This window comes from Cohnella ginsengisoli (assembly GCF_029525555.1).
GTDB lineage: Bacteria > Bacillota > Bacilli > Paenibacillales > Paenibacillaceae > Cohnella > Cohnella ginsengisoli.
Genome location: NZ_JAPDHZ010000004.1, coordinates 402,921 through 460,591, shown reverse-complemented (window position 1 = coordinate 460,591; position 57,671 = coordinate 402,921). Strand labels below are relative to the sequence as shown.

The window sequence follows — 57,671 nt, the reverse complement described above, 5'->3', positions numbered from 1 at the left end:
CGTCGGGCAAAGCGTGGAAATCATTTACGAGGATAGCAAGGGGCGCTTCACGCAGCGGGTCGTCGCCGTATTCTCGGTACGCGGGGGCAAGGTGCGCGTGCTCGATTGGGGGAAGCGCGCGTTCCGCACGCTGTCGGCGAGCCGCATCCTCGGCGCCAGGCCGGTGAAGCACCATGCCTCATGAGCGAACGATTTTCCTGATCGACGGCCAGTCCTTTTACGCCTCCATCGAAAAGGCGCGCCATCCCGGCCTGATGAACAAACCCGTCGCCGTCGGCGATCCCGCCCGGCGCTCCGGCATCATCCTCGCGGCTTGCCCGATCGCCAAGGCCAAGGGCGTCACGACGGCCGAACGGGTCGGCGAGGCGCTCGCCAAGTGTCCGGATCTCATCGTCATCCGCCCGCGGATGCAAACCTACATCGGCATCTCGCTGTTCATGACGCAGATCTACGAAGCGTTCACGGACCAGGTCGAGCCGTACAGCATCGACGAGCAGTTCCTCGACGTCACGGGCTCGATCCCCGCTTACGGGCCGCCGGAGCTGATCGCTAGGCTGATCCAGAATCACGTGAAGCTCTCCACCAATATCAATGTTCGCGTCGGCGTCGGACCGACGAAGATTCTGGCGAAGATGGCGCTGGACAATTATGCGAAAAAAACGCCCGAGGGCGTATCCACCCTGTCCTTCGACAGACTGGAGGACACCCTCTGGAAGCTCCCCGTCCACAACATGTTCATGGTCGGCTCCCGCATGACGCGTCACTTCACCCGCATGGGCCTCGCCCAGATCGGAGACATCGCGCGCCTCGAGCTGGGCGACTTCAAGCGGCGGATGCGGCGCGAGATGAAAAAGCAGAGCGACATCCAGGCCGAATATTATTGGCAGACCGCGCGGGGCATCGATCCGAGCCCGGTCGTAGCCGGCATCCGCCACAAGCTGAAGTCGATCAGCCACGGCAAGGCGCTGCGCAGCGGCCTGTACCGCAAGCTGGAGGATATCGAGGTCGTCCTGCTCGAGCTCGTCGTCGAGGTATGCCGCCGCACGCGCCGGCACAAGTGCAGAGGCAGCGTCGTCTCGGTCGGCGCCGCGGAGACGGACGGGACGCGTTCGTCGTGGTTCGGACGCCAGACGCAGCTCCGGCAGCCGACCGCGCTCACGCACGAGGTGGCGGCCGCGGCGCTGAAGCTGCTCCGCGAGCACTGGAGCGGCATGCCGGTCAGCCGTCTGACCATCTCGCTCGGCGGGCTGTCGGACGAAGGCGTCGACCAGCTCGACTTGTTCGAGGACCGGCAGGCCATTTTGCGGATGGAGCAGGCGACGGATTACATCAAGGACCGTTACGGGAGCGATGCCATCATGCGGGCCTCTTCGCTGCTTGAAGCGGGCGTGGCAAGAGAACGGGCCGAGCAGATCGGGGGACATTACAAATGAGCAAACTCGACGGCAACGACCGCTGGAACTCGAAGCTGTTGCTCACCGAACATCACGAGCAGTACGAAGAAGAGCATGCCGTCTCCCCCAAGACGACCGGCCATCCGACCGCCGACGAGCTGCGGATGATCCGCGACGTCATCGTGCTGCCGCATATGCTCACGATGGTGCAGCGGGCTATGGAGGAGGGCGAGCGCTCGGGCAATCTGCTAAGCCGGGTGACCCTGACTGGCGCTCAAGTGGTGCTCAACCTGATTACCCGAGACCTCCACGAGCTCCGCCGGGAACTCAGCAGCCGCCGCATCCGGCTGCTGAACAGCGACGAGCAGGTCGACCTCGTTATTTACCATCGCTACATATGCCGCGGCTACGAAGAGCGCTTCGGTATCGTCCGGGAGGTGCTCCGCTCGGAGATCAGCATGCAGCTCGCGCGATACATGGGCGAGATTACGCGGCACCTGCGGCAGCTCGACAGCAAGGAAGCCCGGGAGGCCCGCCGTTCCCCCCGCGGCCGCCAAAGGGACGACTTAATCGGACGCCGCACGCTTGGGACGATGCCGCTCCAATCTGCGCGGCGGCTCGTCCCGGATGAACCGCTTGCGCTTCGTATGCGCCACGGCGCTTGATCGAACCGCGCTTTGCCGCGTCCGTCGCTCCTTCTCTTCGCATTCGGCGGCCGTTGCGGTATACTACTTCCCGAAGAGGACCGCCTTGGCGCGAGAAGAAAGAAGGTTGCACGCGGATGTGCGGACGTTATACGATCACCATTTCGTTCGAGGAATTGCTCGCTTATTATGCGGCCGACGACTCGGCCGGTTCGCCTTACGGCCCCCGGTACAATATCGCACCCGGGCAGCTGGTGCCGGCGATCGTGAACGACGGCACCCGCAACCGTCTCGGGCTGCTTAAGTGGGGGCTCGTGCCGCCCTGGGCCGAGGACCCGAAGGTCGGCAGCAAGATGCTGAACGCCCGGGTCGAGACCGTCGCCGAGCGGCCCGCCTTCCGCGAGGCGCTGCGCCGCAAGCGGTGTCTTGTCCCGGCCGACGGCTACTACGAATGGCGGCAGACCGCGGACGGCAAGCGCCCGATGCGCATTCGCCGCCACGACGGAGCCCTGTTCAGCATGGCCGCCATTTACGAATCGTGGACCGCTCCGGACGGATCGCGGCTGAGCACCTGCGCTATCTTGACCGCGCCGGCACAGGGGCATCTCGCGGACATCCACGATCGCGTGCCCATCATCCTGAACCGGCGGGTCGAGGCCGCATGGCTCGACCGCAGCATCCAGCGTTCCGACGAGGTGCTGCAGCTGGCGATTCCGCTGGATCCGGCGGAGCTCGCCGTCGACCCGGCGAACCGTCGGGTCGGCAACGTCGCCAACGACGATCCCGGCTGTCTCGTGCCGGACGAGGAGCAAGGCGAGCTGTTCTAAGGGGCTCGCGCGAATGCCAAAAAGACCCTGACTCCCGAGTTCATGTCGGGAATCAGGGTCTTTTTGGGCTGAGGACGCGCATCGCTTGCCGTAGTGCAGGCGATCCCGCCGATCAAGCCTTCGCCGCCCGCTACCGGAACATCGCCCACAGCTTGATCAGATGGAGCGTGCTCTTCGGATCGATCTTCTGGGCGATGACGAAGTTTACCAGCTGTTCCTCCTGCAGATCGGTCAGCGGCTCGCCGAGCACTTTGGCGGACGACTTGACGAGACGCTTTACTTTGGTGCGGTCCTGCAGATCGAACTTTGTCACGCCGTCCAGCAGCGCCTTGACTCTATCCTTCGTGGCCGGATTTTTCATCTTCACCTTGACGCGCTCTACCAGATCCGGCCGGATGCCGAACTTTTGCCAACTCACGGCTGCCCACTTCCCTTCGCGAGGCTCCTATATTGTATGCGGCAGCCGAAGGGAAATGTCTGCGCAAAAAATCGCCTCGCGAAGGCGGGCCTAATCGAGCGGCTCGCTGTAATCCGGCGCCTCGCGCCGCAAGTATTCGCGCAGCCCCGCATAAGCCTGCGCCGTCCAGAACGACGGCTCGGCCGTAAGCGCGGCCGCATCGTCGCGCGCTTGCTCGAGCGTCTCGAAGTCGTTCATCAGGTTCGCGAGCCTGAACTCCGGCACCCCGCTCTGCTTCGTCCCGAAAAACTCGCCGGGCCCCCGCAGCTCCAAGTCCCGCCGCGCGATCTCGAAGCCGTCGTCCGTATCCGTCATCGCCTGCATCCGCTCGAGCCCGTTCTCGGACTTCGGATCTGCGATCAGGACGCAGTACGACTGATGGTCGCTTCGCCCGACCCGGCCCCGCAGCTGGTGCAGCTGCGAGAGCCCGAAGCGGTCCGCGTCCATGACGATCATGAGCGTGGCGTTCGGCACGTCGACGCCGACCTCGACGACCGTCGTCGAGACGAGCACCGTCGACTCGCCCGCCGCGAACCGTCCCATCGCCTCGTCCTTCTCTGCCGACGTCATCCGCCCGTGCAGCAGCCCGATCTCGAGCTCGGGCATCGCTTGCCGCAGCTGCATGTGCAGGTCGATCGCGTTTTGCACGTCCAGCTTTTCCGACTCTTCGATGAGCGGGCAGATGAAAAACGTCTGCCGTCCGAGCTCCGCCTCCCGGCGAATGAAGCCGAGCACGCGGTCCATCTTGTCGTGCTTGACCCAGTAAGTCAGGATCGGCTTGCGCCCTTTAGGCCGCTCTCCGATCGTCGACACGTCCATGTCGCCGAACACGGTGATGGCGAGCGTGCGCGGGATCGGGGTGGCCGTCATCATGAGCACGTCGGGATTCAGCCCCTTGCGCCGCAAAATGCTGCGCTGGTTGACGCCGAAGCGGTGCTGCTCGTCCGTCACCACGAGCCCGAGTCGCCGGAAAAAGACGTCCTCCTGGATGAGCGCATGCGTACCGATCACGATGTCGATGAGCCCCATCTGCAGCGAAGCCAAAAGGTCCCGCCGCTCCCGCGCCCCGCGGCTCCCGGTGAGCAGCGCGACTTGAATGCCGTAGGGCTCGAACAGCTTCCCCAATGACTTGGCATGCTGCTCCGCTAAAATCTCCGTCGGCACCATAAGCGCGCCCTGGCAGCCGTCCTTGACCGTCGCGTACAGCGCCATCGCGGCCACGACGGTCTTGCCGGAGCCGACGTCGCCCTGCAGCAGCCGGTTCATCGCGTACGGCCGCTTCATATCGCGCGTGATCTCGTTGACGACGGTCTTCTGCGCCTCGGTCAGTTCGAACGGGAGATTCGCCGCGAACGCGCGAATATCATCGCTGCTGATCTTGTGCGCGATGCCGTCGGGCGCCTTGCGGTTCATCGCGCGGTACGCCTGCAGCCGCAGCTCGAACAGAAACAGCTCCTCGTAAACCATGCGGCGCCGGGCCTCTTGGCCCTCGTGCGTGTTTTCGGGCCGGTGAATCCGGTGAATCGCCTCGCGCCTGGGCATGAGCCCGTGCCTATCCAGCAGCTCCGGCGGCAGCAGCTCCGGGATCATCGCCCCGTACTGCGCGAGCGCCAATTCGATGCGCTGCCTTATCCACACCTGCGTGAGACTGCCCCCGATCGAATACACGGGCTGCAGCGTTCCCGTGCGGCCGGCGCCTTTGTCCGGGAACTCCGACTCCGACACCGTGAGCTGGCGTCGCCGCTGATCCCATTTTCCCGTCAGGACGATATCCCGTCCGACCTCCATCTGATCCTTCAGGAACGCGCGGTTGAACCAGACGGCCGTCAGCAGCAATCCCTCCACCGTCACCCGGCAGAGCAGACGCGACTTGCCTCCGAACCGCTGCAGCGAAGGCGGCGTCTCGATCCGTCCTTGCACGGTGATCTTCTCCCCGTCCTTCACCTCGTGAAGCGGCCGCAGCCGATAATCCTCGTAGCGGAACGGATAATATTCGATCAGCTCGCCGACCGTAGAAACACCCAAGGCGTGAAGCTCCCCCCGCCTTGGGGGCGCTCACGCCTTTGATCTTCGTGACCGGTATGGCGAACAGATCCGTCTCTTCTGCCGATCGATCGGCCATCCTCCATCAACTCCGAATCGCGCCGCCGTCCGAGCGATCGTCCTTAGACGATATGGCCCGAGCCAGCGGGAAATACAAACAAGCCTGCCGTGCCGGGACCGGCATGCGTGCCGATCACCGATCCGATCTCCGAGCGGTGGAAGCCCGCGACGTTAAACCTGGTCCGAAGCACCGCGACGAGATCGTCCGCGGCCTCCACGTCGCCCGGCGTATCGACGACCGCGAGATCGATCGCCGCTCCCGGTCCGAAGTCGGACTCCAGCAGCTCGACGATCCGCGCGACGGCGCGCTTTTGTCCCCTGACCTTGTCGATCGGGAAAATAACGCCGTCGTCGCCTATGGTCAAGATCGGCTTAATGTTAAGCAGCGTGCCGAAAATCGCGGCCGCCTTGCCGATCCGGCCGCCCTTTTGCAAATACTCGAGCGTATTCACGAGGAAATACAGCTTCATCTGCTTGCGCAGCCGCAGCACCTCCGCGGCGACCTCCTCGCGGGACGCGCCCCGCGCGGCCAGCTCGGCGGCGGATACGACCAACGCGCCGTACCCGTAAGAGGCCGACCTCGAGTCGATGACGGTGACCTTGCTGTCGTCGTCCAACATCGACCTCGCGATCGTCGCCGACTGATAGGTGCCGCTCATCGCCGAGGAAAGGTGGACCGACACGACCGAGTTGCCCTCGGCGAGAAGCCGCTCGTACACCTCGAGAAACTGGGCCGGCGAGGGCTGCGAGGTCGAAGGCAGCGCGCTTGAACTTTTCAGCTTGTCGTAAAATTGGGCGGGCGAAAGCGTCACGTTGTCCAGGTAGCTCTCTTCGCCGAAGATGACGCGCAGCGGCACCATCTCGATGCCCAGCCGCTCTCGCGTTGCCAGCGGGATGTCCGACGTGCTGTCCGTTACCAAAACAACCTTGCTCATCGTAGCCACCTCCCGCGTCTAATCCGACTTTTCCACCATGATCAGGTACGGATACAAATTCTGTCCGCCCTCGTGGCGTTCTACTTCCGCATCGGGATAAGCTTCGCCGAGCCAGGCCACGAGTCCGGCGGTATCGCCTTCCTCCGCGCCTTCGCCGGACAGCAGCATCACCGTCTCGTCGCCGCTTGCGAGCATCCGCTCCAGCAGGCGTTGAGCAGCAGCCATGACCGTCGTCTCCGAAGAGACGATCTGTTTGTCCAAAATGCCGATATACTCGCCGCCGCGAATGTCGATGCCGTCCATGACGGTATCCCGAACGGCTCGGGTGATAGAGCCGGTCAGCACGCGGTCGATCGCCCGCAGCATCCGGTCCTCGTTGACGGACGCCGGCTGCTCCTCTTGGAACGCAAGCATCGCGGCCAGTCCCTGCGGAATGCTGCGCGTCGGCACGACCGTCACGGGCCGGTCCGTCAGCTCTTGCGCCTGCTTCGCGGCCATCAAAATGTTCGAATTGTTCGGCAGGACGAAAATATGGTCCGCCGCCAGCGAAGAGATCGCCTGCACGAGGTCCTCCGTGCTGGGGTTCATGCTTTGTCCGCCCGAGATGATCGCGTCCACGCCGAGACTGCGGAACAGCTCGTCGTTGCCTGCGCCCACGCTGACGGCGACGACGCCGTAGTCGGCCATCTCGAACGCGACCGGATGCGCCGGCTCGATCGCCTGCGAAGCCGCTTCCGCGGCTCTCAGCTCGGGCATATCCGGAATGCCGGAGGCCGCCTCGAGCCCCATCGGATCGGACGTTTCGCCCGCGGGCTCCGCGCCCGAAGCCGGATGCAGCAGCTCTCGGTGCTGATCGCGCATGTTCAGGATATGAAAGTTCGTCAGCTCGCCGTACGCGACCGCCGCGTTCAGCACATCGCCAGGGCGGCGGGAATGCACGTGAACCTTCACGATATCGCCGTCGGCGATCAAAATGATCGAATCTCCGTCCCGCTCGAGCGCCTTGCGGAAGGACGCTTCGGAAAACGCGGCGCGTCCTTGCAGACGAATGAAAAACTCCATGTCGTACGGAAACTGGATCGACTCGGTCGCGATCCTCGACTGGGCCGACGACGCATGCGCCGCGGCTGCTGCCGTCACCTGCGCGGACACGGGCGAGGGCGAGGCTGAAGCGACCGGCGCGTATGTCGTCCAGCCGCCCGCATACGGAGCCGAAGCGGCGCCTTGCCTCTCCGCGTTCCTTAAATAGTGCACGAAGCCTTCATAGATGCACACGAGCCCTTGTCCGCCCGAATCGACGACGCCCACCTGCTTGAGCACCGGCAGCATATCCGGCGTGCGGGCCAGCGTCTCCGCCGCTTTGTCGTGCACCTCGCCCATCCATTCGGAGATGTCCTCGGTACGCCGCGCGATCGACTCGCCGTGTTTGGCCGCTTCCCGGGCGACGGTCAGAATCGTGCCCTCGACGGGCTTGACCACCGCTTTGTAAGCGGTATCAACTCCTTGCCTTAAGGCGGCTGCGAACAACGGCACGGTGATCTCCCGCTGGCCGGCGACCGCGCGGGCGAACCCGCGGAACAGCTGCGACAAAATAACGCCCGAGTTGCCGCGCGCGCCCATCAGAAGCCCCTTCGACAGCACTTCCGCAGCGCGGCCGATGTCGGGCGAAGGTTTATTTTTCAATTCGGCCACGCCGGCCGTCATCGTTAAGTTCATGTTGGTCCCCGTATCGCCGTCCGGGACGGGAAATACGTTCAGCGCGTTGATCAGCTCCGCCTGCTGCGAGAGTCGCTCCGCGCCGGCCAGCACCATGGCCGTCCAGTCGCTTCCGTTTAAAAGCCTCGTAGTCAATGAAAATTCCCCTTTTCGAAGGCGCGACGCCGGCCTCTCCGGCTGGAGAGCCCGGCAAGCCAAGGTGAGATCGGATAATCGCGCAAGTGGTTACGATCCGGTCTTCGCCTAGCGAATGACGCGCACGCCCTGAACGAAAATGTTCAGACGGTCCACGGCAATCCCGACGACTTCCTCCAGCACGTACTTTACTTTGGATTGGATATTGTGGGCGACCTCCGAGATCTTCGTGCCGTAGCTCACGATCACGTACAGATCCAGATGGAGCTCTTCCCCTTCGCGGCGCACTTCGACGCCCCGCGCGAGATTCTCGCGTCCGAGCAGCTCGGCGATCCCGTCCTTCAATTGCTTTCTGGAGGCCATACCGACGAGGCCGTAGCAGTCGAGCGCCGCCGAACCCGCGATGACGGCGATGACCTGATCGGCCACGTCGATTTTGCCGTTTTCCGTCGATAGCTGCATAGGCATGGCCACACGCTCCTTTGGCGGTTCTCGAACGCCGTCCGCTACAGACGGCTTCATGGGTGAACCTTTTCCCATTGTACTATAAAAAAAGAATCGGTTTGAAGTCAGCCGATGACATTGCAAGCCGACTAGGCCTGTGTTATGATAGGAAAAGTGTGTGCAAGGTCTGGTCAGGGAGGTGGATTTACATGGCTCGCAAATGTTATATCACGGGGAAGAAGCCGGCTTCCGGCAACAACGTTTCCCACGCCAACAATCATAACAAACGCTCTTGGGGCGTCAACGTGCAGAAGGTTCGCATTTTGGTGAACGGCAAGCCGAAGCGCGTTTACGTCAGCACTCGCGCCCTGAAGTCCGGCAAAGTCGTTCGCGTATAATTAACTGCCCGTTCGCTCCGGCGGACGACAGCCCATGGCAAAAGCACCTGGACCTCCAGGTGCTTTTTGTTTTGCCTCGCCATATCCGCATGCGAGAAGACTCGCGTTAATCATCCATCATGAAGCGTCCCGCGGCGCGGCATTCGCCCGGGCCGTCCGGCCGCAGCCGGCGCTGGGCGCCGCGAGGCATCCCGGATCGCCCGCTCATGGCGGGGCTGCCCGTTCCGGGGACGGGTACACGAGCCTTGCAAGGCCGCGGGATCCATCACCCGGGAGGCATCAGCTTTTCTGAAACGTGTTCAGGATCGCTTTGACGAATCCGCCCAAGAACTTCGGCAGCTTGATGGTGTAAAACTTCATCGTTCCCACCCCTCCTCCGGTCCGATGCGTTGCCCGCGGCCCTACGGGCCTTGCATGGGGCGGCGCAGCGCCCGAAGGCGCGCGCTGATGATAAATGTGTATGCGCGCGCGAAGTTGTCCTATTCCTCGGGGGAAAACGAAAGGGACCGACCGAAGTCAGTCCCTAAGCGATGCGATGGCGGCTGCGCGATCCGCGCGGCCGAACACGTAGTTGCCGGCGACGAGCACGTCCGCGCCCGCTTCGCGCACAAGCTTCGAAGTCTCGGCGTTGATGCCCCCGTCCACTTGAATGTGGACGTCGCCCCGCCCGCGCGCGACGAGCGTCTGCCGAAGCTGCTTGATCTTGGACAGCATGCCGTGGATGAAGGACTGTCCGCCGAAGCCCGGGTTGACCGTCATGATGAGAACGAGGTCGACGTCGTCCAGGACGTAGTCGAGCACGGACAGCGGCGTATGCGGGTTGAGCGCGACGCCCGCGCCCTTCCCGAGCTCGCGAATCGCGTGCACGGTCCGGTGCAGATGCGTGCTGGCTTCGGCATGCACGGTGATCCGGTCCGCGCCGGCCGCCGCGACGTCCGCGAGCAGCCGGTCCGGCGTCTCGACCATGAGGTGCGCGTCGAAGGTCAATGCCGTATAGGAACGGATCGCCGCGACGACGGGCGGACCGAAGGTGAGATTCGGGACGTACTGCCCGTCCATAATATCGATGTGGATCCAGTCCGCGCCGGCGGCTTCCGCGACGCGAACCTCCTCGCCGAGCCGAGCGAAGTCGGCCGACAGGATCGATGGTGCGATGATCGCCATATGCTAGTACCTCCGCGCTTTTTCTTTCCATTCGTTCATGAATTCCTTGTAATGGCGGTATCGACTCTCCGCGATGCCTCCGCTCTCCAGCTCGGCCAGCACGGCGCAGCCCGGTTCGTGAACGTGCGTACAGCCCCTGAACTTGCAGCCTTGCGCCAGCTCCCGGAACTCCCTGAAGCACGAGCCGATCTCGTCGATCCCGAGCTCCTGAAAATCCAGCTGGCTGAATCCCGGCGTATCCGCCACGAATCCTCCGCCCGGCAGCTCGACGAGCTCCACGTGACGCGTGGTGTGCTTGCCGCGGCCGAGCTTTTCGCTGATCTCGTTCGTTTCCATCGTCAGCCCCGGCACGAGCGCGTTGAGCAGCGAAGACTTCCCGACGCCCGATTGGCCCGCGAATACGTTGACGTGGCCGGCCAGCAGGCCGCGCAGCTCCTCGAGACCGGTACCCTGGCGCGCGCTGACGGCGAGCACCCGGTATCCGATGCCTTCGTAGAGCGCCACCGCGTCGTCGATATCGCGCCCGATTCGTCCCGCGTCTTCGGACCGCTCGGCCGCGTCGAGCTTGGTCAGCACGATGAGCGCGTCCATCCCCGCATGCTCGATGTGCACGAGAAATTTGTCTAGCAGCTGTAAATTGAGCTCGGGCCGGATGACCGAAAACACGAGCACGGCCTGGTCCGCGTTGGCGACGGGCGGCCGGATCAGCGCCGAAGATCTGGGCAAAATGCCGTTGACCGCGCCTTCTCCGTTTTCCGTTTCCTCGTAAACGACCCTGTCCCCGACGAGCGGAGACTCTCCCCGCTTTTTGAAGATGCCGCGCGCCCTGCATTGAAGCGTCGCGTCGCGCTCGTCGTCCCGCACGTAATAATAACCGCTGAGCGCCTTGACGATGATGCCGTGACGCTCCGCCGCGCTCGTTCGCGCCGCGCCGTTGCCGCTGTTTTTCATCGGCTAGCCTCGCCCTTTTCCTTTTTCTTTTCCGGGTCCTTTGTCATTGCCTTTTCCCTTCCCTGGGCCTACGGCTGCGGTATCGTTGCTCGCAGCGCCGCCCTGGTCGTCCGTATTTTCATTCCCCGGGTCTATCCCGGTCGTCGCGTCTTCGGCAGGAGACTCGGTCGGCGGCGGCGTAATCTCCTCGGACGGCGTCGGCGTCGGCGTAGGATCCGGCGTCTGTTCAACGTCCGCGTACGGCACCCGGATTCGGTCCAGGAACTGATCGTCGCGGTACACCGTAATCTGGCCTTCCTTGTCCGGCGACACGACGAGGTTGATCGGGAACGTCTGCGTCGTCTTGATCTTCTTCGTCCCCCACTCGCTATCGCCTCGGGCGTCGGTCAGCAAAATCTTGATCGTGCTCGTCTGGCCTTCGACCGCGGGCGACACCGTTACGTTCCAAGTTTTCTCCTTGGCGTCCGCCGGATATCCGCTGCTGATCCAGATCGTGACTTCCGTTCCCGGCGTCACCAGCTCGTTCTGCTCCGCGGGGAACTGCTTGAACACCTTGCCTTTGGTCGTATAGCTCGGCTCCTGCAGCACCTTGTCGTTGGGCAGCGACAGACTGCTCTTGGTCAACTCCGCCCGCGCCTCGGACAGCGACATCCCGATCAGATTCGGCATCGCGAACGATTCGGGACCCTTGCTGACGTTCAGCGTGATCGTATCCTTCTCGGGATCGTAAGTGCCGCCCGGCGCAGGCGACTGGCTGAGCACCGTGCCCGCGGGCGCCTCGTTGTCGTATTCCTCATTCTTTTTTGATGTTCTGGTCTTGGACCCCTTGCGCCTTGAGCGCTTCGACAGCGTCGTCGTAAAGCTTGCCCGTATAATCGTCGAGGGTGGGCAATTCCTTGCCCAGACTCACCGTCAACGTGATGAGCGATCCGCTCTTGACCGGCATATCCTGCTTGCTCTGCCTGATGACGATATCTTTCTCCACCGTGTCGCTCGGCTCGTACAGGACCGGATCCGCGACCTTGAGGCCGGCCTTTTCGAGGTCAGCGGTTGCGGCTTCGAGTTTCTCGCCCACGACCGTCGGCACCTGCACGTCCGGCGACACCAGCTGTCCCTTCAAGGCGAAGATGGCCCAGATGAGGATCGCGATCAAAATGGCGGCGATCACGCCGAATACGGTAGGCAGCACCCACTTTTTGCGTTTGCGCTTTTCGCCGGCGTTTTCGATCGTCTGCCCTTCTTCAGGCGGCCCTTTTTTTCTGGAGCCTTTGCCGGCCAGCGTCTCATCCGCGGAAGAACGCATTTCCGGACGGATCGCCGGAATGACGCGCGTCTGCTCCTCTTCGTCCGCGTCGCTCGGGAAGCGCACCTTCGGCTCGTTCAGCCGCTGAGGCTGCAGGCAGGTCGCCAGGTCGTCGAGCATATCCTGCGCCGAGGCATACCGTTCGAGCGGGTTTTTGCGCATCGCGCGCAAAATGACGTTTTCCACGCTCTGCGGGATCGACGGATTCACGAGACGCGGATCTTCGAACGGCTCCTGCAGATGCTTGAGCGCGACGCTGATCGGACTCTCCCCCGAGAAAAGGAAGCCGGCCCGTCAGCATCTGGTACAACACGATGCCAAGCGAATAAATGTCCGATTTCTCGCCGGTAGCCACGCCTTTGGCATGCTCCGGGGAAAAATAATGAACCGAGCCGACGACCGAGCCGGTCTGCGTGATCGTCGACGACGTGGCGGCCCGCGCGATGCCGAAGTCCGTCACCTTCACCCGGCCGTTCGTGCCGATCAGGATGTTGTGCGGCTTGATGTCGCGATGAATGATCTGGCTGTGGTGCGCGTGGTCGAGCGCGTCGCAAATTTGCGACGCGATGCGAACGGACTCGTTTACCGCCAGCGGCGCCCGTTCGCGGATAATCTCGTTCAGGTTCGCGCCGTCGATATATTCCATGACGATATAATGCGTGTCTTCTTCCTGGCCCACGTCGTAGATGCTGACGATATTCGGGTGGGAAAGCGCGGCCGCCGACTGGGCTTCGCGCCGGAAGCGGCGCACGAACTCGTCGTCGTGCATGAACTGCTGCCGGAGCACCTTGACCGCGACGAAGCGGTTCAGCAATATGTCGCGGGCTTTGTATACGAGCGCCATGCCCCCGCCGCCTACTCGGCTGAGCAGCTCGTACCTGCCGCCCAGCAAATGTCCGATCGCAGTCATGACGTTCCTCCATCCCGCGTCCCGGTCCCCGCCTCGTATTCGATCAGGGCGACCGTCACGTTGTCGTCGCCGCCGGCGGTGAGCGCCAGCGCGATGAGACGGTCGGCGCGTTGATCCAGGGTGACGCCTTCGGTATTCATCGTATCGAGTATGAGTGCCTTGTCTACCAGGGCGCTTAAGCCGTCGCTGCAAATCAAAAGACGATCGCCCGGCAGCATGTCGATCCGCTGCAGGTCGACCGACACGTCCGCATCGGTGCCGAGCGCGCGCGTAAGTACGTTGCGCCGGGGGTGGTTCGCGGCCTCCTCCCGGCTGAGCTGCCCCGAACGGGCCAGCTCGTTGACGAGCGTATGGTCGTCCGTCAGCTGCTCGATGGCGCCGCCTCTGATCCGATAGGCGCGGCTGTCGCCGATATGGCCGATCAGCCCCTCCCGCTCGTCAAGAAGGGCAACGACGACCGTCGTGCCCATGTTATGATATTGGGGATGCGTCGAGGCGGCTTCGAACACGGCGGCGTTGGCCGCGAGCACGATCGCCTTGAGCTTTTCCTCCGCCTCGAATGCCGAGATGACGCCCTCCCATGCGGACAGCGACTTCGACAGGCTGTCGACCGCCAGCGTGCTGGCGACGTCGCCCGCGTTGTGTCCTCCCATGCCGTCGGCCACCGCGGCGGCCGTCAAGCCGCCCGGCGTCGTGCCGACCCAAGCCCTGTCTTCGTTCAGTTGCCTGACTCGTCCGATATGACTTCGCACAGCCGTCTTCAACCCCGTCACCTCGCCTGCTTCTCCATGTGCTTCGCCCGCAGCTGGCCGCATGCCGCCGCGATATCGTGCCCCTGCTCCCTGCGGATGGTCGCATTGATGTTCCTGCGCTCAAGGATGCGGTGAAATTCGAAAATATCGTCGCGAGGCGTACGGACGTAATCCCGCTCGGGCACGTAGTTGACGGGAATCAGGTTCACGTGGCACAGCATGCCTTGCAGCACCTCGGCCAACTGCTCCGCATGCTCGGGACGGTCGTTGACGCTGCCTATGAGCGCGTATTCGAACGTGATGCGGCGCCCCGTTTTCTCGATATAGTACTTGCAGGCGTTCATCACTTCCTCGAACGGATACCGCCTGTTGACCGGCATAAGCTTCGAGCGCAGCTCGTCGTTCGGCGCGTGGATCGAGATCGCAAGGTTGATCTGCGTATTTTCGTCCGCGAACTTCAAAATATTGGGGACGATGCCGCTCGTGGATACGGTGATGTGGCGCTGCCCGATGTTGAGCCCCTTGGGGTGGGTCATCGTCCGCAGGAACGTCATCGTCGGCTCGTAGTTCTCGAACGGCTCGCCCGAGCCCATGATGACGATGCTCGATACCCGCTCGCCTTCGGGATCCAGCAGCTGCTGCGCCTTGACGACCTGCGCGATGATCTCGCCGGCCGTCAGATTGCGCTTCAGGCCGCCCAGCGTCGAGGCGCAGAACGTGCAGCCGATGCGGCAGCCGACCTGCGTCGTCACGCAGACGCTGTTGCCGTAGTTGTGCCGCATGATGACCGTCTCGATCGCATGGTTGTCGGCCAGGCCGAACAGGAACTTGACCGTCCCGTCCTTCGATTGAAGCTTCGTAATCTCGGTCAGCGTGACGAAGTTGAAGGCGTCCGCGAGCTTCTCGCGGAGCGCCTTCGGCAGGTTCGTCATCTCCTCGAACGTGCTCACCCGCTTCACGTACAGCCAATCGTAGATCTGGCCGGCGCGGAAAGCGGGCTCTCCCGCGGACTTCACCCAGTCCTGGAGCTGATCCAGCGTATAGTCGTAAACGAAAGGCTTCCCGTCAGCGGGAACGTAATCTTTATTTTTTAATCCAATCAAGGATAGTCACCACCATTCGCTCTATTTTACCATAAACGCCGCCTTCGCAGTAGAAGGCGGCCGATCGTGCCTAAAGGGAGCCCTTGCCGGCGGCTCGGCGCATGCGCGATCGCGGGCCGATGCTCCGGGGACGCTCCCTTCCTGATTATAAAGGCGCCGACCCGTCAATCCGCCCGGACGAGCCGCGCGATGAAAAAGCCGTCGCTGCCGAAGTGCTGCGGCAGCAGCTGCGCCATGCCTGCGAAGCCGCCGTCTACGACGCCGGCGCTTCGAAGCGGCGCAAGCGTCTCTTCGGGCCAGGCCGGATCGAGCCTGAAGTCCGGATGGGCGCCCAGAAAATCGCGTACCGCCTCTTCATTTTCCTCCGGCGCGATCGTGCATGTGCTGTACACGAGCCGGCCGCCCGGCTTCACCATGCGCGAAGCCGATTCGAGCAGCCTTCGCTGCAGCGCCGCAAGGCTTGCGATATCGTCCGCCGACTTGTTCCACTTGATCTCCGGCTTGCGCCGAATGACGCCGAGTCCCGAGCACGGCGCGTCGAGGAGCACGACGTCCATCGAGCCCGGCGCGAGGCGCTCGGGCAGCGAGAGCGCGTCCGAGACGATCGTGACGACGTTCGACAGGCCGAGCCGGTCCGCCTGCTCCCGGATGAGCGCTTCCTTGTGCGGATGCACGTCGTTGGCGGTCACGCGGCCAACGCCTGCCATCCGCTCGGCCATGTGGGCGGCCTTGCCGCCGGGCGCGGCGCAGCAGTCCAGCACGTTCATGCCGGGCTGCGGATCGCAGACGGCCGCCACGAGCATCGAGCTCTCGTCCTGCACCGACAGGCGGCCGGACGCGTACCAGGGCGTCTGCGCCAGGCTGCCGGCGCGCGCCGCCACGATGCCGTCGGGCGACAGCTTCGACGGCTCAGCGTAGATGCCCGCGCCTGCGAGCTCCGCGAGCAGCGCGTCGCGCGTGCCGCGCAGCCGGTTCGCGCGCACGGACATGTGCGGCGGCTCGTTGCCCGCCGCCATGAGCGCCTCGGCGCCGGCTTCGCCGTAGGCGGCGACCCATCGCTCGGCCAGCCACAGCGGATAGCTGTGGGCGAGCGAGAGCCGCTCTGCTGGCGGCAGCTCCGCCGGCAGAGGCGGCGCCACGCCTTCGCGCAGCAGGGCGCGCAGCGTGCCGTTCACGAGGCCGGCGATGCCGCCGTGGCCGCGCTTCTTGGCGATGCGCACGGCTTCGTCGGTGACGGCGTGCGCCGGCACGCGGTCGAGCCAGCGCAGCTGGTAGTAGCTGAGGCGAAGCAGGCAGCGGACCCACGGCTCGACCTTGTTCGGCCAGCCCTTGACGCGGGCCGCCAGCACGTGATCGATGGTCAACCGGCGCTGAATCGTGCCGTAGACGAGCTCGGTCGCGAGCGCCGCGTCGGGGCGCGACAGGCCGGCATCCGTCAGCACGCGGTTCAGCTCCAGGCCGCTGAAGGCGCCCTGCTCTTCGACGCGCAGCAGCACGCGCAGCGCGACCTCGCGCGCCGTCTGGGGCTTGCGCGGCGAGGAAGGCTTCGAAGATGGCGCTGCCGAAGTCGGGCGCTGGCCCGGCCGTTGGCCGGACCGGTGACCGGGACGCTGCGCGTGCGCGGGACGTTGGGAAGGCGTTGGCCGTTGGGCGAATTTAGGTTGTTGGGCAGACGACCCTCGCGCAGGCTCGGACCTTTGCGCCGATACTGAACGTTGTGCCGATACTGGCTGTTGTGCCGCTCCTGGCACTGGCCGTTGCGCCGGTACCGGTGGTCGTTGAGCCGGCGGCTGCGCGGACGCTTGACCGGGCCCGGGTGCCGGTCGTTGGCCGCGATTGTGCGCGGATGCCTGGCCGGGACCGGGCGCTGATCGTTGAACGCGAATCTGATTCGAGGCAGCCCGCCCCGAGCTTTGGCCAGGTCGCCCCTGAGCCGCAGCTCCCTGCGAACGGGGTTTGCCGACGCGATCGGACGCTCCCGCTCTCTCTCCCCGCACGCCCGACGGCCTGTCCTCGGAACGTGTCGGTTTGCCGTTTGCTCGGCTTGGGGACGTCGTATTTTGGGATCGATCCGGATTTATAGGTTGATTCATTATAACACCTCTTTGATTTGCTCCCCAACGGAAGCTCAAACGAGCCGTCAACGCGCATTGCTGCCTATTTCTAGCATGCCCGCTCGCGCCGCTCTCATTTCATGCATTCAAATATAGCACAAAGTGCGCAAAGGTTCATATGAATAACCACATTTTTGCATTGAGGAGACGACTCGAGAAAACAGCGCCTCTCGGGAGCGGCCTAAAGTAGCGGGGGGGGGGGAGTTTGCTCAATAAGGGGGAGGCCGTTTGCTTCGTGAGGATCGTTTCAGCGAGACTGTTTTTTTCCAATCAAGCCCCTCCCGGCGAAAGGTCGCCGCGCTCAGACCGATTTGTTTCTAACTGAGACTTTTGCGGCAAGGCAGACATCCGTTGTGGCCAAGTTGTTTCTAATTGGGACTTTTGCAGCTAGAGCGGGCAGAACTCAGACCCATTTGTTTCTAATTGAGACCTTCGCGACAAGGCGGGCATCCGTTCTGGCCAAGTTGTTTCTAATCAGGACCTTTTCAGCTAGGGCGGGCAGCGCTCAGACCGATTTGTTTCTAACTGAGATCTTCGCGACAAGGCGGGCATCCGTTCAGGTCGATTTGTTTTCGATCAGGACTTTTGACTGGCGGAATTCAGCGATCTCCCCATGAAGAATTTTTTAACCGACCGCGCGACTGCCCTAACGATAAAAAAAAAGACGCCCGGTTAACCGAGCGTCGTTCCCGGAGCCAGCCTGGCCCCTCTTGCATATTCCGCGGCGGATAGCCGCTTCTTGCCCGCAGGCTGCACCTCCGTCAGCACGACGCTGCCGTCGCCGGAGCGGACGCGGATGCCGAAGGCGCCGCTGTCCAGCACCGTGCCGGGCGTGGCCGCCTGCCATTCCGCCTTAAGCTTAAAATCCGCCTCCGAAGGCACGGCGATGCCCCATACCTTGAACACCTCGCCGCCGAGCACCGTGAACGCGCCCGCCATCGGGGACAAGCCCCGCACGCGGTCGAACAGCTGCCGCGACGAGACGCCGAAGTCAAGCCGCTCGTCGTCTCGCGTCAGGTTCGGCGCGTAGGTCGACAGCGTGTCGTCCTGCGGCTCGCGCGGCGCGTCGCCCGCGATCAGCCGCGGCAGCCATTCGCCGAGCAGCTCCGCCCCCGCGACGCTCAGCTTGTCGAACATCGTGCCCGACGTATCGTCGTCGGTGATCGGCAGCTCGACGCGGGCGATCATATCGCCCGTGTCGAGGCCCTCAGCCATGAACATCAGCGTGACGCCGGTCGACTTTTCCCCGTCGATGACCGAACGCTGGATCGGCGCCCCGCCGCGGTAGCGCGGCAGCAGCGATCCGTGCACGTTCACGCAGCCGAGACGCGGGATGTCGAGCAGCGACTTGGGCAGAATCTGCCCGTACGCAGCCGTCACGACCAGATCGGGCGCCAGCTCGCGCACCGCCTCGACCGCCTCCGGTGCGCGCATGCGCTCCGGCTGCAGCACCGGCAGTCCGCGCTCGAGCGCGAATGCCTTCACCGGCGGCGGCGTCAACTCGCGCTTGCGCCCCTTAGGCCGGTCGGGCTGGGAGACGACCGCGACCACCTCGACGTCCTCGCGCTCGAGCAAGAGGCGCAGGGAAGGCACGGCGAAGTCCGGCGTTCCCATGAATACGATTCGGGTCATGCCTTACGCCTCGCCCTCTTCGGCCGGCTCAGGCGCGCGGCGCTCGTAGATCGATTCGGCGAGGTCGATGAACAGGACGCCGTTCAGATGGTCGATCTCGTGCAGAAACGCTCTGGCGAGCAGCTCCGTGCCCTCGAACTCCACCGGGTTGCCGTTGCGGTCCTGCCCTTTCACCTTTACCTTGAGCGGGCGGCGCACGTCGCCTTGAAGCCCCGGGATGCTGAGGCAGCCTTCCGGTCCGAACTGCTCGCCCTCGGAGGAGACGACCTCAGGGTTGACCAACTCGATCAGGCCGTGCTCCTCGTCCGCGTCGACCACGATCACGCGCTTGGAGACGCCGACCTGCGGCGCCGCCAAGCCGACCCCGTCGGCATCGTACATCGTGTCCGCCATATCGTCGAGCAGCTTGTGCAGATTGGCGTTGAACTTCGTCACTTCCTGCGCTCTCTCGCGCAGCACGTCATCAGGATGCTTCACGATCAATCGAATCGCCATGCCATCCCCACCTTCCAGTCTATATCTAATATAAAATGCCGATCAACATGCGCGCTTAAAGCATCATCTGCGGATCGACGTCCACGGCGAGCTGCACGCCATGGCGCTTCGCGCCTTCCTGCAGTTCCTTCATTACCTCGGCCGTCCAGCCGGGCACGTCGGGATTTCCTTGATATTTTATCATACATTGAAAACGGTAGCGATCCTTAAGCCGCGCGATCGGCGACGGCACGGGACCCAGCACCTCCACGGCGATGCCTCCCGGACCGATCCTGCCGTCCGCCTTCGCGCCTGCGGCAGCCGCCCGCTCCCGCATCCTGGCGGCGAACGTCTGTCCCATGGACAGCAGCAGCGGCACCTGTTCGTGCGTCAGCGTAAGCGTGAGCAGCCGCCCGTAGGGCGGATAGCCGAGCGCGCGGCGATGCCGGAGCTCCTGATGAGAGAACCCGCGGTAGTCATGCCGCTCGACGGACGCGATCGACGCATGCTCCGGCTCGTAGGTCTGAACGATGACCTCCCCGGGAAGCTCGTGCCTGCCGGCGCGGCCGGCCACCTGCGTGAGCAGCTGAAACGTCCGCTCCGCCGCTCGGAAGTCGGGCAGCCGGAGCGCGGCGTCCGCGGCGAGCACGCCGACCAGCGTCACGTACGGGAAGTCGAGCCCCTTCGCGACCATCTGCGTGCCGAGCAGCACGTCCGCCCGGCGCTCGCGGAATTCCGTCAGCCAGCGCTCGTGCGAACCCTTCTCCGTCGTCGTATCGACGTCCATGCGGATAACGCGGATGCCGGGAAACGTCGCGGCGAGCGCCTCCTCCACCTTCTGCGTGCCCGTGCCGAAAAAGCGGATGTGCGGACTCGCGCAAGAAGGACAAGCTTCCGGCTCCCGTTCGGAATAGCCGCAATAGTGGCAGCGCAAATTCCGGGAGCCCCGATGATAGGTCAGCGCGATGTCGCAATGCGGGCACGAAGCCGTATACCCGCAGGAGCGGCACATAACGAATGTCGCATAGCCGCGGCGGTTGAGCAGCAGCACCGTCTGTTCCCCGCGCGCGAGCCGCTCGCGCAGCGCGTCCGCGAGCGCGCGGCTGAACATCGCCCGGTTGCCTAGCCGCAGCTCCTCGCGCATGTCGATAATGCTGACGCGCGGCAGCGGACGGTCCGCGACCCGTTCGGGCAGCGGCACGTAGACGGGCACGACCTCCTCCCCGCGTCCGCCGATGCCCGGCGCGATCTCGATCGCCGCGCCGTACGTCTCGAGCGACGGCGTCGCCGAGCCGAGCACGACGGCGGCGCCGTGACGCTGCCCGCGCCGGACCGCGACGTCTCTGGCATGGTACTTCGGGCTCTCTTCCTGCTTGTAGGTCGTCTCGTGCTCCTCGTCGATGATGATGAGGCCGAGCCGGGAAAAGGGCGCGAAAATCGCGGAGCGCGCGCCAACCGCCACCGTGGCTCTTCCCTCGCGGATCTTGCGCCATTCGTCGTACCGTTCGCCGCTCGACAGCCGGCTGTGCAGCACGGCCACCCGCGCGCCGAACCGGCTCTTGAAACGCTCCACCATCTGCGGCGTGAGCGCGATCTCCGGCACGAGCACGATCGCTTCGCGACCTTGACGCAGCGCCTTCTCGATCGACTGCAGGTACAGCTCGGTCTTGCCGCTGCCGGTCACCCCGTGCAGCAGAAAGACCCGGTGCGCCTCGCGGTCGACGGCGTCGGCGATCGGCGCGAACGCCTTCTGCTGCGCAGGCGTCAACGCGAGCGGAGCAGAGGGCTCGAAGCTGCGGCCCGCGTACGGATCGCGCTGCACGGTCACCGACTCGAGACCGATCAGCCCTTTGTCCGCCAGGCTGCGGATGACAGCCGTCGTCGTGCCGGCCGCCTCGGCCAGCGCCTGCTGGGCGATCGGCTCGCGATTGGCGAGCAAATACGCGAGCACTTCGCGCTGCTTGGCGGCCCGGTTCGGCAGCGCTAGCAACGCGCTGCGCAGCTCGGCCTCGGACGGCGGGACGACCGTCAGCACCGTCTTGACCGACAGCCGGTCCTCGACCTGCTGACGCTCCTCCAGCTTGCCCTCCGCGAGCCAGCGCTTGACTGCCGCTCCGCGCTCCGGATGCTGTTGGAGCAGCTGCGACAGCTTCAGCGCGCCATGCCGCTCCAGCGCCTCGATCAGCTCAGGCTGCTCGAAACGGTCCAAGGGCGCCCACTCCGCGTTAGGCGCGGCCGAAATGTATTTCTCCGTCTTGCCCTTCAACGCGGCGGGCAGCATCGCCTGCAGCGCGACGGTGAGCGGACACAGCCAACGTTCGCTCATCCAGATCCCCAGCTCCACGAGCTCCGGCGACAAAGGCGGCACGGCGTCCAGCACGTCCGCGATCGGCTTCAGTCTCCGCCGATCGACCTCCGAATCCTCGGGCAGCGCAAGCACGATGCCTTGGAGCGTCCGTCCGCCGAAGGGTACCGCCACCCGGCTGCCGACCTCGACCCAACCTTCGAGATGGGCCGGCACCGCATAGTCGAACGGCCGATCCGCGTCGCGGGTCGGCACGTCCACGCTGATTCTGGCGACGCTCATGCCCCGGAGCCTCCGCCGTCGCCTACGCCTGTAAGCAATCCCGGCGCGCGCGCGAGCGCGATCCGCCAGATGCGGCCGGCCGCCTCGCGTTTGGACTGAAGCGGCAGCGATTCGACGAGGCCTTCGGCGCCGTACAGGCTCAGGATGTTCGTATCCGTCCCGAATCCCGCGCCCGGCTCGGAGACGTCGTTCGCGGCGATCAGGTCGCAGCGCTTGCGTCGCAGCTTGTCCAGCGCGTAGCGTTCGGCGTCGCCCGTCTCCGCCGCAAACCCGATCACGTAAGGCTTATCCTTGCCCGCTCCGCCGCCGTCGTGCCTCCAATCGCCGATGGCCTGCAGAATATCGGGATTGCGGACGAGCTCAAGCGTCAGCTTGTCCGGACCCTTTTTCATTTTGATCTTTTCGCGCTGCACAGGCCGGTAATCCGCGACAGCCGCCGCCTTGATTACGACGTCCATAGACGGAAGCCGCGCCATGACGGCGTCGTACATCTCCTGCGCGGATTCGACCCGCACGACCTCAGCGACGGGCGGCGGCGCAAGCTCCGTACGCGCCCAGACGACGGTCACGTCCGCGCCTAGCGCGCGAGCCTCCTCGGCGAGCGCGAAGCCCATTTTGCCGGACGAGTCGTTCGTGATGTAGCGGACCGGATCGAGCCGCTCGATCGTGCCACCGGCCGTGATGAGCACCCGCTTGCCTGCCAGTGGCTTGGGACCGGCTAGCAGCTCGGCCACGACCTGCACGATCTCGTCCGGTTCGGCCAGCCGGCCCTTACCGACGTAGCCGCAGGCGAGCTGCCCGGTGCCGGACTCGACGAACCGGACGCCGCGGCGCGCGAGCGCGTCGAGATTGTCCTGCACGGCCGGATGCGCCAACATGTGCACGTTCATCGCGGGCGCAATCAGGACCGGCGCCGTCGTCGCGAGCAGCGTCGTGCTCAGCATGTCGTCGGCGATGCCGTGCGCGAGCTTCGCGATGCTGTTCGCGGTCGCAGGGGCGACCACGACGAGGTCAGCGGCGTCCGCCCAGTCGATATGCTGGACGACGGCCGCATCCCGCTCGTCGAACACGTCCGTCGCCACCGGATGCCGCGACAGCGTCTGGAGCGTCAGCGGCGCGATGAACTTCGTCGCCCCTTCGGTCATAATGACGCGCACGCTGGCGCCGAGACCGACGAGACGGCTGCACAGCGTGGCCGCCTTATACGCAGCGATGCCGCCCGTGATGCCCAGAATGATGGTTTTTCCCGAGAGCGAATAATTCATTTAGAGCGCCCCTCCCCTCGCGATTCTGAAAAAAAAACAACCTCGAAGGGTTGTTTGCAGCCGCTTATGCTTCTTCTTCGTTCTGTTCCGCGGCCAATTCCTCTTCGGAAATCGCTTCGACCGTGATGTAGTCCTTGAAAATCTCTTCGAGCGCGACGCCTACGACCTTGTGGGACTTGGGCGCGTGCAGCTTGCTGGTCTGGCCTTCGCGCAGCGAACGCGCGCGCTTGGAGGCCGCGACGACCAATGTGTATTTGCTGTCCACCTTGCGGACGAGCTCGTCAATCGATGGGTATAGCATCTAATCACCTCTCCGGTATGTTCTGCTTTTCGCGCAAGCCCTCGAGCTCGACGAACAGCTCGTGCAGGAAGCGCTCGCGCTTGCAATGCTCGGCGATCATGATGCTCTCGATCCGGCGGCAAGCCGCGTCGATCTCGTCGTTGACCACTGCGTAATGGTAATGCTCGAGCAGGTTCATCTCTTCGACCGCGACGGAAAGACGATGATCGATGGTAGCCTGTGTCTCCGTACCGCGACCCGTGAGCCGATCCTTCAACTGCTGGAGCGACGGAGGCAGCAAGAAGACGAGGACGCCCTCGGGAAACTTCTCCCGAACCTTGACGGCGCCTTGAACCTCGATCTCAAGAATGATGTCCTTGCCTTCGGACAACGTCTTCTCCACGAAATCGCGCGGCGTGCCGTAATAGTTGCCTACGTACTCGGCGTGCTCGAGCAGCGCGTCGCGCTCGATCATGTCCTTGAACTGCTCGCGCGTCTTGAAAAAATAGTTGACCCCGTCGATCTCGCCGGCCCGAGGAGACCGCGTCGTCGCCGAGACGGAATAGGTCAGGTCGGGCAGCTTGCGGCGCAATGCCGCGCATACCGTCCCCTTCCCGACGCCCGAAGGACCGGACAATACGATCAACAAACCTCTGTTCATGGACTTCCCCGATTCATTCGTCATGTTCGTCGTCTTTGGTGGACAGGCGATGCGCCACCGTCTCCGGCTGGACCGCGGACAGAATCACGTGATCGCTGTCCGTAATAATGACGGCGCGCGTGCGGCGGCCGTACGTCGCGTCGATCAGCATATGCCGGTCGCGCGCTTCTTGAATGATCCGCTTGATCGGCGCGGACTCGGGACTCACGATGGAGATGATCCGATTCGCCGACACAATATTGCCGAATCCGATGTTGATCAGCTTGATCGCCATGCCACTATTCCCTCCGGTCCATGTCTTGCTGGCAGCGGCCGGATGGTGCCTGTTAGGCACCATTGTTGCCACTGTGGCGCTTCCGCATACCGCAATCGATGGAATACGCTTTGGCACCGTCCGCGTCGGGCATATGAAGAACGCCGGTCAGCGGCAGGCCATATTGACTCATTTTACTTGATAATCGTTGGTCGGACAAGAGGCGCAGCCGCAATTGTCGGCATGAACGCCGCTTTTCTCCTTGACGTAGCGCGTCAGCTCGACCGTCATCTCGTAATGAAGGAACGGCGTCATGAGGTAGATGCCGTTAAAATGCTTCATCGCCGCGTCGAGCAGCTCCTTGGCGACGGCGATCCCCTCGCGCTTCCCTTCCGCGCCCTCGAGGCCGCGCATCCGCTCCCTGACCGCGTCGGACAATTGGATGCCGGGCACCTCGTTGTGCAAATATTCGGCGTTGCGCCCGTTCGCCAGCGGGAAAATGCCGAGGAAAATCGGCACGTCCAGGTGCTTGGTCGCCTCGGCGATTCGCTCGATCAGCTCCGCGTCATACACCGGCTGCGTCATGATGTAGTCCGCGCCGGCGGCCACCTTCTTCTCGAGCCGCTGAACGGCCTTGTCGAGATGCTTGACGTTCGGGTTGAACGCTGCGCCTATGACGAACTTCGCCTTTTGCTTGAGCGCGCGGCCGGAGAAGGCGACGCCCTCGTTCAACTGCTTGATCATCTTGATGATCTCGAACGAGGTCAGGTCGTACACCGAGCTCGATCCGGGCAGGTCCCCGAACTTCGCCGGATCCCCGGTCACGGCGAGCACGTGGTCGATGCCGAGCGCGTCGAAGCCCATCATATGCGACTGCGTGCCGATCAGGTTGCGGTCGCGGCAGGCGATGTGCACGAGCGGCCGGATGCCGACCCGCTCCTGCACGAGCGCGCCGAGCGCCATGTTGCTCATGCGCGTGACCGCGAGCGAATTGTCCGCCATCGTGAGCGCGTCCGCGCCCGCGTCCCGAAGGGCGGCCGCGCCGTCCATGAAGCGGCCGATGTCGAGATCCTTCGGCGGATCGAGCTCGACGATGACGGTGTGGCGCTTGCGGACGAGCTGAACGATGTTTTCCGTCTCTTCGCCGCCGCCATCCGACGAATCGGAGGACGGACGGGAAGGCGCAACGACGACCTCGGCGGCTGTCGCCGGGCGCAGCGATCCGGACACGTCCGGCACGTAGCCGCGCAAGGCTGCGGCGATCTCCGCGATATGCTCGGGCGTCGTCCCGCAGCAGCCGCCGATGAGGCGGACGCCATTGTCCGCGAACGCGCTGGCGTTCTCGCCGAAGTAGGCCGGCGAAGCGGAATAAACGACCTTGCCGTCCTCGTAATCCGGCAGGCCGGCGTTCGGGAAGGCGCTGAGCGGAAGTCCGAGATCGAGCGGAATGTTCTGGACGGCGCGCAGGATGCCGTTCGGACCGCTGCGGCAGTTGAAGCCGACGACGTCGGCCCCTTCTTCCTTGAGCCGGCGAAGCGCCTCGCCCATCGGAACGCCGTCGCGCGTCACAGCGGGGTCGTCCACGGCGAACTGGCAAACGACCGGCAGGTCGCCCAGCTTGCGCGCGACGCGCAGCGCCAGCATCAGCTCGTCGAGCTCGAAGAACGTCTCTAGCAGGATGCCGTCCGCGCCGGCGCCGATAAGCGCGCCGATCTGCTCCTCGTAGTCGCGGGTGATTTCCGCCGTCCGCGCGTTTTTGCGCTGGCCGGCCCGGATCGCGCCGACCGCGCCGAGCACGTAGGCCGCATCGCCGCCGGCTTGCCGCGCCAGCGCGACGCCGGCCGCGTTGATGTCCGCGGTCCGCTTTTCAAGGCCGAATCGTACCAGGTTGCCATGCTGCGCGGCGAACGTATTGGTCTCGAGGACTTCCGCGCCTGCGGCCGCGTAGCGGCGATGAACCTCCAGGATTATCTCGGGCTTGATCAGGTTGTATTCTTCGAACGCGACGCCGATCGGGAATCCGAGCTGGTAGAGGTAGGTTCCCATCGCCCCGTCGCCGACGAGCGGCCGCTGGCTCAGCGCTGTGCGAAAATCCGGTTTCAAGAGGCTTCCCATCCTATCGATGTCATAAATGATTTGCGCAGAATCGTTCTATTAATGTAGCATACTTCTTCCCGCGCGGAAATGGCCGGCGCGCCTCGGCAGCCTCCAACCGTCTAAAGACCGTCTATGAACGGAGAAGAACCCGGACAAGTCCGGGTTCTCGATGAAGCGATGCGGGCGCCCTCGGCCTCTTGTCCGAAGCGTCTTCGTCAGACCGTGCCGGTATATACCGCTTCGGCAGGACCGGTCATGTAGACGCGGTTATTGTCCTCGCTCCACTCGATGAACAGGTCGCCCCCGGCGAGCGAGATCGTCGCGGAGCGGCCGGTCAGCCCGTTCAGCACGGAGGAGACGAGCGTCGCGCAAGCGCCGGTGCCGCAGGCGAGCGTCGGACCCGCGCCGCGCTCCCAGACGCGCATGTCGACTTGTTCGGCCGAGTTAACCTTCGCGAATTCGACGTTGATCTTGCGCGGGAACAGCGGATGCGTCTCGAGCTTCGGTCCCCACTTCGCCAGGTCGAAGCCGACCGCGTCGTCCACGTAGATGACGGCGTGCGGATTGCCCATCGAGACGGCGGTGAACTTGAACTCGCGGCCGTCGATCTCGACCGATTGCCCGATGACGGGATTGGCGTCGATCGTCGTCGGTACGTCGAGGCCGTTCAGGATCGGCTCGCCCATGTCGACGCGGACGCGGCGGACGAGGCCGCCCTCGACTTCGAGCTGAACGGGCTGCACGCCCGCGCCCAACGTCTCGATCGTGATCGCGTCGCGGTCGATCAGACGGTTGTCGTACACGTACTTGGCGACGCAGCGAATCGCGTTGCCGCACTGTTCGGCCTCAGAGCCGTCCGAATTGATGATGCGCATCTTGAAGTCCGCGCGCTCGGACGGGAGGATATAGACGAGGCCGTCGGCGCCGATGCCGAAGTAGCGGTTGCAAAGCTTGACGGCGCGCTCGGCCGCGTCCGCGGGCAGCGACGGTTCGCCGTGCACCACGATGAAGTCGTTGCCGAGGCCGTGCATTTTCGTAAATTGCATAAGGGTTAGCCCTCCTGGTATGAAGTTCATGGTCGGACCTGTCCTTCCGTGTCCTTATCATACCGTACCGGAACTTCGCTGCGCATACAGGATTCGCAATTTTGTTTGTACTTTTCCGCATGGAATGCCGTCGGCGAACGACTCTCGGGATGGACGGGAAAACGCAATGAACCATTTCGGCACGCCGGATGGATACAAGGAGAAAAGCCCGCCCCTCTCGCGCGAATGGCGCGGCGGGAAGCGGGCATGCCAATCAGGAAATGAGCGGGGCGGCAGCGAAAATCGGTCAAACGGGCAGATCTGCTGGAAACGCGGTTCAACGGGCGATCGTCTTGACCGGGCCTGCGCCGCGGCCGCCGTACGAGATGCGGCCGCCGGAACGGCGGCGGCGCGACGATCCCCATACGCTGCCGATGCCCATCGCGAAGGTCGGGATGCCTGCCGCCACGAAGACGAGCGCCCAGTCGCGAAGATTAAGCGGAACGGTCTTGAAGATCGGCTGCAGCGGCTCGAAGTACAGGACGGCGAGCAGGAGCAGCAGCGAGGAGAGCACCGCCAACACGAGAAACTTGTTTTCGAAAAAGCGGCGGTGGAAAATCGAACGCGAGCTCCGGCAGTCGAACACGTGGATCAGCTGCGCCATGACGAGCGTGGCGAACGCGACGCTCTGCGCGTGGACGAGCGCCGCGGCATCCGCGTCCCGGCCGCCGAGGGCGAGGACGAACGCCGCCAGCGTGCAGGCGCCGATCAGGACGCCGCGGCTGATGATCTTCCATCCGAGCCGCCGCGCGAAAATATTCTCCTTGGCCGATCTCGGCTTGTGCCGCATCAGGTCGCTCTCGGCCTGATCGACGCCGAGCGCCATTGCGGGCAATCCGTCGGTGACCAGGTTCACCCACAAAATCTGGATCGGAATGAGCGGCAGCGGCAACGCCGCCATCATCGCGAAAAACATGACGAGAATCTCTCCGACGTTAGACGCCAGCAAATAACGGATGAATTTGCGGATATTTTCGTAAATCCCTCTTCCTTCTTCTACGGCCGCGACGATGGACGAGAAGTTGTCGTCGGCCAGAACGAGCGCCGAGGCTTCCTTGGTCACGTCGGTGCCGGTGATGCCCATCGCGATGCCGATGTCCGCCGCCTTGACGGCCGGCGCGTCGTTCACCCCATCGCCGGTCATGGCGACGACATGGCCCCGGCGCTGCAGCGATTGCACGATGCGCAGCTTGTGCTCCGGCGACACGCGGGCGTACACATAGACATCGTCCGAGATTTTGTCCAGCTGCTCGTCGGTCATGCCCGCGAGCTCCGCGCCGCTGACGGATTTGCCGTCGCGGGGCAGGATGCCCAGCGTGCGCGCGATGGCCTCGGCGGTCATCTGATGGTCGCCGGTGATCATCACCGTCTTGATGCCGGCCGCCTTGCACTTGGCGATCGCGTCGTGCACCTCGCGGCGCGGCGGGTCCATCATGCCGCCGAGGCCGACGAAGACGAGTCCCTCCTCCGCTTCGTCCTCGGAATCGCAATTCTCGCCGCCTTTGGCGTCGCGGTACGCGAACCCGAGCACGCGTAGCGCTTCGTTCGCCATCGCTTCGTTCGCGCGCAGTACCTTTTGCCGAAGCGTCCCGGTGAACGGCACGACCTTCCCGTCCCAAAGGACATAGGCGCAGCGGTCGATCAGCAGGTCCGGCGCGCCTTTCGTGCAGACGAGTCGGCCGCCCTGATGCGATACGAGCACCGACATGCGCTTGCGGTCGGCGTCGAACGGGAATTCCTTCACGCGCGGGTACAGCGCTTCGAGCGAAGCGCGCGGCAGCCCCGACTTGGCCGCGAGCGCCAGCAGCGCCCCTTCCGTCGGATCCCCTTTTACGAACCAGTCGGCGTCTTCGATCCCTTCTTCCTCGCTGCGCTCGGCCTTGCGGCCCCGGTTATCGGCGCCGCGGTCGGCTTTGGCCAACTCCGCGTTGTTGCATAGCGCGGCGACCTGAATCAGCCTTCTCAGCGAAGCGTCTCCCTTGACGTCGATCGCGTTCCCGCGCTCGAGCAGCTGGCCTGCCGGCCCGTAGCCTTCGCCCGTAACGTCGATGTCCCTGCCGCCGGTCCAGACTTTGGTGACCGTCATCTTGTTCTGCGTGAGCGTCCCCGTCTTGTCGGAGCAAATGACGGACGCGCAGCCGAGCGTCTCGACCGACGGCAGCTTGCGCACGATCGCCTTACGGCGGATCATGTGCTGCACGCCGAGCGCGAGCGCGATCGTGACGATCGCAGGCAATCCCTCGGGGATGGCGGCGACGGCGAGACTAACGCCGGCCAGGAACATGCCGTAGAGCGGCTGGCCGTGCAGCACGCCCGCGACGACGACGAGCACGGTGAGTGCCAGGGCGACGACGATCAAAATCTTGCCGAGCTGCTCCAGACGATGCTGGAGCGGCGTCTCGGCCTCGTCCGTCTGCTGGATGAGGTCGGCGATCTTGCCCATCTCGGTGCCCATGCCGGTGCGCACGACGACGCCCCGGGCGGTGCCGCGCGTCACCATCGTGCCGAGATACGCGCAGTTTTTGCGGTCTCCGAGCGGCAGCTCGGCGGCATAGAGCGGCATGGACTGCTTGGCCGCCGGGACGGACTCCCCGGTGAGCGCGGCTTCCTCGATCGTGCATTGGCTGCTCTGGACGAGGCGCAAGTCCGCCGGTACCCGGTCGCCGCTCTCCAGTATGACGAGATCGCCGGGCACCAATTCGCTGGCGGGGACCACGTGAAGGCTGCCGCCGCGGATGACCTTCGCGTTCGGCGCGGAAAGCTCCTTGAGCGCCCTAAGCGAACGCTCCGCCCTGAACTCCTGATAGAAGCCGAGCAGGCCGTTCAAGACGATGATGGCGATGATCGTGAGCGCGTCCAGCATCTCGCCGAGGAGCCCCGATACGACCGTCGCCCCGGCCAGCACGAGCACCATGAAATCCTTGAATTGATTGAGCAGCAGCTTGATCGGAGACTCCCTGCGCTTCTCCGCCAGCTCGTTTTTCCCGTGTCCCGCCAGCCTCTCCTGCGCGGCGCTCGGCGCCAGCCCTTCCTTCGTGTTCGTCTGGAGCAATACGGCTAGCTCGTCTTCGCTTAGCTGATGCCAGGCCTTCCCTTCCACGACGGGTTCCTCCTCCCGGATATCGCCCTCCGGACGAAGCCGGACAGCCTACTAGCCTATGTCTATTCGGTCAAGCCCGGAAATATCCCCTTGTCCGTCTCTTTAGAACCGTATGGTTGAATGTCCCCGCCTGTGAAAAGGAAATTAGGTGCAAGTTCGCATTTCTCCATTGCTGACACGTTCCAAGCAGCCGAGATAAAGCCCAAGTGCACTTATCTCCGCGGCAGAATCGTTCGAGGCAGCCGAGGTAAAGCCCAATTGCACTTATCCCGATGCAGAATCGGCCGAGGCGCGGCCCGCCGCCTTTCCCTTTAAGATCATCTGTGGCATCATAAAGAAACGGAAATTCCGAAAAAAAACGCACCGGTCAGGAGTCATGCCTTTATGTCACTCGACGGCATCGTCGCGCGCGCGCTCGTCCACGAGCTGGGGGGAAATCGTCGGCGCCCGCATCGCTAAAATCTATCAGCCGACCGAAAACGAGGTCGTCCTGCATATCCGCGGCCAGGGCTTCGGCCGCAAGCTGCTGCTGTCCGCGCATCCTTCGATGCCGAGGCTTCATTATACGGAGCAGCCCTGGGCGAACCCCCCAGGAGCCGCCGATGTTCTGCATGCTGCTGCGCAAGCACTGCGAAGGCGGCATCGTCGAAGCGGTACGCCAGCTCGGCAACGAGCGGATCGTCGAGATCGACGTCCGCCACCGGGACGAGCTCGGGGACCTGTCGCTCAAGCGGCTCGTCCTCGAGATCATGGGCCGCCACAGCAATCTGGTGCTGCTCGACCCGGCGACCGGCATCGTCCACGACAGCATCCGGCACGTGACGCCCGCTATCAGCAGCTACCGGGTCGTGCTGCCCGGCGTCAAATACGTGGCGCCTCCGGCCCAAGACAAGCTGGATCCGCTCGAAGCGACCGCGGCCGACGTGGCGCGCGCGCTGTCCGAAGCGACCGACGCGCCGCCCGCAGGCGCATTGGTCGGAGCTTTCACGGGACTTAGCCCGCTGCTCGCCAAGGAGATCGTCTACCGCGCCGGCGGACGCGAAGCGGATCTCTCCGCCGCCTTCACCGCGTTAATGGCGGATGCCGCTGCCCATCGCTACGCGCCGTCCATCGCAGAAGAGCCGTCCGGACGGACGCAATTCCACGCCTTGCCTCTTACGCATGTACACGGCGAGGCGCGAAGCTACGATTCCATGCACGCTTGCCTGGAGGCGTACTATATCGACAAGGCCGAACGCGATCTCGTCCGCCAGCGGACCGTCGATCTCGCCCGCCTGCTGCAGAACGAGACGGCCAAAAACGCCAAAAAAGCTGGAGAAGCTCCGCCAGACGCTCGAAGAAGCCGAAGGCGCGGATAAGTACCGCCGGCTCGGCGAGCTGTTGACCGCGCATCTGTACGCGATGAGCAAAGGGGATAAGCAAGTCGAGGTGACCGATTATTACGAGGAGGATCAGCCGACCGTCCGGGTACAGCTCGACCCGCTGCTGACGCCGAACGAAAACGCCCAGCGCTATTTCCGCAAATATACGAAAATGAAAAACAGCCGCGAGGTCGTCACCGAGCAGATCGAAGAAACGGAGCGCGAGATCGCCTATCTGGACTCGGTGCTGCAGGGGCTGGACACGGCGACGCCGGCAGATATCGAAGAGATCCGAGCGGAGCTGACGGAGCAGGGCTACATTCGCGCGCGCGGCGGCCGAAAAGGCGACCGCGGCAAAAAGAAAAACGACCGGCCCGCCATCCTCTGCTATACGTCCAGCGAGGGCGTGCCGATCTACGTGGGCAAAAACAATACGCAAAACGATTATGTAACGAACCGACTAGGACAGCCCAGCGATACTTGGCTGCACACCAAGGACATGCCCGGCTCGCACGTGCTCATCCGCGCCGTCGATTACGGCGAGCAGACGCTGAAGGAAGCTGCCATGCTGGCCGCGTACTACAGCAAAGGCAAAGAATCGAGCCACGTGCCGGTCGACTATACGAAAATTCGCCTCGTTCGCAAGCCGAGCGGCGCGAAGCCGGGCTTCGTTATTTATGAGGGGCAGAAGACGCTGTTCATCACGCCGGACGAGTCGCTCGTGCGCAATCTGCCCAGCGTCGTCAAAAAGGCCTAAAACCGTTTCGCCGCCGCCCGGTTCTAGTACGACCGCGCCTCCTCCAGACAGTCCTCGATTGCGGAGACGACAAGCGCCGGCTCGGAAACTGCGGGAAGTGTTCGCTGCCGGCGGCGACGATCAGCCTGCGGGCGCCGGGCCGGGCGAGTTCCGGCGCTCGCGTGCGATCGCTTAAGCGCCGCTCGCTCTCAGCCGCGCCCGGAAGGCCAGACGGGAAGGTCCTCGAATTCGACAGCCACCACCGTGTTCCATTCGTCCAGCAGCGCTTGCGGCAGATCGATCGAGAGCCGTTGAACGCTGTGATGCCCGTCGACGCCGCCCGCAAATCCGCTGATCACTTCCGTACGGTAGATCAGCGGCTCTCCCGTTCTCACGAGCTTGACGCCGCTTATCCGGCCGCCGATCTCGCGCAGCTCAAGCGGGAAGCGGGGGATATCCCTGACGTGCAAATAGATCGTGTTCCCCTTGACCGTCATCGGGCCGTAAAACGCCGGAGGAAAATGCGCCGGCGTCCTTCGCGTGCCGTAAACGCTCTCTCCGGAATGCCGCAGCCAGGCGCCGATCGCTTCAAGCCGCGCGAGCGCCGGCTCCGGCCAGGTGCCGTCCGGGCGGGGGCCGACGTTCAGGAGCAAATTACCGCCTTTGGTCGCGACCTCGAGCAGCGTGTCGAGCAGCGCCACGAGCGGCTTGTACGTATCGGGGTCGGCGTGGTACGCCCATTGATGGTTCATCGTCATGCACGTCTCCCACCACTCCTCCGGCGGATGGAGCGGCACGAACTGCTCGGGCGTCTCGTAATCGCCTGCGTCGGGCAGACGGTCATTGATGACGAGATGGGGCTGCAGATTCAGCATCATCCGCTTTACCTCATGGCTTCGCCACCGGTCTGCGCCGAACCCCGGCACGTCGAACCAGATTAAGTCGATCCGGCCGTAGTTGGTCAGCAGCTCCCGCAGCTGCTCGACGAAGCGCTGATGAAACGACCACCAGCGAAGCGGATCGTAGACGTTGGGCTTGGGAGACGCCAGCCACGGCGCGATCGGGATCGTCGCGAAGTCCGGATCGTACCAGTCGATCGTCGTGAAGTAGAGACCGACTTTAAGCCCCGCTTCCCTCATGGCTTCAACGTACGGCGCGATCAGGTCGCGCTTCGGCCCTCGCCGGACGGCGTTGTAATCCGTCGTCTTCGTGTCGAACAAGCAAAATCCGTCATGGTGCTTGGCGGTCAGCACGACATACTTGGCTCCGGCTTCCTTCGCCGCGCGCGCCCAAGCCTTGGGATCGTACCGCTCGGGATTGAATTCGTCGGCCAGCGCCTCGTAGGCTTCGACGCCGATCGCCTGGTCGCTCTTATCGAGGAGCGGCCACGACGCTTCGATCTCCTTCAGGGAATACGGCCCCCAGTGGATAAACAGGCCGAATCTCGCTTCGTCGAACCACTGCGCTTCAGGGTGCAATGCTCTCATGCCCAAGTCTCTCCTCCCGATGCGGCAACGCGCAAGCTTCCGCGCCGCGCCGCTTATTTAACGCGATACTCCTCAAAGTAACGCGGCAAAATCGTCGTGGACGCGCCGGGCAGCTGGGGCAGCTTGTAAAATCCGTTCGCTACCTCGATCGGCTCCTCGAAAATATGCCGGATCCAAGGAATGTATTCGAGCATGACGGCGTTTGGCGTCGCCGCCACGAGATGCTGGTGAATCTGCCCCATATCGCCGACATGCGGGCAGATCGGCAGGTCGTACGCGGCGGCCAGGCCGGCCACCTGCAGCCACTCGGTCACGCCGGCCACCCGCGTCACGTCCACCTGGACGTATTCGACGGCACCCTGCGCGATATAATCGCGGAACGCGTATTTGTTGTACACATGCTCCCCGAGCGCGATCGGCACGTTCAGTTCGTCCGCCAGCTTGCGGTGGCCCGGAATGTCGTCGGGATTCAGCGGCTCCTCGAGCCAGATCAGGTCGAACTGCTCCAGCTTTTTTCCCCATGTCATCGCCGTCGTGATGTTCCATTGCTGGTTGACGTCGATCATAAGCCCCGCTTCGTCGCCGATCGCCTTGCGAACGGCCTGCACCCGGTCGAAATCCTCGCGCGGGTCCGGCTTGCCCACCTTCATTTTCACCGCCGTGAAGCCCTGCTCCAGCATCGCCGTCATATCCGCGATCAATCGCTCCTTGCTCCAGTTCAGCCAGCCGCCGTTCGTGTTGTACGCTTTGATCTTGTCCGGCTTGTGCCCGCCGAGATACTGCCAGAGCGGCTTGCCGGCCGACTTGGACATGATGTCCCACAACGCGACGTCCACCGCCGCAAGCGCCATGTGCGCGATGCCCGCGCGGCCGATCCAGTGCATCGGCCCGAAGCGGAGATCGTCCCAAATGCGCCTGACCATAAAAGGATCCCTGCCGACAAGCGCGGGCGCATAATAGCGGTCGATCGTATCCGCGATCATCTCGTCGCCCTTGGCGGTCGTCCCGGTATAGCCGTAGCCGACGATGCCTTCGTCCGTCTCGATGCGGACGCCGGTGACGCCCCAGTGCGTGGCGACGTTAATGGCGTCGGTGATGGGCGGGTTAATCGGCACGTGCAAAATAAAGCTTTCGGCTTTCGTGATTTTCATGGGTATCCTCCTAAATTTTATAAGTGCATCAATAACCGAGGGAGGCGCCGCCGTCCACGGGCAGCGCGACGCCCGTGATGAACCGCGCGCCGTCCGAGGCGAGAAAGAGGGCTGCGTCCGCGATCTCCTCGGACGATGCCGGCCGGCCGAGCGGATGCATGTCGTTCAGAAGCCGCGTCGTCGCGTCGGGATCCGGTTGCCGAAGCCGCCATTGCTCCAGCAGCGGCGTCATGACGCCGGCGGGGCACAGGCAATTCACGCGGACGCCGTCGGGCGCATAATCGAGCGCCAGCGCCTTCGTCATCGCGATGACCGCCCCCTTCGTAGACGCGTAGACGGCGTTTTGCTTCTGGCCGACGAGGCCGTTCAGCGAAGCCATGTTCACGATGTTGCCTTTCGAGCTGCGCAGCGCGGGAATCGTATGCTTGATCGTCAGGTACACGCTCTTCAGGTTGATGGCGATGACGCGCGTCCACTCCTCCTCGCTCACTTCTTCAAGCGGCTTGGGCAAGATCGTCGCCGCGTTGTTGAGCAGCACGTCGATCCTGCCGTAGGCCTGCAAAATCTCCGCCACGGCGCGCGCGACATCGGCTTCCGACGAGACATCGGCGCCCACGGCACAGGCCCGCCCGCCTTCATCCGCGATCGCATCCGCGACGCGGCGCCCGCCTTCGGCGTCGATATCGATTACCGCGACGATCGCGCCTTCGGCCGCGAATCGCCGGGCGGCCACCTCGCCGATCCCGGAAGCGCCGCCGGTAATGAGGCATACCTTCTCTTTTAACAGCATGGGCCTGTCCTGCCTTTCTCCGGTTGCTGCCCGTTAGTAAAATCATAAATCGTGTATGATTTTAAAAGTATCATACATGATTCATTCCGTAAAGGGGAATCGTTCCCCGTTTTTGCCTAATTAAAACTGTCTCGCAGACGCTGCCGCGCGCGCTGCAAATGCAGTTCCAAGGCGGCGCCTGCTTCGTCCATGTCGTCCGCAAGCAGCGCGTTCAAAATTCGAACGTGCTCCTCCCTTTCGTCCGCGAGCGCGATCGCAAAGTTCAGCAGGTTCAAATAGCGGTAAATCCGCTCGATCAACGATACGACCATGCGCTGCAAATTCTCGTTGTCGGCGTAGGCCAATATCGTGCCGTGCAATCCTTCGTTCATTTTGAACATCCGGCTCGCGGACTCCTGGTTCGCGTCCGCATCCTCTTGCGGAGCCTTCGTCTCGGCCAAAATCTGGCGAAGCCGATCCTTGGGGATGCGGGCTGCCGCCTTGCTCAGGGCGAGCGACTCCAGAGAAAGCCTGATCTCGAAGATCTCGTCGATGTCTTTGGCGTTCATCGCCGCCACGAACATGCCTTTAAAGGGGACGACGGATACGAGTCCCTCGGAGGAAAGCCGCGAGAGCGCCTCTCGGATCGGAATGTTGCTGACGCCGAGGTCTCTCGCAAGCTTGTCGATATTGATTTTATCTCCCGCGGACATTTCGTGGGACAAAATGCGTGTTTTCAGCAGCGCGTACAGCTCGTCGGCGAGGACGTATCGGTTCAGGGACGGCGGATTGTCCGGCATGGGCTCACCCTTTTCAACGTTTGCTCCATTTTATCATACACGATACATGCCGCGCGCCTGGTTGAAGACCCGTTATCCGCGAAGAAAAAGCGGTTGTCCGGGATATCCGAATCGGCGCACGGCTTCAGGAGACTGTATGGACGACAATCTAAGGTATCCGCAGGACGATCGGTCATGTTGACATCGCATTCGATTCCTTCATGAAAATGCGAGACTCCTCCGTATCGGAAGAGTCCCGCTTTATTCCGTTCGCCTTGACGATCAGTCAGTCTGCGGACGCCTCGAGCAGGTCCGCCAGCGCCCAGTGCCCCGCGGGCACGTCGGACCACTTGGAGACGTCGCCCGCTTGCGCCGGTTCGCGGTCCAGCGCGCGGTTCAGCAGCTTCACCGCTTCGGCGCGCGTCAGCGCCTGGCCGGGACGGAACGTGCCGTCCGCGTAGCCGCCGATCCAGCCCGCGCCCTGCGCTTGCTTGATCGCCGCTTCGGCCCAGTTGCCGGCCGTATCGCTAAACCCGGCGCCCGGCATGCCGGAAGGCTGCGCGAGCTTCACGGCCAGCGCCGCCATCTCGGCGCGCGTGACCGCTTGATCCGGACGGAACGTGCCGTCCGCGTAGCCGTTCATGAGCCCCAGCTTGCCGACGGCGGCGATATCCGCCGCGGCCCAATGGCTCGCGGATACGTCGCCGTAAGACTTAGCTTGGCCGTTGCCTGCGCTGTCCTTGCCCGCGGTCAGTCTCGCGAAGATCGTCGCGATTTGCGCCCGCGTCAGCGCGGCACCAGGCCTGAAAGTGCCGTCCGAAAAACCTTGAATATAGGCTTTATGGGTCGCCGCCGGCTGATCGCTCAGCTTCAGCAGCGTGAAGGTGCTGAATTTGTTCACGGTAATTTTGAATCCTTTCCCCGTGCCAAGCTCAACGATCTCGCCGCGCTTCAGCTCGGTCGATCCGTCGCTGTGCTCGACGTAGACGCCCAGTTGATTCGTGCCGGCGCTTGCCGCTTCGCCGAGCGGCAGCACGAGGTCGACGTCATGGCCCTGCAGATTCGTATCGATCGACAGCGGACGTCCGATGACGGCTGCATTTTCGCCGTACGCGGCCTTCACGGCGCTCGATGCGTTCGCGCGGTTTTGCGCGGCCGACCGGTCCGCCTCGCTCTTCAGCGGCTTGATCGTAAAGACGAGATCCGCGCCGGCTGCGCCGAGCGATGCCGCCGGTATGACGATCTTAGAGCCGCCGATCGCAAGGCTCAGGTCCAGCTTACCGTCCGCGAGCAGCTTGGCGATGTCCGCCGGAACCGTCACTTTGGTCTCGGTCACTTCGTCTTTGGCATCGGGAATGGCGAGCCTAATCGCCTTCGCGCCGGCCGCAGCCTGCTTGGCGATCGCATCCTTGACCGCCGCGCCCGAGAAGGACAATTCATCCCGCTTGGTGCCGTCGCCAAGCGTCGTGCGGTTCACGTCGACGGATACCGCGCCGCTGCCGGCTGCGCCTTCTACGCTGCCTTGAACTTTTTCAGGCGAAGGCGTCTGCGTGACCGGGCCCGATGGATTTTGCGGAACGACATCCGCGCCGGCCACCGTATAGGCCAGGCCGTCGGCGAGCAGCAGCTGGCCGGATTTCTTTTTCGACCTTCACCGTATGCATGCCGTTCGACAAGCCGTCCAAATGGAATACGTTCTGCTGAAGCTTGAGCGTGTCGCTATAGGCGCTGCCCGTTCCTTTCGATTCCCCGTCCACGTACACTTCGAAATCGCCTTGCGACGGACCGGTCGGCATGGTCAGCGCGAATCCCGTTCCTTTAAACGCGTAGCTGTAGGCGTCGCCGTCCTTTGCCGTAAAGTGGATGTCGCTGAACGCATCGCCTTTAAAGCCGAACGTGAGCGTCGCCGCGCCCGACGACAGCGAGGCCAGATAGGCGGCGGTAATCGTCACCGTATTGCCGGTCACCGTATAATCCGTTCCTGCCGTCAGCGTTTTGGTGCCGTTTTTCACGTCCACCAGGCTGCCGCTGTCGCGGAGCAAGGTTACGGTCGCGTCTGCCGGCTGCGCCGGATCGAACCCGATCGCTTCTTCGCCGAGCAGGCTCGGCTTTTCGATCCGCAGCGCGTCGAGCAGCATGAATTGGCCGTTTTTCTTGACGCCCTTCAGCGTATGCTGCCCGTTCGTCAGCCCGGTGACGCTGTACACGGTCTGGAAGCCCTGGCGAACATCGCTGCGCGTATCGGCGGTCGAGACGAGCTGTCCGTCCAGGTACACTTCCATATCGCCCTGGGAATTGTCTTTTTCCGTGACGATGCCGATCCCCGTGCCCGAGAACACATAAGTGAACGAATCGCCATTAATTTCCGTATATTGCACGTCGCCTTGGTAATCGCCGAACGGACGGCCGCCTTGGTTGCTCCAGGAGCCGCTATACGAGATGCCTGCATCGGTGTTATTCACGAGCACGTAACGAAGGCCGGACGTGTCGGTCACGTTGATCGTCAGCGTCTGTGCCGCGCCGCCGCTGAACGTAAACGCCAGCTGCGCGGTGCCGACAGGCAGCGTGGCCAGATACGACTTCTTGACGGTGACCGCGTTGCCTGCGACGGTATAATCCGTGCCGGCCGTCAGCGCCTTGTCTCCGTTCGCGATGCCGACAAGCGTGTTGCCGTTCAGCGTCAGCGTCGTCGATACGTCGGCTTGTTTCGCGGGCTTCTTATCGAAGGAAGCCGATTTTGGACTGATCGCGCTGCTTTGTCCGCTGATCGTGACGGTTTTCGTTTCCGAATCGCCGCCCGCGAAGGAGAAGCTGAGCGTCGCATCGCCCGCAGCGAGCCCCGCGAAAGCATCCTTTTTCACCGTGACCGTACCGCTTGCTACCGTGTAGTCCGCAGGATTTGCGAGCGCGCCGCCGTTCAGCGTCACGCCTTTCAGATAGCGGGCATCCGCCTTCAGCGCAGTCGTGACGTCCGCCGGCTGATCCGAGTCGAACGATGCTGCCGCCGGATCGATCAGATGGTCGACATGCACCTTAAGCGCGTCAAGCAGCGCGTAGCCGCCGGACTGTTTTACGCCTTTCAGCGTATGGGAATTGCCGTCGAGACCGTCGATCCGATAGACCGTTTGCTGCACCGAGCGTCCGTCGTTATTGTAGGTGTCCGCCGTGCCTTGGAGCACCCCGTCCAAGTACATGGCGACATTGCCCTGAGACCCTTCTTTTTCGGTGATATAGTCGATGCCCGTGCCCTTGAACGCCAGTTGAAACGAATTATCGTTTCCTTCCGTCCAGTGTACGTCGTTCGAATAATCGCCGAAGCCGCGATTGTCGCTATCGTTCCAGCCTCCGGCGTACTGTACGTCCGAATCGTCGTCGTTCACCACGTAATAATGATCCGCGGCGGCCAACGTCTGAACGTTCGTCGTTTGAACTTGCGCGAGTCCTGCTTCCTGAAGAGCATCCGGCGCAAACCCCGGCGCCGTCGCGCCAACGTTCACCGTCAGATCCTGCGACTCGGCCGACACTTCCTTGCCGCCGTTGCGCGTCCAGTCGCCGTCATAAACGAAGCCCGTGTCGTCGTCGTTGACGAACGACGTTCCGTTCTTCGCCGTCACCTTGAACAATCGCGATGCATGCGGATCGACGCTTTCCGCCGTATAGCCCTTCTCGAACGTGCCGAGCTCGCTGTGGCTCCAGAGATCGCGGACCGATGCCGGACCGTCCAGCCCGATATCGCCCCAGTTCACCGTGATGGATTCGGCTTTCGTGCCGAGATTGAACACCGCGACGTTATACGTGCCGTCGCCGTTGTTCGCGTACCAGACTTGCTGGCTCGTCGCGGTCGATACGGGATGCGCAGGGCGGCCCGCTTGATCGACGGCGATGACCTCGTCGTTCGTCAGCAGCTGGAGGCCGTAGCTGTCCAGGCGCGTCAGGTCGTTGCCCGTGTACAGCGGCGCTGCCGACACGGCCCATAAGCTCATCGCCGTCTGGCGCTCGTCCTTGGTCAGGCCGTCCATCGCGCCGTTGCCGACGTTCAGGGAGTCGAAGTCGTTCCAGCCGGTGCGAGGACCAGCGTCGCGCCACCAGATCGCGGCGTCCGGGAACAGCCTGGCGATGTTCGCCCACTGCGTTAGCCCGACCTTCGGGTCGTAGGACTCGACGTCCCAGTCGACGCGCCAGCCGTTGGCATACTTTTTCCACACGTCCGCGTAGTTGTGATCGAGCGCCCAGGACAACTCGAACCAGATGTTATGACGAGCCAGCGCCTTGGACCAGGCCGCTACGTCGTCGCGCGCGTCGATCGTCGTATCGTTGTGGCCGGAGCCCGGCGTCACGCTGTCGAACTTGACGAAGTCGATGCCCCAGGAGCCGATCAGATCCGCGATTGAATCGATGTATGCCTGGGCGCATAGGGGTTTCGTGTTGAAATCGATCTTGTAGCCGATTCCCCAAAAATCCGCGTCCTTGATCGGCTGCTTCGTAATGTCCCGGATGTGGCAGCTCTCGGTGCCGTAGATCGGCAGATTGGCTTCATATGCGGCCGGAGACAAGCCCGGGATCAAATCGATCCCAATCTTCTGTCCGTTGGCGTGGACGTAGTCAATTACACTCTGAAAGCCGTCCGGATACAGCGTCTCGCTCGGGATCGGCCGGGCGTATTCGTCCATGCCGCCGTTCCAGCCCGCGTCGATATTAATGTAGTTGTAACCGTGCGACTGCAGCTTTTCGTGCATCGCGTCGGACATTTGCTTGATCTTGGCAGCGGAAGTCCAGCCGCCGGACGGACCGTCGTACACCTGCATGCTGTAGCTGCTCCAGCCCATGTAGGGCTTCTGCGCCAGCTCTTTGTCGGCTGCGGCGGCCCGATTCGCGTCTGGCGCGACGAGTCCGAGCTGGGCGAAGAGCGCGACGACGAGCAGCAGAACGAGACCTTTTGTCTTAAGGATTCGATGCAAACCGATCAGCTCCTTGTTGAATGATAGCGTCCATCTTTAACCGGCGTCAGCCGAATCGACGTGCCCGCCGGCACATCGAGCGCCAGCAGCGCGCCGGATGCCGTCTCCTCGGCACCGTCCCGCAGAACGGTCGCATCGCCCGGCCACGGATTGTAGATCTGGAGGGGAGCGCCCGCCTCGCTGACCAGCTCGACCCATTGTACGCTGCCGCTTTCGAAGGAAGCGCTTACGAGGAAGCCGCCGGCGGCCCGCAGCGTGGCGAACGAAGCCGGCAGGTGCTTGGGCCAGTTGGGGAACAGCCGCAAAATGCCGTTGTAGCTCTGCAGCAGACATTCGTTAATGACGGCCGGAAGCGCGAAGTTTTCGAACCAGATGCCCATTTGCCCCATATAATCGAACGGCGTCGTATCCGAATAGCGGCCGCCTGCCTCGAGCAGCTTGTCGGTGCAGGTACCGTTCGGCAGCAGGCAGTAATCGATCTGACGTTTGAACCGTTCGAGATCGAGCATGCCCAGGCGAGCGCCGGCCATCGCGTAAAACACCAGATCGTTGCCGCCCTCGTTGCGATGGTTGAGGTAGCTGTTCGCCGCGATCGCATATTCGTCCGGCGGCGAATGCAAGCCGTGGTCCTCGCCCGGAAATACCGTAGCGACGCCGTTCGGCACGTTGTAGACGACCTCCGGATCTTCTCCCGGCACCGAGACGAACACGGAGCCGCGTGCCGATCGGGCGGTCGGATAGTCCGGAAAATGACCCAGCACCTCCTCTACCTCCGCGAGCAGCTCCGCCTCCTCCTCCGTCCGCCCGAGCGCCGCGCAAGCTTTCCCGAAAGCGCGGAACAAGAACTTCGTCAACGTCAGGTCGACGATGCAATCCCGGTTCAAACGAAAGCCCGGCGTCAGCTCGTACAGCTCCGGCGCGACGGTCGGATAAACGTGATAGCGGTCGTCGCCCCAAGCTTCGCCCCTCGCGTCCGGCCGTTTAATATAGTCGACCATGAACAGCACGGCGTCGCGGATCGGGCCGAACGCGCGTCCGGCGAGAAATTCGAGATCCATCGTATACAGGTAATGCCACCACAGGCTCTGCACGGTCCATGGCGTCTCGCAAATCTCCCAGCCCCAATGCGGGACGGGATAAGGCATCATTGTCATCTCTACCGGGTAAGCGGAGTGCGGGTAATAAGCGCCCCGCAGGCCGTAATACTCGCGCGCCCATTTGCGGCTGACCGGCCCGATCCGTTCGACCATGTCCACGTAGGCAAGATGCTTGTCGACGTGGTTGCTCGAAAATGCAAGCCAGAACGGCTGCTGCGTGTTGTAGTTCATGTGGTAATCGCCATGCCATTCGGAGCCGATCTTGCCGTAGCTCCAGTTGGCGAACAAGCCCGGACAGATCGCGTCCGGCGAGACGGCACAGTTGAAAAAGTACAAATTGCGGTACCAGACCCGCTCGAGAAAAGCGTCGCCGAGCGCCACGCCGGAGCGCGACCAATAGCGCGACCAGCAGTCAGCCGACTTCGCGAATGCGCTTGCAAATTCGGCTTCGCCATCCTGCTGCGCCGCATCCGCCTCCGGCACGTCGGCGTCGAGTCCCTCGTCGAGCGCGACGCGCACCTCGAACCTGCCTTCCGCCTGTACCGGGTTCAGTAGCCCTTCCCAGGAGGAAACGCCTGCCTGCAGGGCGGCCGCCGGTTCGAACGTCGCCGTCAGGCGGAAGGCGCGGTCGTTTGCTGCTCCGGCATCTTCCGGCTCCCCGCCGACCGCGGCGGGCAAACGCTGGCGAAAGGCCATCAGCCCCCGCCGTGCATCGATATAGGGCTCCGGGGCAGGCAGCTCTTGCGGCGTCTCCGGATCGGCGATCAGCTTGACGCGGTTGAACGCGATCGGTACGTCTTCCGGTCCGCCATCCGTCCTGAGCGCCACTCGCAGCGCGTCCGAATCTTGCTCGACGAACGTCAAAAGCTGCACTTGCTTGCCGTCCGCGAGCAAATCGATCTCGCACATGCCGTCGTGTATGCGGAGCGTGTGGCCGAGCACCTCGACCCGCCGCCGGTCGAAGCCGAGCAAGAGCGAGCCGCAGGGCATCGGTCGCGGATACGGCCTGGCGTAATTTTCGGCCGCCATCTCCACGTATTCTCGATACCAGGGGTCTTCGGAAAGCGAGCCGTAATGCGCGGGAATCTCCTTGAGCCTCGCGAACAGGCTCTCGAAGGTGCCGATCATTTCTTTGTTGTTTTCCGCGATGCGGATGTCCCATACGTTGTTATGTCCGAAGTGAATGACGATCGCGTCGGGCCGGGTCGTGACGACGGCGCCGAGCTTGCCGTTGCCGAGCAGCGCCCCTTCGAAGAAGGTAGCGGCCGGACGGTCGTAGCGGATGCCGTGGGCGGCTGCCCGTTCCATGACGTTCAAGCGTTGTCCTCCATTGTACGTTGGATGCGTTGCCTACGCGGTTTCACAAGCCCGCCTCCCCCTCGAATTCCTTTTTCGGGCATGACGAGCCAGGCCTTCCGGCTTTGCGGCCAGAAGGCCTGTGCTGCGCGATTCTATGCCGGCCGGTTCGTGCTTACTTCGCGGCCTTGTCGTACGCTTGCTGCAGGATTTCCAGGTAACGATCCAGTTTCAGGTCCTTCAGGCCCTTCACGTAGCTGTCCCAGTCCTTGTTCAGGTCGAGATTGCCCGTGATGAATTGAAGCTCGCTGCGCTCGATGTAGTTCTTCAGGTTCGTTTGCAGGATGCTGGCTTCGTCGGTCAGCGACGGATCGATCCACAGCGACCAGAGCGGGAACAGCTCCTTCGGCTCGTGGCCTTGATACTCGAGGGTCGCTTGGTACAGTCTGCGCTCATAGCCGGCCGAATCGTAGATGTCCGTCGCAGAGACGAAGCTGTCGCGGTATTCCTTCGGTTGGTAGAAGTGGGCGACGCCGCTCCAGCCCGCATTGCGAGGCGCTTCGCCTTCGGTCGCCGGAATCGGCTTGAACTGCGCTTTGATGCTCTCGTCCAGGGCCACGTCGTCCGGACCCGGCTTCTCCCAATCGATGCCTTCCATGCCGGATGCGCCGTTCGTCTGGCCTTCCGGCGTGAACATATAGTCGACCATTTTGATCAACGCGACTTGCGCTTCCTTGCTGGCCTTGTTCGTGATGACGAACTTGGCGCCCGGGTCGACGCCGCCGCCGTCATGCGTCGCCAGCGAGCCGTGCGGACCGGTCAGCGGAGGCAATGCGTCGTAGTCGGCGGAGAAGCGGTTGCCTTTGTCGATGTTGACGAAAATGGCGGGGTGCATGCCCGCGCCGGCGCCGAGAATTTGCGCGTCGCCGTTTTCGCCGATCTTCTTGAACGCTTCGGCGTTTTGCGTGAACGCGCCCGGATCGATCAGCTTCTCGTCGTAGAGCGACTTGATATAAGCGAGGCCTTCCTTCCACTCCGGCGTGATGGCCGCGGAGACGACTTTGCCGTCCTTCAGGTTCAGGTAATTGCGGTCGTCGTCATAGACGAAGCCGTTCATCAGATAGGGCACGACGCGGACGCCGAAGTCTTCGATCGAGCCGCTCAGCGGCACTTCGTCCTGCTTGCCGTTGCCGTTCGGATCCTTCGTCTTGAACGCTTCGAGCATCGCCTTGAACTCTTCGGTCGTCTTCGGAGGCTGGATGCCGAGCTGCTTCATCCACTTGGTGTTGACCCACATCTTGTTCGGATACGAGCAGTGGAAGCATTGCGTGTAGGAGACGAGGCCGTAGATGTTGCCGTCCGGCGCCGTAATGTATTGCTTCAGGTCGGGATGCGCTTCCATCGCCGCCTTGATGTTCGGGCCGTATTGGTCGATGAGGTCGTTCAACGGGACGATGACGCCCTGCTTGCCGTACTTAAGCAGATCGGCCTGCGAGAAATGATCGATGTAGGAAGGCAGGATGTAGGCGTCCGGATAGTCGCCGCTCGCGAGCGAGATCTGGCGTTTTTCCTTCGCGCCGTCGGACGGATTGAGCTGCCAGTCGAACTTGATATTGAATTTATCCTCGATAAACTTGGAAAATTTGTTCGTGGTCAGGTCGATGCCGGACTCCTGGATCGAAAATACTTTGATCGGAACCGGCGCGGCGGACGCCGAAGCGCTTCCCGATGCGGCGGCGGAAGAAGATGAGGCGCCGCTCGGCGAGGCGGGCGAATTTTCGTTTTTGGCGCAGGCCGCCAGTGCCATGCTGAGGGCGATGACGATCGCCAGCAGACTTACGATTCTCTTTTTCAATTGGGTCGCTCCCTTTTCTTGGATAGTTGCAGGCTAAGTTTGCGGCAGCGTGCTACATACGCATCCCCCCTCTCACATTCGCCGCCGGACGGCGTTATCCCTTCACGGAGCCGACCAGCATGCCTTGCACGAAATACCGTTGCACGAACGGATAAATAATGAGCACGGGCAGCGTCGCCACCACGATAAGCGAATACTTGAGCAGCTCGGACAGCTGCTGCCGCTCGACCATTTTCATCGCGTCCATCATGCCGGAGCTGTTGTTCTGGATGATGATGCTGCGCAGCACGAGCTGCAGCGGGAACAGGTTCGCGGACTTCAGGTAGATCAGCGCGTCGAAGTAAGCATTCCACTGACCGACGGCGTACATGAGCACCAGCACGGCGAGAATCGGCTTGGAGAGCGGGATGACGACGCTGCGCATGAAGCGCAAGTCGCTGCAGCCGTCGATCTCGGCGGCCTCGGCGAGTTCATCGGGTATCGAAGCTTGAAAAAACGTGCGGGCGATGATGACCTGCCACACCCAGATCGCGTTCGGGATGAGCAGCGCCCACCTTGTATCGATCAGATGGAGCGACTTGACAACCATGTAGGTCGGAATCAGGCCGCCGCTGAAAATCATCGTGAAGGTGACGATCATCATGAGGGCGTTGCGTCCGAAAAACGTTTTGCGCGACAGCGGGTAGGCGATCATCACCGTCAGCGCGACGCTGATCAGCGTGCCGGCCGCCGTATAGAAGATCGAATTGCCGTACCCGGTCAAGATGGCGGGCGTGTTGAACAGCGTCTCGAAGCCTTTGAAGGAAATGTCCACCGGCCACAGGAAGACGCGTCCGGACGTGACGGCGGCGGGGCTGCTGATCGAGCTGCTGAGGATGTAAATGAGCGGATACAGGACGGCGATCAGGACGATCGTGAGGATCGTATAGACGACGGCCATGAACAGACGGTCGCCGGTCGATTCCCGGATGGCCGTTCGCTTGGTTGCGGCTTGTGCTTGCATGTTCGAATCTCCTTTCTACCAGATGCTGCTGTTCGTCAGGCGCTTGGCGATGCCGTTGACCAGGAGCAGCAGGACCAGATTAATGACCGAGTTGAATAGTCCGACCGCGGTAGCGAAGCTGTAGTTGGCGTTCAGCAGGCCGATGCTGTAGACATAGGTCGCGATGATTTCCGAGGTCGACTGGTTCAGCGGGTTTTGAAGCAGGTACACCTTTTCGAAGCCGATCGCCATGACGTTGCCGACGTTCAGGATCAGAATGACGACGATCGTGGGCAGGATGCCCGGCAGGTCGACATGAACGATCTTCTGGAACCGGGATGCGCCGTCTACTTTGGCCGCCTCGTACAGCGTCGGGTCGATACCCGCCAGCGCCGCCAGGTAGATGACCGCCGAGTAGCCGGCCGTCTGCCAGATGTCGGACCAGACGTAGATCGAGCGGAACATGCCGGGCTCGCCGAGGAAGTTGATCGAATCGAAGCCCAGGTGGTTCAAGGCGACGTTGGCGAAGCCGAGCCTCGGCGCCAGGAACAGCATGATGATCGACACCATGACGACCGTCGAGATAAAGTAAGGCGCGAAGGTCACGAGCTGCACGATGCGCTTGAATCGCCCGCTGCGGATCTCGTTGAGCATGAGCGCGAGCAGGATCGGGATCGGAAAGCCCGCCAGCAGCAGGTAGCCGCTCAGCAGGATCGTATTGCGGATCAGGTCCCAGAAGATCGGGTTGTCGAAAAAGAGCTTAAAGTTCCGCATCCCCACCCAGGGACTTCCCCAGATGCCTTTAATAACGTTGTAATCTTTGAAGGCGAGCACGGCGTTCGCCATCGGGTAATACTTGAAAATCAGAAAGAACAAAAGCGGCGGCAGGACGACCAGGTACAGCTGCCAATGTTTCTTGAAGCTTTTCCTGGCTTCGAGCGTCCGGCTCCTTTTCATCCGCTTGCGGATCGGCTGCGGCTGCGCGTTGCCTTCCCATGCGATTTCTCCATCCATCTTCGACGATCCCCTCCTATCGTTCCCTAGCGCCGATTTAGCGTGGCAGCGCTTTCTACAGGTCCGATGATAGCGCAATCAAATCGCTGTTCGGAAGGTACAAATCGGGATTTCGGCGTACCAAAAACCCGATTTCGGGGAGCCGATTCGCCCTAGAACGGCCCATTTTCCCTGATCTGACGCGCGGACGGGCCATCGGGAAACAGGTACGGTCGGGCGGGCGGCGCCAAGGGCCGGGACGAAGCCAATCGGGCACCTGATTTTCGTTTCGGACACCGGCGCCGTTATTTTACGCTGCAGCCGCCTTTGAGCCTGCAAGCGGACTCAGCGTCCGTTTTTATCGTTCGAAGCCCGTTTTGCAAGCCTTAAATACTGAATAAGCGGCTCCGAAGTGCGCAACGCTCCGATCATCAATCGTCTTCCCCCCAATAGCGGCTTTACGTCCGCCTACGCGGTCCATTTTCGCCTCCCATGATGCGCACAGCGCAAAAAACCGCCAGGGGATTCCCCCCTGACGGTCATTTCGGAAAAGCAAAATCAATCAAAAGACTGTCTGTATGCGCTCGGCGATACGCCCGACACCCGCTTGAACGCCCGGCGGAACGAATGCGAGCTATTGTAGCCGACCCTGTACGCGATCTCGTCGATCGTCGCGCTTCGGTCCCGCAGCAGCTCGGCCGCATGATCCATGCGGATTTTCTCCAGGTAATCGGACAGATTCGTTCCGGTGACGTCCTTGAACAGCTGCGAGATGTACTTCTCCGGCCGCTCCACTTGCTCGGCTACCTTGTACAGCGTGAGCTCGGCGTCGGAATACTTCTGCGCGATGTATTTCTTGATCTCTTCTACCGTTTTGTGGTGCAAATCGTTTTTCTTCGCGGCCACGACGCCGCACAGCGTATCGGTAATTTGTCCGATCTCCTCGCGGACCGCCTCCAGCGAATCCGTCTCCTGGATCGCCAGCGTGCGGTTTTTGACCGATTCGAACGGTTCGGCGGATTGGAACGTCTTCTGGTCGAGCACTTTGAGCAGCGTTCCCTTTAACTCCCCGATCAGCTGGCGCTTCATGTCCGGCGAGAGCTCCCGGCTCTCCGCATTGCGCGCGAGCAGCTCCTCCACCATCCGGCGCGACTCTTCCCGCTCGCCCGCCCGGATCGTGCCGATGAGCCGAAGCTCCGTCTCCAGCGGATAATAATAGGTCGCGCTATCCGAACGGATGTCGCGATGCCATAAAATGTCCTTTCGGACGGCGTAATCGGCGTATTCCAGCGTCTCCCGCGCCTGCTCGCACGAGCGGCTGACCTCAAGCGCCGTGCCGAAGCTTTCGCCGAACGCTGCGGTGACGGAAATTTTGTACTCGTCGAACAAGCGGGCGGCGAGCGGCCGCAGCAGGCTCTCGATCTCGCGTTCCCCCGCTTCCTCCGGCTGCTCGGGCAGATAGCCGAACAGCGCCGCGACCCGGTCCGAGCCCATATCCGTCATCTGCAGATCGGGGAACAGCTCTCGCAAGTTTTGCTTGACGAGCAGGCGCGCGGCATTCAATTCGTTCAGAATCTCGACCGTATCCAGCCCGGCGTAGCCTTCGACGCGCAAAATGCCGACGGCGCCGGACGCGAAGCCGAACCGGAGACCGGCTTGGTCCGCCGCGGCCTCGGCCTCGTCGCGCGTCTGGAATTCGCCGGAGAGCAGCCGCTTCAGATAGGCATCCTGCACGAGCGGGAGCTGCCGGTCAAGCTCGCTTTGCAGCCATTTGTTGCTCGTCAGCATATTGGCCACATTCCCGTGCAGGAAGTCGTAGGCATTGCCGAGCGGCGGCTGGTCCTTACCGAATTGGTCGCGAAAAACGCCGAGCAGCCGGTTGATCGGGGCGCTGTTCCGGTACGACAAGACGATGCCCGCCAGCAGTCCGACGACCAGTGCGACGGCCGTCACCGTCCACGTGATGAATTTGATATGGTTGGCGTTTTCCATGAGCACGGCCCGCGGGATGCCCGCACGGTACGTCCATCCTGTCTTGTCCGACTGAATGGCGATGACCAGATCGTCGCCGTAAAATTGGCTCTGTTCGTCCGCAAGCAAGCCGTCCGTCCCGTTCAGCTCGAGTATCTCTTTTTCCTCGATGCCTTGCCGGCTGAGCGTCTTCCCTTCGCGGTCGCTGATGTACGTCCAGCCGCCGTACCGATCCTTCAGTCCCGTCAGCAGGCTCTGAATCGTCTTCTCGTCGATGATGACGACGACGGTAGCCGGGGAGACCTCGCTGAAGCTATCCAGTGGAAGCGATTGCATATACGAAATGACGGACGTCTGGCCGTCGCCGTCCTCGAACGGGCTGAGCGGCAGGATCTCCCGGCTGTGGGGCTTGTTCAATATCGTATTGCGCCAGTCGTCCAGCGTCATATTTTGATAATGCGCGGTCTCGTAGTAATGCTCGGGACGGAAATAAGCGGAGCCCGGCGTCAGGACGACGTTATAGTTCCGCAAATAGATGTAGTAGTTCCGCAGGAAGTCGTTGGTTTGGCCGAATACCATGACGCTCCGCAGCACGTTCCAGATGCTGTACAAATTGACGTCGCCGTCGCTCTTTTTCTCGTTCATGAGCACGAACAGATCCTGGTTCAGCGCCAGCTGCCGGGTGAAGCCCTCGACCTCGGCCATTCTGCGCTCCAGCAGCTGCTGCGCGTTCTGCAGCTGGGTGACGCCGTTTTCGATCGAGATCGACTGCGTGACTTCGATCGAGGTCCGGTAGGACATGTAACCCGCGATGCTTGGCAGGATCAGGATGACGAGATAGGAGAGCAGAAAGTTCCGGTAGATCCTCGAATGCTTCGGCAACGTCCGACCCCCCCCTTTTCTCAGTAGCATCATTATACACGAAAGACAACTACCGGTCCGCCGTTATCGGCAGTCCCGTAGTTGTCGCAACCTTTCGTCCTATGATTCGGCTCGCGCTTGGCGTCAAGTCAAGCCCGGAGCTCGGCGTCCACGACGATCGCTTTGCCGGCCCGCAGATTTAGGCCGACTTCGCGTTCCCGGTAACGCAGCGCCGCCTGCAGATCGGAGCCCGCCCGGATCGTCGCGCTCGTCAGCGCGCCGTCCGACCAAGTCAGATCGACCTCGGCGTTGCCCCGGGCTCTCAATCCCCGAATGCTGCCGTTATGCCAGCTCGCCGGTAAGGCGGGCAGCAGGTGGATGACGCCGCCATGGCTTTGCATCAGCATTTCCGCGAAGGCGGCCGTCCCGCCGAAGTTGCCGTCCGCGACGAAAATATTGCTCTCCGCTCCCGCGATGCCGGCTTTGGAGTAAGTCAGCAAATTGTCGAAGCACAGCCGTCCGACCAGATAGGAGAGCTGGCGAAGCGCCAGCTCTCCGTCGCCGAGCCTTGCGAAGCCGCCCGCGAACAGCGCGAGCGTGAACTCCACGTCCTCGAGCTCGGCGGCGTCCATCCGGTTCGCGAGCGTACGCCTAGCCGCTTCGGCCAGCTCCGGCGTGTCGCGCGGGGTTACCTGGGCGCCGGGGAAAAGCGCGTGCAAATGGGACACGTGCCGGTGGTCCGGCTGCGCCTCGCCGAAGTCCTCCAGCCATTCCTGCAGTTGGCCGCCCGCGCCGATCTGCAGCGGCGGCAGCAGGCTGACGGCCTTGCGCAGCCGATCCTGGAAGTCATCGTCGATGCTAAGCCGCTCCGCGGAGGCCAGACAAAACGCGAACAGGTCGCGCACGAGCACCTGGTCGAGCGTCGCGCCCATGGACAATGCGTAGCTGCGTTCGCGGCCCGCTCCGGCAAAGAAGCTGTTCTCCGGCGAATTGGAAGGCCCGGTCACGAGCCAGCCCTTCTCCGGATGGACGCTCATATAGTCCAGGTAGAATAGCGCCGCCTCTTTAAGCACCGGGTACGCGCTTCGCCGCAGGAAGTCGTCGTCGAGCCCGTATTCGTAATGGACGCGGAGCTGCTCGGCCAGCCACAGCCCGCCCGTCACGTTCAGCCCCCCATGAATAATGCCAGCCCGGCGCCGTAAAGCCCCAGGCGTTGGAAAACACGTGCGCGACCCAGCCCGGCGCGCCATAGAAGTCGCGCGCGGTGCGGCGTCCCGCTTCGGCCAGGCGCTCCACGTAGCGCAGGAGCGGCAGATGACAGTCGGCCAGGTTCGCCGCCTCGGTCGGGAAGTAGTTCATCTCCGTGTTGATGTCGAGATGATAGTCGCAGCTCCAGGCCATGCGGTTGGCCTCGCCGTCGTTCCAGATGCCTTGCAGGTGAAGCGGCAGCGCCGAATCCGCCCGCGAGCCCGCGATCGTCAGATAGCGTCCGTATTGGAAAAACAGCGCGAACAGGCCGGGATCGTCCGCGCCTTCGCGCAAACGGCTCATTCGCTCGTCGGTCGGCAGAACGCCGCTCTCCGACGCGTCTCCAAGGGTCGCTTCTACGCGGCCGAATAAAGTGCGATAGTCGGCGACATGATCCTCGCGCACCTTCGCGTATCCTTTGGCCGCGGCCCGTTCGACCGCGGCCGCGCATTCGGTGCGCCACGCCTCGCCTTCTCGGTCGTAATCCGTGCTCGCGGCGACGTAGATCCACGCCTCGTCGGCTCCCTCGACGACCAGACGTCCGCCGCGCGCCGTCACCCGTCCGCCGCGCGCGACGACTTGAACGCGTCCCTCCGCCCGTACGCCGCATTGGCCGTCGCTATGCATCGTCTCCGTCGCCCTGCCGGCGAAGGACAGGACGCCCGTTGCCGGATCCGCGGTAGAAGTGAAGCGCTCCGTCCGGCCCTCGAGCGCGAGCGTGAAGGATACGCCGCCCGCTCTGGCGCTCGTTAGGCTCCCTGCGATCACGCCATCCGCGTGGCTCGCCAGCGCTTCCCGGCGGATGCCCGTCCGATCGTCGGATGAGAACGCGTACAGCGCTGTCTCCAGATCCAGTTCCCGCGTCACTCCCCCCTCCGATGGCGTCCGTGAACGTCAGAATCAGATCGCACATCGGCATGTTCGTGCCGAAATTCCCCTTTTCCGATTGCAGCAGCGCCGCGGCACGATCCTCGCCGGCCGCAAAATCGCCGTTCCAGAAGTGGCTTTTAAGCGTTTCAAGATCCGATTTGTCACGCGGCGCGAACGGCGTTTCCTCCGGCTTGCCCGACCAATAAGTTACTTCCGTCAAGCTCCAAACCTCGCGCGCCTCGTCTCCGTAAATGACGGCTCCCATTTTCCCGTTGCCGAGCGGCAGTCCCTGCTTCCAGCCGTCCGCGCCCTTGTCGTACCATAGCTTCGTTTCGCTCATCGTCCATTCACCCTTCAAGAATTCTATCGCTTCCGCCGGCGGCTCCGTTGCGATCCTATTTGTTTGATCGTCCGCATATCAGAACGAACGCTTTTCATATCGTCATCGATATCGTACCATGAGAGGAGCGTTTCGTATTTGTTAGCGCATCCACTTATTTGACGATTCATCCGGTCATTTTCTTGTTTGTGAGGAGGTCCCGATATGAAAAGCCTATCCGATATGACGCCTTATCTGGGCGATCTGATGCCATACGTCTACGACGGAAGCGCGAATGAAGGGCTCCGGGTATGCAGCGTGTACGCGATGCACTTGTTCCCGGAGGGCGGCGGGGAAATGGAGATCGAGGACGTACGGTATCCGTTGGACAAGCGGGCGCTCGTCTTCTTGCGTCCTGGCCAGCCTCACGCATTCCATATCTCGCCCGAGCGGCCGCTTTCCTCTTTTAATTTGTACTTCGACCTTTGGGACGCTAAAAACCCCGTTTCGCTGAACCGCATTTTCATTTACGCGCCCGAGCCCTTTAAGCTTGGCGCCGTCTCCGTCGCTTGCCCGTGCGCGGAGTTGGACGCCCTCCCCGGCGTATCGTCGCTCCAGGACGACCCGCAGCTCTACGAGGAGCTGCTTCGGATCGTCCGGGTATACGAAGAATCCCGCTACTATCGCAGCGAGATTCTGAACAGCATGATGTATGCGTGGATGCTGAATTGGTTTAACGCGCGCCATACGCGGAGGCCGAGCGACTACCGGATCGTGAAGCTGCTCGAGCGGCTCGAGCACAATCCCGGCCGGCGAGAGAGCGTCGGCGAATGGTGGGAGATGTGCGGTCTTAGCCGCACCTATTTTCACGAGCTGTTCCTTCGGGAGACGGGCTTCACGCCCAAAGCCTACCAGCACCGCCTGCGGATGCGCAGGGCGGCGATTCTGCTCCGCGAAAGCGACCTTACGATCACCGCCGTCGCGGACAAGCTCGGCTACCCGTCGATTCATCCTTTTACGCGGCATTTCGGCGCCTACTACGGCGTCAGTCCGATGCAATACCGCCGCCGGCCGGCGAGTCCGACAGGCGCGCCGCCCGCCGATCCTTCGCCCGCTCCCTGAGCGCGTGCACGACGTCCGCACCGGCCGATCGCCAGCCGATCGGACCGTGATACACCCGACCCTTGCGCTCGCCGTGAAAATCGGAACCGCCTGTCGCGATGACGCCGTACCGCTCCGCCATCGCCGCATAGCGACGCTCGTCTTCGGCCGTATGGTCCGAATGATATGCCTCGACGCCGTCCGCGAAGCCGTCTCGCAGCAGCGACTCGACGGCTTCGTCCGCGCCGTACAGCCCGGGATGGGCGACGACGGCGGCCCCGCCGGCCTCGTGAATCCAGGCGATCGCTTCGGCCGGCGCGATCCGCGGCGGCAGGACATAAGCCGGCTTGCCCTCGGCCAGGTACCGGTCGAACGCCTCCTGCAGGGAGCCTACCGCCCCGATCCTGACCATCGCTTCGGCGATATGCGGCCGGCCGACCGTCTCGTCCGGCCCTCGGTCCCGTCCCGCCGCGTCGAGCACCGTCTCCCAGGAGAGGCTCACGCCCAGCTCGTTCAACTTCGCCACGATCAGCTCGTTGCGCGAATCGCGCACGCGCCGCTGCGAAGCGAGCCGCGCCAGGAATACCCGATCGCGGTCGTCCGCGTAATAACCGAGAATGTGGATGTCCTGGCCGTCCTGCGCCGTGCTGATCTCGACGCCGGGCACGACCTCGATGCCGTATGTCTTAGCGGCTTGTCTGGCTTCGTTCAGGCCGGCCACCGTATCGTGATCGGTGATGCCGATGGCGGAGAGGCCCGCCTCCGCTGCCATGCGGACGTTTTCGGAAGGCTTGTGAAGACCGTCCGACGCGGTCGTATGCGTATGCAGGTCCGCTCTCTTCAAGCTTGAATCCCCCTTAAGTAATCTAGCAGCGACGCGCCTGCGATCGGCAGGTCGGACGATTGCTGGCGAACCGCGTAAAACTGCCTGCGGAACGATACGCCCCGGATTTTAACCGGCGCGAGCAGCGAGAGCGCGGCCTCGTGCCGGATCGTCCATACCGAGACGAAGGACAGCCCCAGGCCGGCCTCGACGGCCGACTTCACGGCGCCGGTGCTCCCGAAGTCGCTCACGACCCGCAGGTCCGAAGGCTGCGCGCCGTGCCGGAGGAGCTCCTCCTCCATGACCTGCCGCGTGCCCGATCCCGTCTCCCGCAGCACCATCGGCTCCTTCAGCACTTCTTCGAGCTCGACCTCGCTGCGGGCGGCGAACGGGTGCCCCGCGGGCACGACAAGCACGAGCTCGTCGTTCATGACCGGCTCGGCGATCAAACCCGGGCCTTCCGCGCGTCCTTCGACCAGTCCGAAGGCAAGGCCGTGATTTTCGATCTCCTCGATAATCTCGGACGTATTGATGATGCGCATGCTTAGCGACAAATCCGGGTATTTTTTCAAAAAAAGGCGCGAGCAGGCGCGGCAGCACGTATTCGCCGATCGTCAGGCTGGCGGCGAACTTAAGCCGGCCCTTGAGCTGTTCGGCGTGGACGGCCATAACCTCGTCCGTCTCCCGCATCAGCTCCATCGCCTTGCGCGCTTGGGGCAGGAGGGCGCGCCCGGCATCGGTCAGCTCGAGCTTCTTGGCGGACCTTCGGAACAGCTTCGCCCCGAACCGCTCCTCGAGCGCCTGAATCTGCATCGTCACCGCGGGCTGCGTCATGTGCAGCGTCTGTGCGGCGGCGGAAAAGCTCCCCCCTCTCGGCCACCGCGTAAAAGGTGTGGAGTTGATGCACGTTCAACGCCATAATTTTCGAATTCCCGCCTTCCGGACATTTGAATGCATTATAACATAATCGGCCGCGGCGATCTTCGCCGCTTTGGCCAATCGCTTCAGTCATGCAAAAAGCCAGCCAAAAGGATGCAATTAAAGACATGCAAAAAAAGACATGCAAAAAAAGACGTGCAAAAAAGACGCGCAAAGAAAGAAGTGCAAAAAAAAAGCATGCCTCGCGGCATGCCTTCATATGAATAGATTTAGCGACGTTTGCGATTGTTTTTGATCAGCGTCATGCGGCGCGAATGCCGCAGCCAGGAATAGTACGTCTTCAGATCCCGCAGCTCCATCGTCTCCGACATTCTGCCGAGAAAGGTCACGACGATCATCTTGTGGAGCGGATTGCCGATCAAGTCGACTTCCTTTTCGGAGACGGCGAACTCCGCCACGAACACGAGGTCGTCGTCGATCGTGTAGACGTCCTCTTCGTTGCGGTAATACGATACGACGCGCCCCTCTTTCAGACACTGCCACAAAAATTCGGCGATATCGGAAAAGCCCGTCTTTTCGGATTCGACGCGGTCCGTCCAACGAACGCGAGCATGATTCGTAATGATGATGTCCGCGACTTTTTTTATCCCCAAGCTCAACGAAAAAAAGGCTCGTACGTGCTCCAACGCTCCGTTTGCTTGTCTTTCACGGGACTTCCCTCCCTCGCTCGAATGAGCCAAAAGACCTATAAAGGGTTTGAGATATTAGGCATATATATACATTCTATCGCAAATATTCCCGTACATTCAACATTAAAAAAAATAGATTCCATACTTTACATTTTTTTTAATGTCCAGACCTCTTTTTTGACTATAAAAAAAAGAGCGCCGGCCCGGTCGCCGGCGCGGCGCTCCAATCGCTTGCCACTCGCTTAGAGCCCGTAGAACCGGGTCTTGTCCGGCACGTTGCTCTCATACTCGGTCTTGATCTCGCCCCGGTAGGAGCGCTCGATCTTGCGGACGTAAGGCAACCGCTGCAGATTGCGCACCGTGTCCTCCGAGGTTTCCGCGTCCATGTAGAGGACGGCGTAATTCATCTTGCGAGACATATAATGCAGGCTGCCGTACTTGTCCAGCGCGCGCGCCGCCTTCCAATCGCTGAACCATACGATGTAGCCGATCCGTTCGGCGAACATGAAGCTCCTCCGTTCCGCAGGCCGGCCCAAGCCGGCGTTCGTATTATCCGCAGCCTCCGCTGCCGCATGAGCAGCTGCCGCCGCTGCCGCAGCCCGACGCCTTGGGGTTCGGATCGTTGTCCGGCACCTTGATCGACTCGGACACCGAATGCGCGA

43 protein-coding genes and 5 pseudogenes (2 of these 48 cut by a window edge) are annotated in these 57,671 nt (G+C 62.8%); 7 read left to right on the top strand and 41 right to left on the bottom strand.

Features of this window, described 5'->3' with window-relative positions:
• The 4 genes from OMP38_RS23165 to OMP38_RS23150 all read left to right on the top strand — a co-directional run.
• Positions 1-184: the 3' portion of a hypothetical protein gene (locus OMP38_RS23165; RefSeq protein ID WP_090117551.1), read on the top strand. Its footprint begins 23 nt before the window's first position; the window shows 184 of its 207 coding nt (coding positions 24-207); its start codon lies beyond the left edge, outside the window; it ends in the stop codon at positions 182-184.
• The gene (locus OMP38_RS23160; RefSeq protein ID WP_277567196.1) at positions 174-1,433 is read left to right on the top strand and encodes a DNA polymerase IV; all 1,260 of its coding nucleotides are present in this window, start codon (positions 174-176) and stop codon (positions 1,431-1,433) included. Before OMP38_RS23165 ends, OMP38_RS23160 begins: the two co-directional genes overlap by 11 nt.
• Positions 1,430-2,059 carry a YhjD family protein gene (locus OMP38_RS23155; protein WP_277567195.1) on the top strand — a complete coding sequence of 210 codons (630 nt, stop codon included), beginning with the start codon at positions 1,430-1,432 and terminating at the stop codon, positions 2,057-2,059. The genes OMP38_RS23160 and OMP38_RS23155 overlap by 4 nt, the downstream gene beginning before the upstream one ends.
• Before the next feature lie 116 nt (positions 2,060-2,175).
• Entirely contained in the window at positions 2,176-2,865 is a 690-nt protein-coding gene (locus OMP38_RS23150; protein WP_277567194.1) for an SOS response-associated peptidase, read from the top strand.
• A gap of 130 nt (positions 2,866-2,995) precedes the next feature.
• Here the strand turns inward: OMP38_RS23150 and OMP38_RS23145 are convergent, their stop codons facing one another.
• The 5 genes and pseudogenes from OMP38_RS23145 to OMP38_RS23125 form a co-directional block, all read right to left on the bottom strand.
• Complete coding sequence (locus tag OMP38_RS23145; RefSeq protein WP_277567193.1) at positions 2,996-3,283, bottom strand: stage VI sporulation protein F; 288 nt, start codon at positions 3,281-3,283, stop codon at positions 2,996-2,998.
• 90 nt (positions 3,284-3,373) lie between these two features.
• Positions 3,374-5,444, bottom strand: a pseudogene (gene recG / locus OMP38_RS23140) (ATP-dependent DNA helicase RecG).
• A 43-nt stretch (positions 5,445-5,487) separates the two neighbouring features.
• Positions 5,488-6,360 carry a DegV family protein gene (locus OMP38_RS23135; protein WP_277567192.1) on the bottom strand — a complete coding sequence of 291 codons (873 nt, stop codon included), beginning with the start codon at positions 6,358-6,360 and terminating at the stop codon, positions 5,488-5,490.
• An 18-nt stretch (positions 6,361-6,378) separates the two neighbouring features.
• Positions 6,379-8,211, bottom strand: a complete 1,833-nt coding sequence (locus tag OMP38_RS23130; protein ID WP_277567191.1) for a DAK2 domain-containing protein — start codon at positions 8,209-8,211, stop codon at positions 6,379-6,381.
• A 108-nt stretch (positions 8,212-8,319) separates the two neighbouring features.
• The gene (locus OMP38_RS23125; protein WP_090115427.1) at positions 8,320-8,679 is read right to left on the bottom strand and encodes an Asp23/Gls24 family envelope stress response protein; all 360 of its coding nucleotides are present in this window, start codon (positions 8,677-8,679) and stop codon (positions 8,320-8,322) included.
• Between the two features lie 185 nt (positions 8,680-8,864).
• Here OMP38_RS23125 and rpmB point away from each other — a divergent pair, with 185 nt between their 5' ends.
• On the top strand, positions 8,865-9,053 hold the full coding sequence (rpmB, locus tag OMP38_RS23120; protein WP_090115426.1) for a 50S ribosomal protein L28: 189 nt from the start codon (positions 8,865-8,867) through the stop codon (positions 9,051-9,053).
• Between the two features lie 279 nt (positions 9,054-9,332).
• Here rpmB and spoVM read toward each other — a convergent pair whose 3' ends face one another.
• The 17 genes and pseudogenes from spoVM to OMP38_RS23035 all read right to left on the bottom strand — a co-directional run bounded on the left by spoVM (position 9,333) and on the right by OMP38_RS23035 (position 30,784).
• On the bottom strand, positions 9,333-9,413 hold the full coding sequence (gene spoVM / locus OMP38_RS23115; RefSeq protein WP_040711006.1) for a stage V sporulation protein SpoVM: 81 nt from the start codon (positions 9,411-9,413) through the stop codon (positions 9,333-9,335).
• A gap of 156 nt (positions 9,414-9,569) precedes the next feature.
• The gene (gene rpe / locus OMP38_RS23110) at positions 9,570-10,217 is read right to left on the bottom strand and encodes a ribulose-phosphate 3-epimerase (RefSeq protein ID WP_277567190.1); all 648 of its coding nucleotides are present in this window, start codon (positions 10,215-10,217) and stop codon (positions 9,570-9,572) included.
• Between the two features lie 3 nt (positions 10,218-10,220).
• A complete protein-coding gene (gene rsgA, locus OMP38_RS23105) occupies positions 10,221-11,168 on the bottom strand; it encodes a ribosome small subunit-dependent GTPase A (RefSeq protein WP_277567189.1) in 948 nt (315 codons plus the stop codon).
• A 3-nt stretch (positions 11,169-11,171) separates the two neighbouring features.
• Positions 11,172-13,381, bottom strand: a pseudogene (gene pknB / locus OMP38_RS36170) (Stk1 family PASTA domain-containing Ser/Thr kinase).
• A complete protein-coding gene (locus tag OMP38_RS23095) occupies positions 13,378-14,145 on the bottom strand; it encodes a Stp1/IreP family PP2C-type Ser/Thr phosphatase (protein ID WP_255374438.1) in 768 nt (255 codons plus the stop codon). Before OMP38_RS23095 ends, pknB begins: the two are co-directional and overlap by 4 nt.
• Positions 14,146-14,150: 5 nt before the next feature.
• Positions 14,151-15,236: a dual-specificity RNA methyltransferase RlmN gene (gene rlmN / locus OMP38_RS23090; RefSeq protein WP_277567188.1), complete on the bottom strand. Its 1,086-nt coding sequence runs from the start codon at positions 15,234-15,236 to the stop codon at positions 14,151-14,153.
• A 164-nt stretch (positions 15,237-15,400) separates the two neighbouring features.
• Entirely contained in the window at positions 15,401-16,987 is a 1,587-nt protein-coding gene (rsmB, locus tag OMP38_RS23085; RefSeq protein ID WP_420869721.1) for a 16S rRNA (cytosine(967)-C(5))-methyltransferase RsmB, read from the bottom strand.
• A 1,035-nt stretch (positions 16,988-18,022) separates the two neighbouring features.
• Positions 18,023-18,982: a methionyl-tRNA formyltransferase gene (gene fmt, locus OMP38_RS23080; protein ID WP_277567187.1), complete on the bottom strand. Its 960-nt coding sequence runs from the start codon at positions 18,980-18,982 to the stop codon at positions 18,023-18,025.
• A 3-nt stretch (positions 18,983-18,985) separates the two neighbouring features.
• Entirely contained in the window at positions 18,986-19,477 is a 492-nt protein-coding gene (def, locus tag OMP38_RS23075; protein ID WP_217592356.1) for a peptide deformylase, read from the bottom strand.
• Positions 19,478-19,532: 55 nt separating this feature from the next.
• Entirely contained in the window at positions 19,533-22,043 is a 2,511-nt protein-coding gene (gene priA / locus OMP38_RS23070) for a primosomal protein N' (protein WP_277567186.1), read from the bottom strand.
• On the bottom strand, positions 22,040-23,308 hold the full coding sequence (coaBC, locus tag OMP38_RS23065; RefSeq protein ID WP_277567185.1) for a bifunctional phosphopantothenoylcysteine decarboxylase/phosphopantothenate--cysteine ligase CoaBC: 1,269 nt from the start codon (positions 23,306-23,308) through the stop codon (positions 22,040-22,042). Before coaBC ends, priA begins: the two co-directional genes overlap by 4 nt.
• A 64-nt stretch (positions 23,309-23,372) precedes the next feature.
• Positions 23,373-23,609: a DNA-directed RNA polymerase subunit omega gene (rpoZ, locus tag OMP38_RS23060; protein WP_277567184.1), complete on the bottom strand. Its 237-nt coding sequence runs from the start codon at positions 23,607-23,609 to the stop codon at positions 23,373-23,375.
• Positions 23,610-23,613: 4 nt separating this feature from the next.
• Positions 23,614-24,249 carry a guanylate kinase gene (gene gmk, locus OMP38_RS23055; RefSeq protein ID WP_277567183.1) on the bottom strand — a complete coding sequence of 212 codons (636 nt, stop codon included), beginning with the start codon at positions 24,247-24,249 and terminating at the stop codon, positions 23,614-23,616.
• A gap of 13 nt (positions 24,250-24,262) precedes the next feature.
• Positions 24,263-24,523 carry an extracellular matrix/biofilm regulator RemA gene (remA, locus tag OMP38_RS23050; RefSeq protein WP_027084220.1) on the bottom strand — a complete coding sequence of 87 codons (261 nt, stop codon included), beginning with the start codon at positions 24,521-24,523 and terminating at the stop codon, positions 24,263-24,265.
• 168 nt (positions 24,524-24,691) lie between these two features.
• A complete protein-coding gene (locus OMP38_RS23045; protein WP_277567182.1) occupies positions 24,692-26,605 on the bottom strand; it encodes a bifunctional homocysteine S-methyltransferase/methylenetetrahydrofolate reductase in 1,914 nt (637 codons plus the stop codon).
• A 209-nt stretch (positions 26,606-26,814) separates the two neighbouring features.
• Positions 26,815-27,645 (bottom strand): diaminopimelate epimerase, encoded by an 831-nt coding sequence (gene dapF / locus OMP38_RS23040; RefSeq protein ID WP_277567181.1) that lies wholly within the window; start codon positions 27,643-27,645, stop codon positions 26,815-26,817.
• A gap of 316 nt (positions 27,646-27,961) precedes the next feature.
• Positions 27,962-30,784 (bottom strand): calcium-translocating P-type ATPase, SERCA-type, encoded by a 2,823-nt coding sequence (locus tag OMP38_RS23035; protein ID WP_277567180.1) that lies wholly within the window; start codon positions 30,782-30,784, stop codon positions 27,962-27,964.
• Between the two features lie 384 nt (positions 30,785-31,168).
• Here OMP38_RS23035 and OMP38_RS23030 point away from each other — a divergent pair.
• Positions 31,169-32,902 (top strand): annotated as a pseudogene (locus tag OMP38_RS23030) (Rqc2 family fibronectin-binding protein).
• Between the two features lie 188 nt (positions 32,903-33,090).
• Here OMP38_RS23030 and OMP38_RS23025 read toward each other — a convergent pair.
• The 14 genes and pseudogenes from OMP38_RS23025 to OMP38_RS22960 form a co-directional block, all read right to left on the bottom strand.
• On the bottom strand, positions 33,091-34,368 hold the full coding sequence (locus OMP38_RS23025) for an alpha-L-fucosidase (RefSeq protein WP_277567179.1): 1,278 nt from the start codon (positions 34,366-34,368) through the stop codon (positions 33,091-33,093).
• A 53-nt stretch (positions 34,369-34,421) separates the two neighbouring features.
• A complete protein-coding gene (locus tag OMP38_RS23020) occupies positions 34,422-35,519 on the bottom strand; it encodes a mandelate racemase/muconate lactonizing enzyme family protein (RefSeq protein WP_277567178.1) in 1,098 nt (365 codons plus the stop codon).
• A 28-nt stretch (positions 35,520-35,547) separates the two neighbouring features.
• Positions 35,548-36,309 (bottom strand): SDR family NAD(P)-dependent oxidoreductase, encoded by a 762-nt coding sequence (locus OMP38_RS23015; protein ID WP_277567177.1) that lies wholly within the window; start codon positions 36,307-36,309, stop codon positions 35,548-35,550.
• A gap of 116 nt (positions 36,310-36,425) precedes the next feature.
• Entirely contained in the window at positions 36,426-37,088 is a 663-nt protein-coding gene (locus OMP38_RS23010; RefSeq protein WP_277567176.1) for a GntR family transcriptional regulator, read from the bottom strand.
• A 265-nt stretch (positions 37,089-37,353) separates the two neighbouring features.
• Positions 37,354-38,664, bottom strand: a complete 1,311-nt coding sequence (locus tag OMP38_RS23005; protein ID WP_277567175.1) for an S-layer homology domain-containing protein — start codon at positions 38,662-38,664, stop codon at positions 37,354-37,356.
• A complete protein-coding gene (locus tag OMP38_RS23000) occupies positions 38,600-42,025 on the bottom strand; it encodes a X2-like carbohydrate binding domain-containing protein (RefSeq protein ID WP_277567174.1) in 3,426 nt (1,141 codons plus the stop codon). Before OMP38_RS23000 ends, OMP38_RS23005 begins: the two co-directional genes overlap by 65 nt.
• A 5-nt stretch (positions 42,026-42,030) precedes the next feature.
• Positions 42,031-44,430: a glycosyl hydrolase family 95 catalytic domain-containing protein gene (locus OMP38_RS22995; protein ID WP_277567632.1), complete on the bottom strand. Its 2,400-nt coding sequence runs from the start codon at positions 44,428-44,430 to the stop codon at positions 42,031-42,033.
• A 163-nt stretch (positions 44,431-44,593) separates the two neighbouring features.
• Positions 44,594-46,273, bottom strand: a complete 1,680-nt coding sequence (locus OMP38_RS22990; protein ID WP_420869720.1) for an extracellular solute-binding protein — start codon at positions 46,271-46,273, stop codon at positions 44,594-44,596.
• Positions 46,274-46,367: 94 nt separating this feature from the next.
• Positions 46,368-47,276 (bottom strand): carbohydrate ABC transporter permease, encoded by a 909-nt coding sequence (locus tag OMP38_RS22985; protein WP_277535562.1) that lies wholly within the window; start codon positions 47,274-47,276, stop codon positions 46,368-46,370.
• Between the two features lie 15 nt (positions 47,277-47,291).
• Complete coding sequence (locus OMP38_RS22980) at positions 47,292-48,212, bottom strand: ABC transporter permease (protein WP_277567630.1); 921 nt, start codon at positions 48,210-48,212, stop codon at positions 47,292-47,294.
• 594 nt (positions 48,213-48,806) lie between these two features.
• Positions 48,807-51,101, bottom strand: coding sequence for an AraC family transcriptional regulator (locus OMP38_RS22975; protein ID WP_277567173.1), 2,295 nt, complete (start codon positions 51,099-51,101; stop codon positions 48,807-48,809).
• 128 nt (positions 51,102-51,229) lie between these two features.
• Entirely contained in the window at positions 51,230-52,243 is a 1,014-nt protein-coding gene (locus tag OMP38_RS22970; protein WP_277567172.1) for a glycosyl hydrolase family 95 catalytic domain-containing protein, read from the bottom strand.
• Complete coding sequence (locus OMP38_RS22965) at positions 52,146-53,195, bottom strand: glycosyl hydrolase family 95 catalytic domain-containing protein (RefSeq protein ID WP_277567171.1); 1,050 nt, start codon at positions 53,193-53,195, stop codon at positions 52,146-52,148. Before OMP38_RS22965 ends, OMP38_RS22970 begins: the two co-directional genes overlap by 98 nt.
• A gap of 79 nt (positions 53,196-53,274) precedes the next feature.
• Positions 53,275-53,463: pseudogene (locus OMP38_RS22960) on the bottom strand (hypothetical protein); the annotation flags it as partial.
• A 279-nt stretch (positions 53,464-53,742) separates the two neighbouring features.
• Between OMP38_RS22960 and OMP38_RS22955 the strand changes: the two are divergent.
• The gene (locus OMP38_RS22955) at positions 53,743-54,639 is read left to right on the top strand and encodes a helix-turn-helix transcriptional regulator (RefSeq protein ID WP_277567170.1); all 897 of its coding nucleotides are present in this window, start codon (positions 53,743-53,745) and stop codon (positions 54,637-54,639) included.
• Here the strand turns inward: OMP38_RS22955 and OMP38_RS22950 are convergent.
• From OMP38_RS22950 to OMP38_RS22930, 5 genes and pseudogenes are all read right to left on the bottom strand, one after another.
• Positions 54,563-55,462 carry a PHP domain-containing protein gene (locus OMP38_RS22950; RefSeq protein WP_277567169.1) on the bottom strand — a complete coding sequence of 300 codons (900 nt, stop codon included), beginning with the start codon at positions 55,460-55,462 and terminating at the stop codon, positions 54,563-54,565. The two genes, OMP38_RS22955 and OMP38_RS22950, sit on opposite strands and share 77 nt — an antisense overlap.
• Positions 55,459-55,983, bottom strand: a complete 525-nt coding sequence (locus OMP38_RS35000) for a LysR substrate-binding domain-containing protein (RefSeq protein WP_338130614.1) — start codon at positions 55,981-55,983, stop codon at positions 55,459-55,461. The genes OMP38_RS22950 and OMP38_RS35000 overlap by 4 nt, the downstream gene beginning before the upstream one ends.
• 606 nt (positions 55,984-56,589) lie before the next feature.
• Positions 56,590-57,029: pseudogene (locus tag OMP38_RS22940) on the bottom strand (hypothetical protein).
• Between the two features lie 222 nt (positions 57,030-57,251).
• The gene (locus OMP38_RS22935; protein ID WP_277567168.1) at positions 57,252-57,515 is read right to left on the bottom strand and encodes a YlbG family protein; all 264 of its coding nucleotides are present in this window, start codon (positions 57,513-57,515) and stop codon (positions 57,252-57,254) included.
• A gap of 43 nt (positions 57,516-57,558) precedes the next feature.
• A protein-coding gene (locus OMP38_RS22930) for a YlbF/YmcA family competence regulator (RefSeq protein WP_277567629.1) crosses the window boundary here: on the bottom strand, positions 57,559-57,671 show its end. 376 nt of this gene lie beyond the right edge of the window; 113 of the gene's 489 nt are visible here — the last part of the coding sequence; its start codon lies beyond the right edge, outside the window; it ends in the stop codon at positions 57,559-57,561.

Coding starts and splice junctions, on each gene's coding strand:
- OMP38_RS22955 (WP_277567170.1), top strand. CDS start 53,743: ATGAAAAGCCTATCCGATATGACGCCTTATCTGGGCGATCTGATGCCA.
- coaBC (WP_277567185.1), bottom strand. CDS start 23,308: ATGAATTATTCGCTCTCGGGAAAAACCATCATTCTGGGCATCACGGGC.
- OMP38_RS23135 (WP_277567192.1), bottom strand. CDS start 6,360: ATGAGCAAGGTTGTTTTGGTAACGGACAGCACGTCGGACATCCCGCTG.
- OMP38_RS23015 (WP_277567177.1), bottom strand. CDS start 36,309: ATGCTGTTAAAAGAGAAGGTATGCCTCATTACCGGCGGCGCTTCCGGG.
- priA (WP_277567186.1), bottom strand. CDS start 22,043: ATGAGCGTCGCCAGAATCAGCGTGGACGTGCCGACCCGCGACGCGGAT.
- OMP38_RS23025 (WP_277567179.1), bottom strand. CDS start 34,368: ATGAGAGCATTGCACCCTGAAGCGCAGTGGTTCGACGAAGCGAGATTC.
- OMP38_RS35000 (WP_338130614.1), bottom strand. CDS start 55,983: ATGCGCATCATCAATACGTCCGAGATTATCGAGGAGATCGAAAATCAC.
- OMP38_RS23160 (WP_277567196.1), top strand. CDS start 174: ATGCCTCATGAGCGAACGATTTTCCTGATCGACGGCCAGTCCTTTTAC.
- OMP38_RS23155 (WP_277567195.1), top strand. CDS start 1,430: ATGAGCAAACTCGACGGCAACGACCGCTGGAACTCGAAGCTGTTGCTC.
- rpe (WP_277567190.1), bottom strand. CDS start 10,217: ATGGCGATCATCGCACCATCGATCCTGTCGGCCGACTTCGCTCGGCTC.
- OMP38_RS22985 (WP_277535562.1), bottom strand. CDS start 47,276: ATGCAAGCACAAGCCGCAACCAAGCGAACGGCCATCCGGGAATCGACC.
- OMP38_RS22935 (WP_277567168.1), bottom strand. CDS start 57,515: ATGTTCGCCGAACGGATCGGCTACATCGTATGGTTCAGCGATTGGAAG.
- OMP38_RS23010 (WP_277567176.1), bottom strand. CDS start 37,088: ATGCCGGACAATCCGCCGTCCCTGAACCGATACGTCCTCGCCGACGAG.
- remA (WP_027084220.1), bottom strand. CDS start 24,523: ATGGCGATCAAGCTGATCAACATCGGATTCGGCAATATTGTGTCGGCG.
- OMP38_RS22995 (WP_277567632.1), bottom strand. CDS start 44,430: ATGGAACGGGCAGCCGCCCACGGCATCCGCTACGACCGTCCGGCCGCT.
- gmk (WP_277567183.1), bottom strand. CDS start 24,249: ATGAACAGAGGTTTGTTGATCGTATTGTCCGGTCCTTCGGGCGTCGGG.
- rsgA (WP_277567189.1), bottom strand. CDS start 11,168: ATGAAAAACAGCGGCAACGGCGCGGCGCGAACGAGCGCGGCGGAGCGT.
- fmt (WP_277567187.1), bottom strand. CDS start 18,982: ATGACCCGAATCGTATTCATGGGAACGCCGGACTTCGCCGTGCCTTCC.
- rpoZ (WP_277567184.1), bottom strand. CDS start 23,609: ATGCTATACCCATCGATTGACGAGCTCGTCCGCAAGGTGGACAGCAAA.
- def (WP_217592356.1), bottom strand. CDS start 19,477: ATGGCGATTCGATTGATCGTGAAGCATCCTGATGACGTGCTGCGCGAG.
- OMP38_RS22980 (WP_277567630.1), bottom strand. CDS start 48,212: ATGAAAAGGAGCCGGACGCTCGAAGCCAGGAAAAGCTTCAAGAAACAT.
- OMP38_RS23150 (WP_277567194.1), top strand. CDS start 2,176: ATGTGCGGACGTTATACGATCACCATTTCGTTCGAGGAATTGCTCGCT.
- OMP38_RS23020 (WP_277567178.1), bottom strand. CDS start 35,519: ATGAAAATCACGAAAGCCGAAAGCTTTATTTTGCACGTGCCGATTAAC.
- dapF (WP_277567181.1), bottom strand. CDS start 27,645: ATGCAATTTACGAAAATGCACGGCCTCGGCAACGACTTCATCGTGGTG.
- rpmB (WP_090115426.1), top strand. CDS start 8,865: ATGGCTCGCAAATGTTATATCACGGGGAAGAAGCCGGCTTCCGGCAAC.
- OMP38_RS23125 (WP_090115427.1), bottom strand. CDS start 8,679: ATGCCTATGCAGCTATCGACGGAAAACGGCAAAATCGACGTGGCCGAT.
- spoVM (WP_040711006.1), bottom strand. CDS start 9,413: ATGAAGTTTTACACCATCAAGCTGCCGAAGTTCTTGGGCGGATTCGTC.